Genomic DNA, 43,958 nt, shown 5'->3' with positions numbered 1-43,958 from the left:
GGCCTGGACGAGATCGCCCACGAACTGAACACCCGACCCCGCCAGACACTGGGCTGGGCCACCCCAGCCCAGCGACTAGCCGAACTCATCACGCCCTAACAATTGCACTCACCACTTGACGCCGCCCGGCGTGTCGGCGCGATAACTTCATGATCAACGGGAGTCCCCCGCCCCGGGGGAGGAGCCCGGGTGTGGGGTGGGCCACACGGGGCGCGGTGCCCCGCCCGGTTACTGGCGAGTAGCATCCGAGGGAAACGCCAGTGCCGGCGACCGTCGTCCGGCCCGGAGTGCCGCCCGTCGGCGCGGGGCCGGAGCGTGGTCGAAAAGGAGGCTCTCAAGTGCCCCGTGAAGTTCGGGATGTCGTCTTCGTCGACGGCGTCCGCACCCCGTTCGGCAAGGCGGGTGGCATGTACGCCAACACCCGCGCCGACGACCTGGTGATCCGCTGCATCCGCGAGCTGCTGCGCCGCAACCCGCAGCTGCCGCCGGAGCGGGTGGAGGAGGTCGCCATCGCCGCCACCACCCAGATCGGCGACCAGGGCCTCACCATCGGCCGGACCGCCGCCCTGCTGGCCGGTCTGCCCAAGACGGTTCCCGGCTTCGCCATCGACCGGATGTGCGCCGGGGCGATGACCGCGGTGACCAGCGTGGCCGGTGGCATCGCCATGGGCGCGTACGACGTCGCGATCGCCGGCGGCGTCGAGCACATGGGCCGCCACCCGATGGGTGAGGGCGTCGACCCGAACCCGCGCATCATCGCGGAGAAGCTCGTCGACCCGTCCGCCCTGGTCATGGGCGCCACCGCGGAGAACCTGCACGACCGGTTGCCGCACATCACCAAGGAGCGCACCGACGCGTTCGCGCTCGCCTCGCAGCAGAAGACCGCGAAGGCGTACGCCAACGGCAAGCTCCAGGCCGACCTGGTGCCGGTCGCGATCCGCGACGAGGACGGCGGCTGGGGTCTGGCCACGGTGGACGAGGCGCCGCGGGACACCTCGATGGAGAAGCTCGCGACGCTCAAGACCCCGTTCCGCCCGCACGGCAAGGTCACCGCGGGCAACGCGGCCGGCCTGAACGACGGCGCCACGGCGAGCCTCATCGCCGCCGAGGAGACCGCCCGTGAGCTGGGCCTGCCGGTCGCCATGCGGCTCGTGTCGTACGGCTTCGTCGGCGTCGAGCCCGAGGTGATGGGGTACGGCCCGGTCCCGTCGACCGAGAAGGCGCTGCGCATCGCCGGCCTCACCATCGACGACATCGGCCTGTTCGAGCTGAACGAGGCGTTCGCCGTGCAGGTGCTCGCGTTCCTCGACCACTTCGGCATCGCCGACGACGACCCGCGGGTGAACCCCTGGGGTGGGGCGATCGCCATCGGCCACCCGCTCGCCTCCTCGGGCGTACGGCTCATGACGCAGCTCGCCCGGCAGTTCGCCGAGCACCCCGAGGTCCGCTACGGGCTCACCGCCATGTGCATCGGCATCGGCATGGGCGGCACCGTGATCTGGGAGAACCCCCACTGGGAGGGCAACAAGTGAGCGCGCTCGCGGCACCGAACGAGGTCGTCACCAAGGCGCTGCTGCGGCAGGTGAACGTACCGGGGCTGGACCGGCCCGCCGCACTGATCACCCTGGACAACGGCTTCGACCACACGAAGCCGAACACCTTCGGCCCGGGCGGCCTGACCAGCCTCGACGAGGCCATCACCGCCGCCCTCGCCGCCGACCCGGCGTTCGTCGCGGTCACCGGCAAGCCGTACGTCTTCTGCGTGGGCGCGGACATCACCGGCCTGCCGCTGCTGGCCGACCGGGAGCAGGCCCTGGAGATCGGGCGGCTCGGCCACCGGGTCTTCGCCCGGCTCAAGGACAGCGCCGTGCCCACGTTCGCGTTCATCAACGGCGCGGCGATGGGCGGCGGCCTGGAACTGGCGCTGCACTGCCACTACCGGACGCTCTCCGGCGGGGCCGCGGCACTCGCGCTGCCCGAGGTCTCGCTCGGCCTCGTGCCCGGTTGGGGCGGCACGCAGCTGCTGCCGAACCTTATCGGCATCCCGGCCGCCACCCAGGTCATCATCCAGAACCCGCTCATGCAGAACCGGATGCTCAAGCCGAAGCAGGCGGCCGAGATGGGCATCGCCGACGTCCTGCTGGAGCCGGCCGACTTCCTGGAGCGCTCGCTGGAGTGGGCGGCCGGCGTCGTACGCGGACAGGTCACCGTCACCCGGCCCGAGGTCGACCGGGACATGTGGGCCGGCGTGCTCTACTTCGCCCGGCAGACCCTCGACCAGCGGCTGCACGGCGCGGTCCCGGCCGCGTACCGGGCGCTGGACCTGCTGGACACCGCGAAGGACGCGGACTTCGCCGCCGGCACGGCCGCCGAGGACGAGGCCCTGGCCGACCTCGTCTTCTCCGAGGAGCTGCGCAGCGGCCTGTACGCGTTCGACCTGGTGCAGCGACGGGCCAAGCGGCCGGCGGGCGCGCCGGACAAGGGGCTGGCCCGCCCGGTCACCAAGGTGGGCATCGTCGGCGCCGGCCTGATGGCCAGCCAGCTCGCGCTGCTCTTCGCGCGCCGGCTGCAGGTGCCGGTCGTCATGACGGACCTGGACCAGGCCCGGGTGGACAAGGGCGTCGGCTACGTCCACACCCAGATCGAGAAGCAGGTCAGCAAGGGCCGGATGGACAAGGGCACCGCGGCCAAGCTGTACGGCCTGGTCAGCGGCTCGGTCGACAAGGGCGCGTTCGCCGACGCCGACTTCGTCATCGAGGCGGTCTTCGAGGACCTGGCGGTGAAGAAGCAGGTCTGGGCCGAGCTGGAGAAGATCGTCAAGCCGGAGGCGGTGCTCGCCACCAACACGTCCAGCCTGTCGGTGACCGCCATGGCCGAGGACCTGGAGCACCCGGAGCGGGTGGTCGGCTTCCACTTCTTCAACCCCGTCGCCGTGCTGCCGCTGCTGGAGATCGTCCGCGGCGAGCGGACCGACGACGCCACGCTGGCCACCGCGTTCGCGGTCGGCAAGCAGCTGAAGAAGTCCTCGGTCCTCGTCAAGGACGCGCCCGCGTTCGTGGTCAACCGGCTGCTCACCCGGTTCCTCGGCACCGTCTTCGCGGCCGTGGACGCCGGCACGCCGCTGGACGTGGCGAACAGCGCGCTCGACCCGCTGGGCCTGCCGATGCGCCCGCTCGCCCTGCTCCAGCTCGTGGGCCCGGCCGTGGCGTACCACGTGGGCGGCACCCTGCACGCCGCGTTCCCGGACCGGTTCGGCGTCAGCGAGAACCTCAAGCGGATCGCCGAGAGCGGCCAGCCCATCGTGGTGGACGACGAGGTGAACCCGGAGGTGGCGAAGCTGCTGGTGGTCGGCGACTCCCCGCTGACCGCCGAGCAGGTACGCCAGAACGCGCTGGACGCGCTCGCGGAGGAGGTCCGGCTGATGCTGGACGAGGGCGTCGTCGCCGAGGCGCAGGACATCGACCTGTGCATGATCCTCGGCGCCGGCTGGCCGTTCCACCTGGGTGGCGTCACGCCGTACCTGGACCGGACCGGCACCTCCGAGCGGGTCACCGGCCGCCGGTTCCTGCCCCGCGGGGTCGCCAGCCTCCCCGCCTGACCACACCCCCGCTCCCCCGCGTCGCGGTGGCCGGCGGCGTCCACACCGGACGCGGCCGGTCACCGCGATCGTCTCTGTGGGGCGCGCCGGCTCCGGTGCGCCGCACCGCTACCGTTACGCGCAGTACCGCCGACCGTTCGGGGGCAGCGAAGCCCAGGTCGAGCTGGATAAGATCGCGTGTTCCGCTTTACTCACCTGGAGCTGACCCATGTCGTATCCGCCGGCCGATTCCTACCCCCCGCCCTCGGGGCACGGTTCCTATCCCCCGCCCCCGGGCGGCCACCCCGGGCCCCGGCAGCCGGGGAACTACCCGCCGCCCCAGCAGGGCGGTCACCAGCAGCAGGGGCAGCCCGGCGGATACCCGCCCCAGCAGGGCGGCGCGTACCCCGGCCAGCAGGGCGGGGGCTACCCGCAGCAGGGCGGCTACCCCCAGCAGGGCGGCGGCCACCCGGGCCAGCAGGGCGGTGCCTACCCCGGTCAGCAGGGTGGCTACCCGGCCCCGCAGCAGGGCGGCGGGTACCCGGGCCAGTCGGGCGGCTACCCGGCTCCGCAGCAGCCGGGCGGGTCGGGCTACCCGTCGCAGCCGCCGGCGCCCCAGAGCGAGGGCTACCCGCCCCAGCAGCCGGGCGGCTTCCCACCGGCCCAGGGCGGGCAGTCCTTCGGTGAGCTGAACCCCGTTCCGCCGAAGAAGAAGTCGAGCGCCGGCAAGATCATCGGCATCGTGGCCGTCGTGGTGCTGGTGCTCTGCCTCGGTGGCGGCCTGGCCACGTGGTTCGCCGTCAAGGACGACGTGAGCGAGGGGGTCAACGCCGCCCGCACCCGGGTCGTCGCCCCGGAGACGCTCGCCGGCCGCCCCAAGATCACCGACTCGGAGCTGCAGGCCCTCGCCGACGAGATGGTCAACGACGTGAAGAGCACCGCGACGGGCGAGACCAGCACCGTGGGCGCCTTCTACGGGGATCCGGCCAAGCAGGACCTGGTGATGGTCGTCGCCGCCTCCGGGATCATGGCCGACCCGAAGAAGGAGCTGGACGACGCGATCGCCGGGTTCTCGTCCGAGCTCGGTGTCACGAAGATGGACACGGTGTCGCCCGGGCCGCTCGGTGGCGACGCCCGCTGCGGCGACGGGAAGGCCGGCGCCACTCCCGTCGGGGTGTGCGTCTGGGCCGACAAGGGCAGCGTCGGCGCCATCGTGGTCTTCTTCAAGTCCGCCGACGAGGTCGCGAGCGAGTTCGTCACGATGCGCGGCGAGATCGAGAAGCGCTGAGCGACGGGGAGGGCCCCGGTCACCACGGACGTGGTGGCCGGGGCCCCGCCGTCTCAGGCGCTCGGCGCGGCGCCGGCCGGTGCCGCTGACGCGGCCCGTTCGGCCTCACTGCGGACGACGCAGAACTCGTTGCCCTCCGGGTCGGCCAGCACCACCCAGCCGGACCCGTCGGGCCGGCGGTGGTCGGCGACGTGCGTCGCCCCGATGCCGAGCAGCCGCGCGACCTCCTCGTCGCGGGTCCGGTCGGTCGGCGACAGGTCGAGGTGCAGCCGGTTCTTGACGGTCTTTCCCTCGGGCACGGCGAGGAAGAGCACCATCGGGCCGCCGGGCGGCAGCAGGCTGGCCTCCGGGTCGCCGGGAAGGTCCTCCGGCTGGCGGGGGCACTCGAACACCTCGGCCCAGAAGCCGGCCAGGGCGTACGTGTCGTGGCAGTCGACGGCGATGTTGTGGATGCGTGCGCTCACGGTCGCTCCTTCGAGCGGTCGGCGCGCCCGCCTGTCGGCGATGTCAGCGGAGACCGGGGCGGGGCGCGGGACTGGTCATGGTGGACATCGACCACACCCCCTTCCGTCCGTCGGGCTGACGGCATGATCCTCACACCTACGGCGTCGCCACACAAGCCCCGCGCCGCAAGCCGGGCGCCGCAAGCCCCGCGCCGCAAGCCCGGCGCGGGCCCAACGGCGTCACCGCTACCGCCGTGCCGCCGGCTCGCCGTGGCCGAGCGCCTACCCGGCCGCGCCGGATCGCCCCTCGCCGGGCGTCGCCGGCGCGACGTCGGCCGAGGGGAGCCGGACGGTCACCTCCAGGCCGCCGCCCGGTTGGGCGACCGCGTGCACGGTGCCGCCGTGCGCGTCGCAGACGGCCCGCACGATGGAGAGTCCCAGCCCGGAGCCGCGAGCGCCGGTACGCTCCCGCCCGCCGCGCCGGAACGGCTCGAACAGCCCGGGCACGTCGGCCGGGTCCACCTCGAAGCCGGTGTTCCCCACCACCAGCCAGGAGTGCCGCCCGTCGGTGCCCGTACGCACCCAGAGCCGACCGTGCAGGTGGTTGTAGCGGACGGCGTTCTCGACGAGGTTCCCGGCCAGCCGGTCCAGCAGCCCCGGGTCGCCGACGACCGGTGCCGACTCCAGCGACGTCTGCACCTGCAGGCCGATCCGCTCGACCTCCCGGCGTACCGCCGACAGCGCGTTCGCGGTGCCGGTGGCGAGGTCGCACTCGGTACGCCGGCCGAGCTGGCGGCCGGCCTGCGCCTCGCTGCGGGCGAGCACCAGCAGCGCGTCGACGAGACCGTTCGCGCGCTCCGAGGCGTCCCGTACGACCGTGGCCATCCGCCGGTACTCGGCGATGTCTGCCTCGTCGTCGCTGAGCGTCACGTCGATCTCGGTACGCATCACGGCGAGCGGGGTGCGCAGCTCGTGGGACGCGTTGGCCACGAAGCGCTTCTGCGTCTCGAACGCGGCGGCGATCCGGTCCAGCATCGCGTCGAACGTCTTCGCCAGCTCGGCCACCTCGTCGTCCGCGCCCGAGTAGCCGATGCGCTGGTCGAGGGTGGCCTCGCCGAGCCGCTGGGCGGTGGCGGTGACCTGGTGCAGCGGGCGCAACGCGCGGCCGGCCACCGCGTACGCGCCGGCCACCCCGACGATCCCGATCGCCAGCAGCGCCACCAGACCCTTGGCCAGCAGCTCGCCGGAGGCCGAGTCGACCAGTTGCCGCTGCCACTGGGCGGCGTCGAGCGACCGGCCGTCGGCCAGCACCACGGTGGTGCCGGGCAGCAGCTCGTCGCTGGGGCGCAGCGCGTCGCGGACGAGCAACCAGGCGAGCAGGACCAGGACGGCGCCCGCACCGACCAGCAGGACGCCGTTGAGCAGGGTGAGCCGCAGGCGCAGGGTGGGGCGCAGCCGTGGCCGACGGCCCGTCCTCGCGAGCCGGGCCGCGGCGACGCCGGCGGGGGTCACGCCGCCACCTCGGCGGTGCGGTAGCCGGCCCCGACCACCGTCTCGATGAGGGGCGGGTCGCCGAGCTTCTTGCGCAGGGTCATGACGGTGACCCGCACGATCGTGGTGAACGGGTCGGTGTTGGCGTCCCAGACCCGCTCCAGCAGCTCCTCGCTGGACACCACCGCGCCGCGCGCCTTGAGCAGCTCGCAGAGCACGCCGAACTCCTTGTTGGTGAGGTCGACCGGCACCCCGCCACGGGTCGCCACCCGCCGGGCCGGGTCCAGCACCAGGTCGGCCAGGGAGAGCACCGGCGGGGTGGCCGGCGTGGCCCGCCGCCCCAGCGCCTGCACCCGGGCGACCAGCTCGTCGAAGGCGAACGGCTTCGGCAGGTAGTCGTCGGCGCCGAGCTGCAACCCCTCCACCCGGTCGGCCACCGTGCCGCTCGCGGTGAGCATCAGCACGCGGGTCAGCGTGTCGGAGGCGGCCAGCTCGGCGCAGATCTGGTCACCGTGCACGCCGGGCAGGTCGCGGTCCAGCACCACGACGTCGTAGCGGGTGACGAAGGCCATCTCGTGACCGGCGTCACCGTCGTAGGCGACGTCGACCGCCATGCCCCGCTTGCGCAGGCCGCGCGCGATCGCGTCGGCGAGGTTGCGCTCGTCCTCCACCACCAGTACCCGCATGCCGGCCTCCTCGCTGCTGACCACCCGACAACCTAGTGGCGGCCGCCAAACCAGCATCCCTCGCCGCCCCGCCGTTGCCGGAAACCTTCGCCGTACGCGATGCTTCCGGCATTCGGCTACAGCGACGGACGGACGTGCCATGACCACAGCAGCCCCGCCCCGGACACGGGACATCGCCTACCGCGGGTTCCGCTTCCCCGGGGACGAGGGACGGGGAGCCGCCGTGGGGCTGCGCGCCGGCGCGACCGGGCTGGTGCTCACCGAGCCGGCCGGCGTCCGGCCCGGTCCGGACGGCGACGACAACCGGTACGAGTGGGGACGCTGGACGTCCCCTCCGGTGCCGGCCGGCTTCCCCGTCGCGGAGGTGGTCCCCTCCTGGACGGCACGCACGCCGGACGGCTGCTGGATCGAGGTGGAGCTGCGCGGCTGGCACGGGGACGCCCCGGCCACCGGCTGGTACACGCTGGGCCGCTGGGCCGCCGACGACCGGACCGTACGCCGCGCCTCGGTGCCCGGGCAGCGCGACCCGGCGGCCCGGGTGGACGCCGACACGCTCGTGGTCGGCGAGGCCACCGTCACGGGCTGGCAGGTCCGGGTGACCCTGCTCCGGCCGGCGGGCAGCGACCTCGGCCCGGCGCTGCGTACGGTCGGCGCCGTCGCCAGCGGATCCCCCGCCGACGGCCCACCGGACGCGCCCGCCACGCCGGACGGCCCTGACGCGGCCGACGCGGCGGACGGCCGCGGCGCGCGGGGCGTCGTGCTGGACGTCCCCCGCTACTCGCAGCGGCGGCACGGCCCCCAACCCCGCTGGGGCGGTGGCGGCGACGCCTGGTGCAGCCCGACCTGCACGTCGATGGTGCTCGCCTTCTGGGACGCCGCGCCACCGCCCGAGCGGTACGCGTGGGTGGACCCGCCCGGACCGCGCCCGGTGGTGGTGCACGCCGCCCGGCACTGCTACGACCACGCCTACGACGGCACCGGCAACTGGCCGTTCAACACCGCGTACGCCGGCCTGCACGGGATGGACGCGTTCGTCACCCGGCTGCGCTCGCTGACCGAGGCGGAGGCGTTCATCGCCGCGGGGATCCCCCTGGTGGTCTCGGCGGCCTTCCGGGTCGGCGACGTGCCCGGCCTGGACTACGACACGCGGGGCCACCTGATCGTGCTGGCCGGCTTCACGGCGGGCGGGGACCCGGTGCTCAACGACCCCTACGCGCCGGACGACGAGGCGGTGCGCCGCGTCGTCGCCCGGGACCGGTTCGAGGCCGCCTGGCAGCGCGGCAGCGGCGGGATGGCGTACGTCATCCGCCCGCCGGACGTGCCGCTGCCCCCGGCGCCCGGCCAGCCGAACTGGTGACACCGACGCCGTGGCGTACGGCGGCCCGCCGGAGGGTCACCGGCGCAGCGGCCAGAGCCCGTAGGTGCCGTCCATGCGCCGGCAGATCAGCAGGGCTCCGCCGAGCTGGCACTCCCCGGCGGCGTCCCGCAGCACGTCCAGCCGGCGGACGGTGCCGTCGGTGTCGTGCAGTTCGGCGACGAGAAGCCCGCCTCCCGGATACGGCCGAACGCCGACGAACCCGTCGCCGAGCGTGCCGGGCAGCGCCAGCTGCCAGCGTCCCCACCACCCGAGGACCCGGCCGGTCCTCGGGTCGAGCACCGCGATCTGCTCGGTGTCGGAGCCGGCGCCGTGGCTATCCACCACGCTCGCCACGAGGCGGTCGCCGCTCGGCCAGACGCCGCCCCACCGGGTGTCCGCCCAGAGACGGCGCCCGGAGGCCGGGTCCACGGCCACGACCCCGGCCCCGCGGCCCTGCAGGCAGAGGACCGGGCCGCAGTTCGACACGTAGAGCAGCTCGTCGACCCGAATCTGCCAGCGCCGTCCGAAGCCGTCCAGGTCGTACGCGGTGACCGTGGCGGTCGTGCGGTCGACGGTCAGCACCAGGTCGCCGACGACCTGCGCGATGATCTGGCCGGCGTCGGCCGGCCCCCACAGGTCGGCGCTCGCGCGTACCGCGCCGGTGGCGAGGTCGCGCACCTCGACCCGGCCGTCCGGCCTGCTGTAGACGAACCGGTCGGCGCCGGACGCCTCGTCGGGCCGGTAGTCGAGCTGCCCGGGCGGCAGGTCCAGCTGCCACCGGGCGGTGCCGCAGCAGGCGTCGACGACCCGCAGGAGCCTGCCCCGTTCGTCGTCGCCGGTCTCCAGGAGCAGCGACCCGTCGGGGAGCGGGAGTGCGCTCCCCTGCTGCTGCCACCGCCGCGCACCGCTGGCCCGGTCGAGCGCGATGGTGACGGGACCCGGCCCTTCGTCGGCGAAGACCTGGTAGCCGGTCACGAGCAGCAGGTCGTCGTGCGCCGACATCCCCCAGTACCGGCCCTGCACCGGCAGCGGCATCTGCCACTCCCGCTCCCCGCCCGGCAGCCGGTACGCGCGCAGCAGCCCCTGCCGGCCCTGCGGATCGGCGGGGTCGATCACCAGGAAGAGGTCCTCGACGACCATCGCCTGGGCGCCGAGGGGCGCCGGCAGCACGACCACCTCACGTCGGGCGGCCGGCGCACCGGCCGTCAGGGTGACCAGCGCGGCCAGGAGCACGAGCGCGCACCGCAGCGGCCGGCCGACGGCGCGGGGCGGGCGCGGCAGCGGGTCCGGCTCACCGGGGTCGTGCCGCACCTCACCGAGGTCGATCATCCGCTCGCTCATGCCGGCAACCTCCACACGCCGAACGACGAGCGGTCCGGCCGCCGGCAGACCAGCGTGAGGTCCGGCCCCGTGAGGCAGTCGCCGGCCGCGCCGGGGATCACGTCGACGGTGCGGGTACGCGCGGCGGCGAGGTCCAGCTCGACGACGACCAACCGGTCGTCGGCGGTGCGCCGGAGGCCGAGGAAGGGTCCGCCCGGGTCGGCCGGCGGCACCAGCTGGCCGGCGTCCAGCTGAGCGAGCTGCCGACCGGTGGCGGCGTCCAGCACCGCGAACGTGGTGGGGCCCGCCCGTCTGGAGAGGACGAGCAGGCGGTCCGCCCGATGCGGCCCGCCCCACCAGCGCGTGACCAGCGTCTCGGACTCCGCCGACGTCCACCGGAGCGCACCCGTCGTCGCGTCGAACGCCTGGAGCCCGCCGCCGGACTCCGGGACCGCGCAGACCAGCGCCCCGCAGTCGTCCACGTACGACACGGCCCACGGCAGCGGGACCGACCAGCGCCGTCCCAGCCCGTCCAGGTCCCGGGCGGTCATCGTGGCCGCCCGCCTGTCGACGTGCACGAGCAGGTCGCCGATCACCTGGAGCGGAGCGTCCACGTCGAGCGGCCCGAGGTCGGCCCGGTGCCGCACCTCGCCGGTCGCGGCGTCGCGCACCTCGACGGCACCGTCGGGCCCGGCCAGCACCACCTGGTCGACCGCACCGGGCCGGCGGTGGTGCAGCACGCCCTTGTCGGGTGCGGGCGCCGACCAGACCGTCCGCCCGCTGACGACGTCCACCGCCCGCACCGTGCGGTCCGGGAGGTACGGGGAATCCGCGAGCAGCAGCCGCCCGGCGCCGTCGACCTCACCGGCGCCGGGCAGCTGCCACCCGAGCCGCCCCGTCCGGGCGTCCAGCATCGTCGTCTCGCCGATCGGGTGGTCGTCGCTGCTGCTCGTGAACAGGATCGACCCGTGGCTCGTCTGGGCCCGCCAGAGGTCGCCGGTGATCGGCAGCGGGGTCCGCCAGCGGGGCTCGGGTCGCTGGGCGGCACCGGTCGGGTGCTCGGGGAGCGGGTAGGCGACCACCTCACGGGGGCTGCCCGGGCCCGAGACCGGCGAGACGACGAGGATCAGGTCGTCCGCGAAGAACACCTGGCCGGTGGGCGAGCCGGGCAGCACGGAGGCGATGCGGGCGGGTGCCGGTCCGTCGGCGGCGAGCCCCGCCGCCACGACCAGCGCGACCAGTGCCGTCCACAGAGGATGTCGAGCCGGCCGCGTCCGCGACCGGGGCGGGGGTTCGTCCGGGAGCGGACCGTCGCGCACCTCGCCGAGGTCGATGACCACCATGGCCTTCCTCCCGTCACCCCCGCCGCGACGGAGACGCACGTCCGGCAAACCGGCCGTGGCCGCACCGGCCCGGCAAATGCCCCGCATCCGGCCTGTACGATGGCGCGTCGTGGCCGTGCCGGTGGTAGAACCCTCGCTGAGTCCCGTTGCCGACACCGACCCGACCGAGGTCGGTCCGACGCGACGGGCCCGGCGCCGACCGGCCCGTGCCGACGTGCTGGCCCTCGGAGCCTATGTGGTGCTCGGGGTTTTCGTCTGCCTGCACTACTGGGGGGACGTGCAGGGGCGGGTGTCCTCGCACCTGCCCACCGACCACAGCTGGTTCGAGTGGCTGTTCACGCACGGGGCGTACTCGGTGCGCCACCTGGAGAACCCGCTGTTCACCACCCGTCAGAACGCCCCGCTCGGGGTGAACATGATGGCGAACACGTCGCTGCTCGGGGTGACGCTGCCGCTGGCGCCGCTGACCATGCTGCTCGGCCCCCAGGTGATGTACGCCCTCTACCTCGGCGGCGCGCTCGCGGCCACCGCGGCCACCAGCTACTGGATGCTCTCCCGGCACCTGGTGCGCTCCCGGGCGGCGGCCTTCGTCGGCGGGGCGTTCCTGGGTTTCGCACCGGGCGTCGTGCACCACGCCAACGGCCAGCCCAACTTCGTCTCGAACTTCCTGCTTCCGCTGATCGTGGTGCGGGTGCTGCGCCTCGGCGAACCCGGCCGGTGGCGGCGCAACGGGGTGGTGCTCGGCCTGCTGGTCGCGTACCAGATCTTCATCAACGAGGAGATGCTCCTGCTCACGGCGCTGGCCTGCCTCGTCGTCGTGCTCGCGTACGCCGTGCAGCGGCCGGCCGCGGCGCGGGCGGTGGCCGGGCGGTTCGCCGCGGGGCTGGGCGTGGCCGGCGGGCTGGCGCTGCTGCTCACGGCGTACCCCATCTGGTTCCAGTTCAACGGGCCGCAGTCCTACCGTGGCCTGCAGGGCGGGGTGTTCCACAACTGGGGCGAGGACCTGGCCGCCTTCGTGACCTTCCCCCGCGACACGCTGGCCGGTGATCCCGCCGTCGAGCAGACCATCGGGCTGACCGAGCAGAACACCTGGTTCGGGTGGCCGCTGGTGCTGGTCGCCGTGGTGGCCCTCGTGCTGCTGGTCCGGCGGTCGCTGGTGGCGCGGATCCTCGCGGTGCTGACAGTGGTCTTCTCCGTCGCCGCGCTCGGCCCGCGGATCCGGCTGAACGGCGAGGAGACCACGGTGAACGGTCCCTGGCACTACATCCCGGACGACCTGCCGCTGGTCGAGATGATGATGCCGACCCGGCTCGCCCTCGTGGTCACCGCGGCGGTGGGCGTGCTGCTCGCCCTCGCCTGGGACGCGCTCTCCCCGGCCGGCGGGCTGGTGCCCGTCCAGCGCGGCGGCGAACCCGGCCGCGCGGAGACCGCCGTCCGCCGGTGGCGGCGCCCCGTGGGGTACGCCGCCATCGCGCTCGCCGTGCTGCCGCTGTTCCCCCGACCGCTGCCGGCCCAACCCGTCGACCCGCCACCGCACTTCATCACGGCGGGCGGCTGGCGCCCGTACGTCCCCGCCGGACGGACGCTGGTGCCCGTGCCGATCCCGAGCAACGTGCACGGCCTGCCGACGCTGCGGTGGAGCGTCCTCGCGGGCCAGGAGTTCCCGATCCCGGGCGGGTACTTCATCGGTCCCAACGAGCGCGGCGAGGGTGTCTTCGGCGCTCCCAACCGCCCCACCAGCAGCCTCATCTACTCCACGATGGACTCCGGCACGGTGCCGGCGCTCACCGACGAGAACCGCCGGCAGGCGATCGAGGACCTGCGGTGGTGGCGGGCCTCCGTGGTGGTGCTCGGCGCCCACCCGGACGAGACGGTGCTGCGGGAACTGATGACCGGCCTGCTCGGCCCGCCGCAGCGGGTGGACGACGTCTGGCTCTGGGACGTCCGCCCGCTGGTCGGCTGACCCGCGCGGGTCAGCCTCCAGTTCGGCCAGCGTGTCGACGGTCGGGCGCGGCGGTGCCGGTCGCCATCAGGACGGACGGCCGGTCAGCGCCCGCACGTCCCAGACCCACACGTCCAGCTCGCGGCGACCGGGACCGACCAGCTGCTCGACGGTCCGCCGCAGCGGCTCGGCGTTCTGCTGACCGACCGGCAGCACGAGGATGGCCGCCCGCCAGCGCCGCAGCTCGTCCAGCGACCGGCGCCGCTGCCGGTCGTCCAGTTCCGGCGTACGTCCGGTCGTGGCCACCTCCTCCAGCAGCCGGCCCACGCCGCTGGGGCGCCCGCCGAAGCGGCCCGGGTCGCCCGTGTTGCCGTTGCGGGGGGCGAGGAAGTACCCGCCCGGGATCTTGAAGTCGAGGTTGGTGGCGGCCGCCCAGCGCATGCCGTTGGTGTTGCCCATGCTGGGCACCGGGATCGGCACGAGCGTCTGGTCCGGGCCCACGTACGCCCGCCACCGGTCGGCCGTGATGAACTCCGGCACCGGCGGGCGGGACACCACCCGCAGCGGCATGGGAGCGATGGGCAGCAGCGCGAGCACCAGGCCGGCGACGGTGAGCGTCCGCACGGTACGCCGGTCGGCCAGCGGCAGCGACCAGGCCCGCTCGACGGCCAGCGCCAGCAGGATGCCGATCATGACCGAGGTGATGAGGCCGAACCGGGTCGGCACCACCGCGTCGAGCAACGGCAGCCGCACCAGCCACTCCCACGGGCCGGTGACCACCTCCCGGTGCCACCAGGAGATCCGCTCGCCGAGGGAGAGCACGGCGAAGACGACGCCGGTCGCCGCGAGGGCGCGGACCAGCACCTCCCGGCGCAGCCAGAGCACGATGCCGACGGCGAGCAGCGCCAGGCTCCACCCGAAGAACGCGTTCTCCTCGGAGTAGTTCGGGGCGAGGTTGGCGTTCGCCCGCTCGTTCCCGCCGAGGGTGGGTGAGCCGGGCGCGAAGAAGGCGGCGATGTCGTTGCCGTAGTCGCGTACCGCGTCGCTGAGCCCGTGGTACGCCATCGGGCCGGCGAACTGGATGTAGAGCGGGTACGCGAGCAGCGCACCGGCCAGCACCGCGCACGCCGACAACCCGACGGCCAGCGGCCGCCACGCCGCCGACCAGCGGGCCGGCTCCTGCACGACCACGGCGAGCAGGAACACCCCGCAGGCCAGCGCCGTGAAGAGAAGGATCTCCTCGTTGATGAACGCCTGCACGGTGACGAGCAGCGCGAGCAGCACACCGTCGCGGACGGGGCGTCGCGAGCGCGTGAGCACGAGCACCCGCCACACGATGAACGGCAGCAGGTACTGGCTGATGATGTTCGGGTGCCAGTTGGCGTGCGAGAGCATGGCCGGCGAGAACCCGCAGAACCAGCCGCCGACCGCCGCGGCCAGCGGGTTGCGGACCACGTGCCGGGACAGCATCCGGTACCAGGCCGCGGCGGTGCCGGCGAGACCGAGCGTGACCAGCAGCACGAACGAGACCGCCGGTCCGAAGAGCAGGGTCACCGGCACCATCGGGATGCCGAGGGCCAGGATGGCCGTGTTGGCCATCAGGTTGACCCCGTCGGGGTAGTTGAACTGGTCGGTGTAGAACGGGAACTCGCCGTGCAGCACCACGCGTACCGAGTGCGCGAGGAAGAACTGCACCTGCGCCGGGTCGCTGCTGTAGAGCGAGGCGACCCGGCCGGCCGGGTCCATCCAGATCCGACTGGTCACCCAGAGCGCGGCGAGCAGGAAGAGGCCGTACACCGCGAGGTCCAGGCGGCGGCGCGTCCACCGCCATCGCCGGGCGGGGGCGTCGACGACCGTCGCGGGGGGATCCGCGGACTCGGTGGCACCGGCCGGTGACCCGGCGACGCACGCGGCCGGCGGCCGGTCCACGGTGGACACCACCGTGGCTGCCCCGTCGCTCGCGGCGTCCACCACGGGCTCCGTCCGGACGCCCGCGACGGCGTCGGTATCCAGGGCGGATGCGGCGCGGGACTCGGCAGGCGTCACAGTCGGCGGAGTCTACCCGAGAGGTGATAAAGCACGAAAACCGTGCGGTCGGTCCCTTGTGGGCCGGTCCCGCGCGCGGCGGTCCGGCGGCGCTCGGCCGCACTCGTCGGACATCTCGTACTATGACGCTTCCGACTGGCACGCGACGATCGGGGGCGTACAGGTGGCTCCAGTCCGCCGGAGCGCTAGGACGACCACCGCACTGCTGGCCGTGCTGCTGGCCGCGACGGCCTGCGGTCCGGTCGCCGACCGGCAGCCCGGCGACCTGCGCGTCGGCTACGACAGCCTGGACGGTTCGCTCCCCGTCTGGCCGCCCCGCGGCGGCCTGGCCGGCGACGCGTCGGTCACGGCGGCCGTGACCGACGCCGTACGGGACTGGCGCTCACCGACCGACGACCGCGTGCACCTGCCCACCTCAGGCATCCTCTTCGCCGGCGAGGTGGACGGCGCCCCGCTGGCCCTGGTGGCCGCCGACGTGCCCGGCCACGCCGCCTCCTGGCTGCTCCAGCTCACCGGCGACGGCGGCCGGTACGCGGTCACGCGCGCCGCCGAGTACACCGACCCCGGCTACCTCGTCTACTCCGACGTGCTGCCCGTGTGGACCTCGGCGGGGCGCCGCTACCTGGTGTCCAACCGGGTGCAACGACTGCTCGGCCCGGACGGCCGGGCGCTGTCGACCACCGACGGCATCAGCGACCCCGCCGACGTGCCGGAGTGCCGGGCCGTCCCGGTGACGGCCACCCTCCGCTCCACCAAGTCGGTGCCCGGGGGCCGGGCCGCGGAGCGCCTGCTCGACCTCGGCACCGGCGTCACCGACCCGCGCTACCCCCTGGTCCGCGACGAGAGCGGCGCCGGCCGGCGCGCGCTGGCCGGCCTGGACACGTGCGCGCTCGCCGGCGAGGAGGGGCCGTTCGGCAGCATGCCCCGGCGGATCGGCGACCGGGACGCGCCGGGTTCGGTCCCGGAGTCGTGGCCGATGGCGAAGGTGACCCTCCGGTCGCTCGGCGAGCTGACCCTGGGTCGGGGCGAGGCCGGCGACCTTCAGCAGCTCACCTGGGAGAGCGCCACCGACACGATGACCGCCGTGGTCTACCGGCCGCCCGGCGGCGGCGCCCCGGTGGTCTCCCCCGCCGACCGGGTGGACGCGCTCCAGGCGTACCGGCTGCCGGTTCCCGACCAGCCGCTGATCGTGCTGACCTGGCGGCCCGCCCGCGACAGCTCGCTGTCGGTGCCGCCGGGCACCCCCCTCGTGCTGCAACGGCCGGGGCTCGCGGTGCTGCTGGAACCGGAGCGCCGCCTGACGGTCAGCCTGGCCGCCGCGGAGAAGACGCACTACCGGTCGGTCGGCGGCCGCTGACCGGCGCCGGGCGGCCGCCACCAGACCGGGCCGCGGGCGACCCACCCGCCGCGACCGGGTCAGACCGCTGCCGTACGCGACGGCGGGCGGCCCCGACCGGGACCGCCCGCCGCCGTACGCGTCAGTTCTGCGCGGCCGTGTCGTCGGCGGTGACCCGCACCGGGTCCACCGGCACGCCGTCCAGCCCGGAGATCCAGCCGGTGACGTCCCGGGCCACGTCCTGCGCGGTGAGCCGGAGGTCGGCGAGGATCTGCGCGCGGGTGCCGTGCGGGTGCCAGTCCGCCGGCACGCCGAGGTCGCGCAGCGGCACCCGGACGTCGGCGTCGCGCATCGCCTGCCCGAGGGCGTCACCGACGCCCCCGACCCGCACACCGTCCTCGACGGTGACCACGAGCCGGTGCCCGGCGGCCAGCTCGACCAGCTCCGCGGGGACCGGCCGGACCCAGCGCGGGTCGACGACGGTCACCCCGTAGCCCTGCTCGGCGACCCGGGCGGCGACCTCCATGCCGAGGTGGCCGAAGGCGCCGACGGCCACCAGCAGCACGTCGGTACGCGTCGACTCGGCCAGCACGTCGACCGGCCCGATCCGGCGTACGGCGGGCAGGTCGGCGGCCACCGTACCGGTGGGGAAGCGGATCACGGTGGGGCCGTCGTCGACGCCGATCGCCTCGCGCAGCTCCTCGCGGAGCGAGGCGGCGTCCCGGGGTGCGGCGATCCGCAGGCCCGGCACCACCCCGAAGACGGACATGTCCCAGATGCCGTAGTGGCTCGGCCCGTCCGGGCCGGTGACGCCGGCCCGGTCCAGCACGAAGGTCACCGGCAGCCTGTGCATCGCCACGTCCAGCAGCACCTGGTCGAAGGCCCGGTTGAGGAACGTCGCGTAGACGGCCACGACCGGGTGCAGGCCGCCCATGGCGAGGCCGGCCGCCGACGTGGCCGCGTGCTGCTCGGCGATGCCCACGTCGTACACCCGCTCCGGGTACTTCCGGGCCAGGGTGGCGATGCCGGTCGGCTCGGCCATCGCGGCCGTGATGCCCACCACGTCGGGCCGCTCGTCGGCGATCGCGACCAGCTCGTCGGCGAAGACGTGGGTCCACTTCACCGACGGCGCGGCGACCAGCTGACCCGTCTCGACGTCGAACGCGCCGCCGGGGCCGTGCAGGCAGTCCGCCTCGTCCTCCTCGGCGGGGCGGTAGCCGTAGCCCTTGCGGGTGACGGCGTGCACGATCACCGGACCGCCGAAGTTCTTCGCCGCGCGCAGCGCCGACTCGACGGCGGCCACGTCGTGCCCGTCGACCGGACCCACGTACTTGATGCCGAGGTCCTCGAACATGGCCTGCGGGGCGACCGCGTCCTTGATGCCCTTCTTGACCGCGTGCAGCACCTCGTACATCGGCTTGCCGACGAGCGGGGTGGAACCGAGGGCCTCCTTGACCGTGTCGAGCACCTTCTCGTAGCCCGGGTTGAGGCGCAGCGACGAGAGGTGGTCGGCGAGGCCGCCGATGGTCGGCGCGTACGAGCGGCCGTTGTCGTTGACCACGATCACCAGCGGGTTGCCGGCGGCCGCGATGTTGTTCAGCGCCTCCCAGCACATGCCGCCGGTCAGCGCGCCGTCACCGACGACGGCGACCACGGCGCGGTGCTCGCCGCGCAGCGCGTACGCCTTGGCGAGGCCGTCGGCGTACGACAGCGCCGTCGAGGCGTGCGAGTTCTCGATGAGGTCGTGCTCGCTCTCGGCCTGGTTGGGGTAGCCGGAGAGACCACCACGCTGGCGCAGCCGGTCGAACCCGGCCTGCCGGCCGGTGATGATCTTGTGCACGTACGCCTGGTGGCCGGTGTCGAACAGGAGCCGGTCGCGGGGCGAGTCGAAGACCCGGTGCAGGGCGAGTGTCAGCTCGACCACACCGAGGTTGGGCCCGATGTGCCCCCCGGTGCGGGACACCTTCGCGATCAGGAAGTCACGGATCTCGGCGGCGAGGATGCCCAGCTGCTCGGTGGACATCCGCTTGACGTCCTGCGGACTTCGCACCGTGGCCAGCAGCCGGCCGTGGTCGGCCGTGCCCTCTTCAACACTCATGACCGCAGAGTCTATCGGCCATCCGGTACTCCGCAGCCCGGCCCGACGTTCCCCCCGCCCGACCCGACGACCCCAGCGCCTGCTCAGGGGCGGATCCGCAGCCGGCGCGGCGGCGGCACCGGCGTCGCCCGGGGGCCGGGCCCGGAGGGGGTGAAGGAGCCGAGGACGGCCGCCCGGGCCGCCCCGGTCACCGACGGGATCGCGCCGGGCAGACCGTGCCAGGACAGCCAGCCCAGCAGGGCGAAGGCGTACGCCTCCCTGGCCTGGGCCGGCACGCCCAGCTCGTCGGTGGTCCGCAGCCGCCAGCGGCCGGCGCCCAGCGCGGCGAGCCGCTCCCACAGCGTCCGGTTGCGCACCCCGCCGCCGGCGGCGATCACCTCGACGACGCCGTGCCGGTCGCACTCGGCGGCCACCACCCGGGCGGTCAGCTCGGTGAGCGTGGCCAGCACGTCGTCGGCCGCGACCGGCTCACCCAGCGCCGCGAGCCGTTCGTCGAGGTAGCCGGCGTGGAACAGCTCCTTGCCGGTCGACTTCGGGGCGGGAGCCGCGTAGTACGGCTCGGCGAGCAGCGCCGCGAGCAGCCCCGGGTGCACCCGACCGGCCGCCGCGCGGGCGCCGTCGCGGTCGCAGGGCTGCCCGAGGAGGCGGCGGGCCGCGGCGTCGAGCAGCGCGTTGGCCGGCCCGGCGTCGTACCCGAGCACCGGCGCGCCCGGTGCGACCACGGTGAGGTTGGCGATCCCGCCGAGGTTCAGCGCGGCCCGCGGCGCGCCCCCGGCCGCCGCGGCCTCGTCGGGGGCCAGCAGCAGGGCGTCGAAGGCCGGCACGAGCGGCGCGCCCTGCCCGCCGGCGGCGATGTCGGCCGACCGCAGGTCGCTGAGCACCGGTACGCCGACCCGCGCGGCGACCCGGGCCACCGCGCCGAGCTGGAGGGTGCCCCGCGCCACACCGTCCTGCACCCAGTGGAAGACCGTCTGCCCGGGCGAGACCACGAGGTCGACTCCGCCGCCGGCGAGGTCCAGCCCGACCGCCGCCGCCTCGGCGAAGACCTCGCCGAGCCGGTTGTCCAGGCGGCAGACCGCCTCGATCGTGGTTGCCGCCGGTGGCAGCAGCTCGCCGATGCGCTCCCGCAGCTCCTCGTCGTAGTCGAGGCCCCGGTGCCCGAGCGGCCGCAGCCAGAGCGTGTCCCCCTCGACGGTGAACTCGGCGGCGACCACGTCCACCCCGTCGTACGACGTCCCCGACATCAACCCGACGATCTTCACGGAAGGGCCCTTCTTGACGGATCCGGTAGGGAACGGGTCCCGGTCAACGCTCGGGCGGCAGCAGCAGCCCCACCAGTTCGACGTGCTGGGTCATCGGGAACAGGTCGAACCCGCGCAGGGCGGCCAGGCGCCAGCCCAGCCCGGCGAAGGTGCGGACGTCCCGGGCGAAGGCGGCCGGGTCGCAGGCCACGTAGCCGACCGCCCGGGACGCGGCGGCGACCAGCTCGCGGACCACCCGGGCGCCCGCACCGGTACGCGGCGGGTCGAGCACCACCACGTCGACCGGGCCGGTGATGCGCCGCCGGGCCAGCGCGGTCTCCACCCGGGCCGCCACCACCTCGACCCGGGGCAGGTCACGCAGGTTGTCCCGGGCGGCGGCGACGCCCTGGGCGGCCGCCTCGACCAGGGTGACCCGCCCGGCGTCGCCGACCCGGCCGGCCAGCGCCGCGGCGAACAGCCCGGCACCGCCGTAGAGGTCCCACGCCACCTCCCCCGGGCGGGGCTCCAGCAGCTCCAGCACCGCGGCGACCAGCGTGTCGGCCGCCGCCGGGTGCACCTGCCAGAAGGCGGACGCGGGCAGGGCCCACTCCCGGCCAGCGGCCACCTCGCGGACCGTGGCCGGCCCCTCGACCGTGGTGGCCACACCGCCGGCCACCGTCGACACGGCCACGTCGCCGCCGGTCGAGGCCACCGTCTCCACGGCCTCGGCGTCCGGCCAGCGGGCCCCGCTCGCGGGCAGCACGGGCAGCCGCTGGATCGCCGGGTGGGCGATCAGGCAGCGGTCGATCGGCACCACCTCGTGCGAGCGGTGCTTCAGCAGGCCGGCGCGGTCCGCGGCGTCCACCGCGTACCGGACGCGCGAGCGCCAGCCCAGCGGCCCGCCGGGCAGCGCCTCGACGCGGACGCCGAGCCGGTCCACCTCGGCGTCGGTGAGGCCGCCCAGCCGCGACAGCTGCTCGCGCACCACGGCGGCCTTCCACTCCCGCTGCGCCGCCGGCGCCACGTGCTGCAGGTCGCATCCGCCGCAGCGGCCCGGCCGGGCGTACGGGCAGGGTGGTTCGACCCGGTCCGGCGACGCCTCGATGACCGTCACGGCGTCGGCGCGGACGAACCCCCGGTGCACCTCGGTCACCTCGGCCACGACCCGCTCACCGGGCAGGGCGTGCCGGACGAAGACCACCTGCCCGTCCACCCGGGCCACGCAGTGCCCGCCGGGGGCCACCGGGCCCACGGTCAGCTCGACCCGCTCCGCCTCGGCCAGCCCGGACGTGGCTGCCGGCTCAGCCACGGCCGTCGCCCGGCCCGGACTCGCCCGGCGGCGCCGACACGACCGGCGGGACCGTCGGCGGCAGGGTGCTGCGCGGCGCCACCCGCGGCCCGCGCGCCGGGCCGCGGGAGAGCGTGGCGTCCAGCCGGGACAGGTCCTTGTTGGCGGTCGAGGCGAGCTGCCACGGCACGCTCGTCACCATCACCCCCGGCTCGAAGAGCAGCCGGGTCTTGAGCCGCAGCGCGCTCTGGTTGTGCAACAGGTTCTCCCACCAGCGGCCGACCACGTACTCCGGGATGAAGACGGTGACCACGTCGCGCGGGGACTCCCGGCGGGTGTTGGCCACGAAGTCGAGGATCGGCCGCGTGATCTCCCGGTACGGCGAGTCGATCACGGTGAGCGGCACGGGCAGCTCCCGCCGCTCCCACTCCTCCTGGAGGTCCCGGGTGTCCTTCTCGTCGACGTTCACGGTGACCGCCGTGAGGGTGTCGGGCCGGGTCGCCCGCGCGTACGCGATCGCCCGCAGCGTCGGCTGGTGCAGCTTGCTGACGAGCACGATCGCGTGGTTGCGGGCGGGCAGCACGGCCCGACCCTCGTCCGGCGGCGCGAGTTCCCGCGCGACCCGGTCGTAGTGCCGGCGGATCGCCAGCATGAGCAGGTAGATCACCGCCATCGCGGCGATGGCGATCCAGGCGCCGAGCAGGAACTTCGTGATCAGCACGATCACCAGGACCGTCCCGGTCAGCCCCATGCCGAACGCGTTGATGGCCCGGGACCGGTGCATGCGCCGGCGCGCCTCCGGGTCCCGCTCGATCTTCAGGTGCCGGTTCCAGTGCCGGATCATGCCGGCCTGGGAGAGGGTGAACGAGACGAAGACCCCGACGATGTAGAGCTGGATGAGCCGGGTGACCTCGGCCTGGAAGCCGACGATCAGCACGATCGCGAACGCGGCGAGGAAGAGGATGCCGTTGGAGAAGGCCAGCCGGTCGCCGCGGGTGTGCAGCTGTCGGGGCAGGTAGCGGTCCTGGGCGAGGATCGAGCCGAGCACGGGGAACCCGTTGAACGCGGTGTTCGCGGCCAGGAAGAGGATGAGCGCGGTGATCCCGGCCACCACGTACAGCAGGATCGACCCGGAGCCGAAGACCGCCTCGCCGAGCTGGGTGGTGACCGTCTTCTGCTCGTACCCGGCCGGGCCGGAGACGATCTGCGCCGCCGGGTCCTCGACGAACTGCAGGTGGGTCAACCGGGCCAGCCAGATGATCCCGACCAGCATGCTCACGGCGATCACGCCGAGCAGCAGCAGGGTGGTGGCCGCGTTGCGGCTCTTGGGCGGCTTGAACGCCGGTACGCCGTTGGAGATCGCCTCGACGCCGGTGAGCGCGGCGGCGCCCGAGCTGAACGTGCGCAGCAGCAGGAAGACCAGCGCGAACCCGGTCACGCTGTGCTCGGCCTGGATGACCAGGTCGGCGCTGGGTGCCCGCAGCTCGTGGCCGAGGACGAAGACCCGGATGAGACCGGTGAGCAGCATCCCGCCGATCACGATCACGAAGCCGTAGGTGGGGATGGCGAACGCCGTGCCGGACTCGCGCAGGCCACGCAGGTTGACGGCGGTCAGCAGCACCACGGCGATCACGGCGATCATGACCTTGTGGGTGGCCACGAACGGCACCACCGAGCCGAGGTTGGCCACCCCGGAGGAGACCGACACGGCCACCGTCAGCACGTAGTCGACCAGCAGCGCGCTGGCCACCCCGATGCCGAACTTGGGTCCGAGGTTGACCGTGGCCACCTCGTAGTCGCCGCCGCCGGAGGGGTAGGCGTGCACGTTCTGCCGGTAGCTGGCCACCACCGTCAGCATGACCACCACGACCGCGAGCGCGATCCACGGCGAGAAGACGTACGCCGAGGCCCCGGCGATCGACAGGGTCAACAGGATCTCGTCGGGGGCGTACGCGACGCTGGACAGCGCGTCGGAGGCGAAGACGGGCAGCGCGATGCGCTTCGGCAGGAGGGTGTGCTGGAGCCGGTCGGACCGGAACGGTCGACCGACGAGCAGCCGCTTCAGCAGCGAGGTGGGACTGGCCACGAACGCCAAGGGTACGTCCAGGGGGACGGAGGTGCCGGGGTGGGCGATCATCGCCGCGCGCACCGGCGCGGTACCGTCGGTCCTCGTTCCCCGCGGGGACGTGGCAGGCTCGCACCCGACGGGTCCGCGCGGACGGGTACGCACCTTGGGAGGGAAGCGTGCATGTCGTGATCATGGGCTGCGGGCGGGTCGGGTCGACCCTCGCCCACAGCCTGGAGTCCCGGGGGCACTCGGTGGCGGTGATCGACCAGGACGCCGACGCCTTCCGGCGGCTCGGCCCGGACTTCGCCGGGATCACGGTGACCGGTGCCGGTTTCGACGGTGACGTGCTGCGCCAGGCCGGCATCGAGCGGGCCGACGCGTTCGCCGCGGTCTCCAGCGGCGACAACTCGAACATCATCTCCGCCCGGCTGGCCCGCGAGACGTTCGGCGTGTCCCGGGTCGCCGCCCGCATCTACGACCAGCGGCGGGCCCAGGTCTACGAGCGGCTCGGCATCCCCACCGTGGCGACCGTCCGGTGGACCGCCGACCGGATGCTGCGGCACCTGGTGCCGGAGGGGAACGTGGAGATCTTCCGCGACCCGACCAGCACCGTGTCGATCGTCGAGGTGCCCGTGCACAAGGACTGGATCGGCCGGCCGGTGCGCGCCCTGGAGGAGGCGGCCGGGGCACGGGTGGCCTACCTGATCCGCTTCGGTATCGGCACGCTGCCCACCACGTCCACCGTGGTGCAGGAGGGTGACCAGGTCTTCATGCTGGTCACCGACGACATCGTGGCGACGGTCACGTCGGTGGCGTCGGCGCCGCCGGAAGGAGGGCACTAGCCATGCGGGTCGCCATCGCCGGCGCCGGCAACGTGGGGCGCTCGATCGCCCAGGAGCTGATCGAGAACGGCCACCAGGTGATGTTGATCGAGCGGCAGCCGAAGATGCTGCGGCCGGACCGGGTGCCCGACGCCGACTGGGTGCTGGCCGACGCGTGCGAGCTGGCCAGCCTGGAGGAGGCCGACCTCGCCGGCTGCGACGTGGTCGTGGCGGCCACCGGCGACGACAAGGTCAACCTGGTGGCGTCGCTGCTCGCCAAGACCGAGTTCGCGGTGCCCCGCGTGGTGGCCCGCGTCAACCGGGCGGAGAACGAGTGGCTCTTCACCGAGCAGTGGGGCGTCGACGTGGCGGTGAGCAAGCCGCGCGTGATGGCCGCGCTGGTCGAGGAGGCGGTGACGGTCGGCGACCTGGTCCGGCTGATGACCTTCCGGCAGGGCGAGGCGAACCTCGTGGAGATCACCCTGCCGCCGACCGCGCCGTACGTCGGCCAGCCGCTCCACGCGGTGCCGCTGCCCCGGGACTCGGCGCTCGTGGCCATCCTCCGTGGCAAGCGGGTGCTGGTGCCCAGCCCCGACGACCCGATCGAGGCCGGCGACGAGCTGATCTTCGTGTGCACCGCCGAGGTGGAGGACGCCGTCCGGGCCGTGGTCCTCGGGCCGGACAGCGTGGAGCGCACCCGCGAGGAGCGCTGACGTTCACGGCTTCCGCCCGCCCGCGCCACGGGCGGGCGGCCCGACGCGCCGGGCGTCAGCTGCCGGCCAGCGGCTCCGGCTCCGGCTCCCGGGTGACCCGGCGCACCGTCCAGACGGTGATGAGCAGCAGCAGGGCGTACGGCGGGTAGCCGAGCACCAGCCGGGCCACGCCGAGCGCGGTGTCCTGGTGGGCGAGGTACAGCCCGGCCTGCACGCCGACCTTGGCCAGCCAGACGACACCCCAGAGCACGGTCAGCGCCGTGAACGTGCGCACCAGCCGTGGGTCGTCCCGCCACTCCGAGCGTCCCTTGGCGACCAGCACCGACCAGAGCCACCCCACGAGCGGCTGACGGATGGCGGCCGAGAGCAGCAGGACGAGCCCGTAGCCGACCCCGTAGAGGATGCCGGGGAGGTAGAAGTCCCGCTCGTCGCCGGTCCGCCAGGCGATGGCCGCGCCGATGGCGATGCCGAAGAGGCCGTTGACCGCGTGCCGGATCGGGCGGCGCTGGACCAGCCGCACGGCGGCGATCAGCAGCGCCACGGCCACCGAGGCGATCACCGCGGGGCGCAGCTCGCCGATGATGTTGGCGATCACGAAGACCACCACGGGGATGCTCGACTCGGCCAGGCCGCGGAAGCCGCCGAGCTGCTCGGCCACCTGCTCGGCGATGGTGGGCAGCTGCTCCTCGTCCGGTGGCTCGATCTCCGGCTGGGCGGCCCGGTGCTGTCCGGTGGTCATCGGCTCCCGTTCGTCCGCGCGGTCACTTGGGCTGGTCCAGCTCGTAGTACGGGTTGTAAATGACCTTGCGGTCGTCCCGTACGGCGATCCGGCCACGTGCGGTCAGGTGCCGGCCCGGCTCGATGCCGGCGATGTGCCGCCGCCCCAGCCAGACCAGCGTCACCACGTCGCTGCCGTCGTAGAGGTCGGCCTCCAGGGTGGGCAGGTTCGTGCGGGGGGTGTAGACGACCGTGCGCAGCCGCCCGCTGACCGACACCACCTGCCCGCGGGAGCACTGCCGCGCCGGGACACCGCCGCACTCGGCGCTCTCCCGTTGCAGCTCCTGCGCCTCGATCTCGGCCTCGCTCGCCGTGAGCCGGTGCAGGATCCGCCGCAGCGACCCCCGGCTCTCGTCGGTGGTCATGACCTCCGCGTCGTCCTCTCCTCGCTGGCCGGCGGAGCCGGCGCTGGCCCGGCCCCGACATCGCCGGGACCGTCCCGCCAGCGTACGCCGACCGGAGCGGTCCCGGCGGTCCGGTGACCCGCGGTCAGACCTGCCGCGGCTCGGCCGGGCGCCCGCCGTCCGGGGACGGCTCCGGCCGGGCCTGGTCGGCCATCTCCCGCGGCAACCGCAGCGGCAGCGGCTCGCGCACCGGCTTGGCCTCCTGGCCCCGGTCGACGACGAGCCCCTCCAGGCACGCGGCCAGCGGGCCGGCCGCCGCCGGGTCGACCGCCGCGGCGCCCTGGTAGACGCCGCGCACCATCCACCGAGGGCCGTCGATGCCGACGAAACGGAGGTCGGTCGTGCCGTCGGGGGTACGCACCCGGGCCCGCAGCTCGGTGCCGTAGTCGCCCTCGACCTCCTGGGCCGCCGCGCCGTCGTTGAACAGCGACTGGCGGATCTCCTCCCGCACCTCGTCCCAGATCCCCTCGGACCGGGGCGCGGCGAAGACGCCGAGCTGCAGGGCGTTCTGCCCGTGCACCAGCACCACCTGCTGGATGACGCCCTGCTGGTCGGCCTGCACCCGCACCTCCACCTCGGGGACCGCGGGGATGTGCAGGCTGCCGAGATCGAGCCGGGTCACCCCGGACGGCGCCTCGGAGATGTCGTACGGGCCGCGGGTGAGGGTCGGCGGGCTCGCCTCCTCGGCCTGGTTGTCGTCGAGGACCTCGGTGGTCCGCTCGTCGCGGGCGTGCCGCCCGGCGGCCCGCTTCCGGGAGAAGATCACTGCGTCCACCCTCCGCTGTTCACGCTCACCCTGTCACCTCTTCGCTGCGCCGGTCGGCACCCGGCGGGTCGGCCGGCGGCGGCACCAGACCGGCGTGCCCGCCGGTGGAGCCGTGCCCGCCCGTCCCGCGCCGGGACGGCGGCAGCTCGGCCACCGGCTGGAACTCGGCCCGCGCCACCCGCTGGACGACGAGCTGGGCGATCCGGTCGCCCCGGGAGATCTTGGCGGGAGCGACCGGATCATGATTGATCAGGTTCACCAGGATCTCGCCCCGGTAGCCGGCGTCGACCGTACCGGGCGCGTTGAGCACCGTCACACCGAGCCTGGCCGCGAGACCCGACCGGGGGTGCACCAGGCCCACGTACCCCTCCGGCAGGGCGACCGCCACCCCGGTGGGTACCAGGGCGCGCCCGCCGGGCGGCAGCTCCACGTCCGTGGCGGCCATCAGGTCGGCCCCCGCGTCGCCCGGATGGGCGTACGCCGGGAGCGGCAGCTCGGGATCGAGCTGCCGTACGGGCACGGGTACGACGTCGGTCACGGTTCCCCTCTTCCGTCCGGTACGGCGGTGACCCTGCCATCCTGCCGGGTACCCGGCCCGCCGTCCGCCGTACCCTCGGACTGTGAGCCTGTCGCCGTCCTCGCCCTCGTCCGCGCCCCCCATTGCGGCCCGCCCGGCGTACGCCGAGCGCCTCGGCCTGTCCTGGTGGCTGTGGCTGGCCGGGCTGGCGGCCGCCGGCCTGCTCGCCGCCGAGCTGTGGATGGGCGCGCCGGGGCTGCGCTCCTGGCTGCCGTTCGCGGTGCTGCTGCCGTCCGCCGCGGCGGGGCTGTGGTGGCTGGGCCGGATCCGGGTCGCGGTCCGCGACGGCGAGCTGCTCGTCGACGACGCCCGGCTCCCGGTGCGGTACGTCGCCGACGTGGTCCCGCTGGACGCCGCCGGGCGGCGCGAGGTGCTCGGTGTCGGCGCCGACCCGCTGGCGTTCGTGGTGCAGCGTCCGTGGATCAGCGGCGCCGTGCAGGTGGTGCTGGACGATCCCGCCGACCCCACCCCGTTCTGGGTGGTGAGCACCCGCCGCCCCGTCGAGCTGGCCGAGGCGATCCTGGCCGCCCGCGACGCCGCCCGCTGACCGTCGCCGCGCGCGTCAGGGCGCGTCGGGCAGTGACCGTGGTGGCAGACCGGGCAGCGCCCGGCGCTTGCGCCGCAGGTCGTCGCGGACCTGGTCGCCGAGTGCCCGGGTGGCCCGGCGGTTGAGGTAGCTCGCGACGGCGGCCCCGGTCAGGAACGGCCCCAACGTGGTGAGGTTGCGGCCGAAACGGCGCAGCAGGGTGTCCCGCAGCTCGCGGCGGGCGGCCGTGCCGAGCACCGCGCCGATGCCGGCGCCCGGCATCATCGGGTTCACGCCGCGCTGGGTGGCCCAGCCGTGCACCAGCGCGACGGCGCGCTGGCCGCGGCCCTCGGGCAGCGGGACGCCGTACACCTCGTGCAGCTCGCCGATGAGCTTCAGTTCCACCGCCACGACGGCGATCGTCTCGGCCGCCAGCAGCACCGGGGCGGACAGCAGGGTCGGGGTGGCGGCCCACTCGACGGCGGCGACGCCGCCCCCGGCCGCGCCCACCCCGGCCGTCGCCCGGGCGGCGTTGCGGACCAGCCGCTCGGCGAGGGCCTCGTCGTCCAGCCCCTCGAAGTGCCGCCGCAGGGTGGCGAGGTCGCGGACCGGCACGTGCGGCGCGATCTCGGCGACCGTGTCCACCATCCAGCGGACGGCGGCCCGGGGCTTGAAGAGGTCACCCAGCCCGCGCGCCCGGGCCTGCCCCACGAGCCGGCCGAGCAGCTGACGGCGACGTTTCGGAGCGAGGTCGTCGGCCGTCAGCGCCGCCACGGTGGCGCCGAGCTCCTCCGACGCGTCGCCTCGCTCGCCCATGCCCTCGTCCTCCCGGATCGCCGACTCGCCCCCCGTTGCGAGTCAAGCAGTTCCACACCAGCGCCGCATGGCGACGCCGACAGCGGCGGCCCCGATCGGGAGGCCGCCGCTGGGGTGGACCGAGGTCAGACGCACTCGCGACAGATCAGCTCGCCGTTGCGCTCGACCGCCAGCTGGCTGCGGTGGTGCACCAGGAAGCAGCGGGCGCAGCGGAACTCGTCCTGCTGCATGGGCAGCACCTTGACGGTGAGCTCCTCGTCGGCCAGGTCGGCGCCGGGCAGCTCGAAGCTCTCGGCCACCTCGGCCTCGTCGACGTCCACGGCGCCCGACTGTGAGTCGACCCGCCGGGCCTTGAGCTCTTCCAGGCTGTCCTCGCCGAGGTCGACCTCGTCGCGACGCGGAGCGTCGTAGTCGGTGGCCATCGGTTTCACTCTCCCATATCGATGTGGTCGTACGGTTGTAACGCCGGACGACGCTGTTTCGGTTCCGCTGGCCGGCCACCCGTTGTGTCGGTCACCCGACCCGACAACACCCGCCGGTCGGGCCCGCCAGGAAACTCCCCCAGCGAGCGCGGTACCTTACCCCCCCTTCGGGCGAGGCATGTATACCGCCCTCGTGGCAGAGATGTACGCCCCCGCACGGCAAGTTGTTCCCAATGTGACTCAGGCGACACGAAGATAGGGGTAGTAGTACCCGGTTCACCGATGGCGCGCCGGCATGTCCGGCTGTTTCCACGCGACGGTCGGACAACCGTTAACCTCAGCGGCGTACCCGACGGCCGGCGGGCGGCGCGGACGCCGGCGGCCGCCGCCACCCACCTGGAGTCCGGGGAGCGCCCAGATGAGTTTTGCGCGAGTGCGGGCACTCGTTGTCGTCGGTCTGCTGGCGGTCCTCGCCATGGTCTTCGTCGTGGTCGCGCTGGTACGCGACACACAGAGCAACGCGGGCGGCGCCAAGGGCTGCCCGGAGGGCTGGCCGCTCGCCGACGTCACGCTCCGCGAGCGCAAGGACGTGAAGATCAACGTGCTCAACGGCACGGACCAGCCCGGCCTCGCCCGCCAGGTCGCCGACGAGTTCACCAACCGGCAGTTCCAGGTGAAGAAGGTCGCCAGCGAGAAGAACCCGATCGAGAACATCGCGGTGCTGCGGTACGGCCCGAAGGGCGTCGGCTCGGCCCACCTGCTGCGCGCGTACTTCCTGGACAACGCCAAGCTGGTTTTCCAGGTCGAGCGCAAGGACGACACCGTCGACGTGGTGCTCGGCGGCGCCTTCCAGCAGTTGGCCACCACCACCGAGGTGAACCAGTCCCTCGGCGACCTCGGCTCGCCGGAGGCGCCCCCCGGCACCTGCCCCGCCCCCGTCGACCAGTAGCGCGCCCCGCCGCCCGTCCCGCACCGGCCCGTCCACGGCGGGCGCCGGCAGCCGCGCCGCGCAGCGGGGTCACGGGCCGCCGGAGGCGTCCAGGTCGGCGAGCCGGTCGTGCAGCGGCGCGAAGAGCGCCGGCGGGGCCGCGATCACCAGGTCCGGCCCGGGCGGGCGGCCGCCGAGCCCGGCCACCCGGAGCCCGGCCTCGGTGGCGACCAGTCCGCCGGCCGCGTGGTCCCAGGCGTTGAGCCCCTTCTCGTAGTAGGCGTCGAACCGGCCCTCCGCGGTCAGACAGAGGTCCAGCGAGGCGGCACCGAAGCGGCGGATGTCGCGGACGTGCGGGATCAGTTCGGCCACCACCCGCGCCTGGTGCGCCCGGCGCTTGGGGTCGTAGCCGAAGCCGGTGGCGACGAGCGTCTGGCCCAGGTCGGTCTCGGTGGAGCAGCGCAGCCGCTCGCCGTCACGCCACGCGCCGCCGCCGGCGGTCGCCGTCCACTCCTCGCCGGTGACCACGTTGCGCACGACCCCGGCGACCACCTGCCCGTCGACCTCGGCGGCGAGCGAGACGGCGCAGTACGGCAGCCCGTAGAGGTAGTTGACGGTGCCGTCGATCGGGTCGACGATCCACCGCACGCCGCCGGGCCCCGCCTCCGTGGCGCCCGCCCCGTACTCCTCGCCCAGCACGGCGTCGGCGGGCCGCAGCCGGCGCAGCGTGTCGAGGACCTGCCGTTCCACCGCCCGGTCGGCGGCGGTCACCACGTCGGTGACCGTGCTCTTGGTCGCGGCCACCGAGACGCCCTCGGCCCGCATCCGGTGCGCCGTCGCGGCGGCGTCGCGGGCCACCTCGACCGCGATCTCCAGCAGTTCCCGTGGTGACGGCGCCGTACCCTGCATCCCCTCGTCCCCTTCCCGCACGACCGGGACGTTCCGGCTCACGCGCGGGTATCATCCTTACAAAGTCCACATCTGCGTCGAATCGGCGGTCCCGGCAACCCGATACGCCGTGCGGCGCAGGATGATCGCCGCAGACGGCGTTACAATTCACCCCTGCCCACGCGCCACGGACCGCCCGGTGACCGGCCGGCCCGGGACACGGGGGTTCCTCAACCACATCGCCCGGCGCGGTGGCCCCTGCTGCGCCGGACGACCCGGCCGTGCTCGCTCTTCGCCTCCGGAAGGTCATTCGTGACAGAACCCCGCCAGACCGGCGCCGACGTACGCTCGCTCACCGACACCCTGATCGCCCACGCGCAGAGCGCCGGCGGCCAGCTGACGTCGGCCCAGCTCGCGCGCACCGTCGAGTCCGCCGAGGTGACTCCGGCCCAGGCCAAGAAGATCCTGCGGGCGCTCTCCGAGGCGGGAGTGACCGTGGTCGTGGACGGATCGGCCAGCACCCGCCGCCGGGTCGCCGCCGCCCGCTCCGCCACCCCGGCGTCCCGGGCCACCACCGCCAAGACCACCAAGAAGGCCGCCGCCCCGGCGCCGAAGCAGGCGCCCGCCGCCGACGAGGCGCCGGCCCCCGCCCCGCGGAAGGCCGCCGCGCGCAAGAGCGCCGGCACCACCGCCGAGGTGGCCAAGGCCGCGGCCCCGGCCAAGGCGACCAAGGCCACGAAGGCCACCAAGGCGACCGTCGCGGCGGCCGGCAAGGCCAAGGCCGCGCCCGCGAAGGCCAAGGGTGACGAGGCCGAGGGCGACATCGATCCGGAGGACCTCGCCGCCGAGATCGAGGACGTGGTCGTCGACGAGCCGGCCGAGCTCACCCAGGCCGCCGAGGCCGACGCGGCGAACTCCGCCAGCGACAACGACTTCGAGTGGGACGACGAGGAGTCCGAGGCCCTCAAGCAGGCCCGGCGCGACGCCGAGCTGACCGCCTCCGCCGACTCCGTCCGGGCGTACCTGAAGCAGATCGGCAAGGTTCCCCTCCTCAACGCCGAGCAGGAGGTGGAGCTCGCCAAGCGGATCGAGGCCGGGCTCTACGCCGCCGAGCGGCTGCGCGCCGCCGAGGAGGGTGAGGAGAAGCTCAGCCGCGAGATGGAGCGCGACCTCCTCTGGATCTCGCGCGACGGCGAGCGGGCCAAGAACCACCTGCTCGAGGCCAACCTGCGGCTGGTCGTCTCGCTCGCGAAGCGCTACACCGGGCGCGGCATGGCCTTCCTCGACCTGATCCAGGAGGGAAACCTCGGCCTCATCCGCGCCGTCGAGAAGTTCGACTACACCAAGGGCTACAAGTTCTCCACGTACGCCACCTGGTGGATCCGCCAAGCCATCACCCGCGCCATGGCCGACCAGGCCCGCACCATCCGCATCCCGGTGCACATGGTCGAGGTGATCAACAAGCTCGGCCGGATCCAGCGTGAGCTTCTCCAGGACCTGGGCCGCGAGCCCACCCCGGAGGAGCTGGCCAAGGAGATGGACATCACACCGGAGAAGGTGCTGGAGATCCAGCAGTACGCCCGGGAGCCCATCTCGCTGGACCAGACCATCGGCGACGAGGGTGACAGCCAGCTCGGTGACTTCATCGAGGACTCGGAGGCCGTGGTCGCGGTCGACGCGGTCTCGTTCTCCCTGCTGCAGGACCAGCTCCAGCAGGTGCTCCAGACGCTCTCCGAGCGTGAGGCGGGTGTGGTACGCCTGCGCTTCGGCCTCACCGACGGCCAGCCGCGCACGCTGGACGAGATCGGCCAGGTCTACGGGGTGACCCGGGAGCGGATCCGGCAGATCGAGTCGAAGACCATGTCCAAGCTCCGCCACCCGTCGCGGTCGCAGGTCCTCCGGGATTACCTGGACTGACCCTCAATCGTCAACCCGGCGTGTCGTTTTGATCACCAGCTGTGCAACACCTGATGGTGATCCGCCGGTTGCACGATTGTGATCGTTGACGTGGCACCCTTGGGGCACGGCACACTGTGCCTGTCATGTGTGACCTCGGTCCCCCGCGGGCACACAGGGAAGGCCAGGCGCGACAAGGATGTTGCAGGATAGGTGAGCAACGACCGAAGAGATTGTTCATCGGTGACGACCAGAGGAGGAAGGCGATGACCCCGACCCTCACGCCGCCGCCCGAGACGGTGAGCCCCCCGGCCGCCGATGAACGGTGCGACCGCTGCAATGCTGCCGGCAAGCTCCGCATCACTCTGGCCGGCGGGGGCGAGCTGGTGTTCTGTGGGCACCACGCGAACAAGTACGCCGAGGATCTCGTGAAGATCACGGTGCGGTACGCGACGGATCCCGAGTTCACCTGGCGTGGCGCCGATCTGATGGCGAACTGAAACCCGTAACCACACATAACGACGAAGCCGGCCGGGGCCCCGAAAGGGCCCCGGCCGGCTTCGTCGTCCTCCCGTGCTTCCCATCCCGTCCGGCGTGACCAGGAGGTCCGCGTCGGCTCCCGGGACCGGTCTCCACACGCCGACCGGCCCGGCCGGGACCACCCGTCAGAGGGTCTGCACCGTGGCGATGCGCTCCTCGAGCTGCTCGATGGTGGCCTGCGCGCTCGGCGGCCCGCCGCACAGCCGGCGCAGCTCGGCGTGGATCTTGCCGTGCGGCTGGCCCGTACGGTGGTGCCGGGCGGCCACGAGCGCGTTCAGCTGCCGCCGGAGCGCCACCCGCCGCTGGGCGGCACTCATCGGCGCCGGCGGCGCGGCCGCCGCGTCACGGGCGCTCTCGGCCGGTTTGGCGGCCGCCCTACGGCGCTGGGCGGCCAGTTGCTCGGCCTGCCGCTTCGACAGCAGCATGGCGACCTGGTCGGCGGTGAGCAGGCCGGGCAGGCCCAGGTACTCCTCCTCCTCCGGCGTACCGGCCTGGGCCGCGGTGCCGAACGAGGCGCCGTCGAAGATCACCTGGTCCAGCTCCGCCGTGGCGGAGAGCGCCGCGAACCTCTTCTCCAGTTCACCGCTGGCCTGGTCGTCGCGCTGGGCCCGTTCGAGCAGGTCGTCGTCGAAGCCCTCGCGCTCCTTCGGCTTGCCGAGCACGTGGTCGCGGGCGGCCTCCATCTCGCTCGCCAGGCCCAGCAGGTGCGGCACGCTGGGCAGGAAGACCGAGGCCGTCTCCCCGGGGCGGCGGGCCCGGACGAACCGCCCGATCGCCTGGGCGAAGTAGAGCGGGGTGCTCGCGCTGGTGGCGTACACGCCCACGGCGAGGCGGGGGATGTCCACCCCCTCCGAGACCATCCGCACGGCGACCAGCCACCGCTGCTCGGACGCCGCGAACGTGGCGATGCGCGCGGAGGCGCCCGCGTCGTCGGAGAGCACCACGGCCGCCCTCTCGCCCGTCACCTGCTCGATGAGCTTGGCGTACGCGCGGGCGGCCTGCTGGTCGCTGGCGATCACCAGCCCGCCGGCGTCGGGCATGCCCGCGTTGCGCAGCACGGTGAGCCGGGCGTCCGCGGCCCGCAGGACCTGCGGCATCCAGTCGCCGGCCGGGTCCAGGGCGGTCCGCCAGGCCTGCGCGATCAGGTCCTGGGTCATCGGCTCGCCGAGCCGGGCCGCGAGTTCCTCGCCGGCGTTCGTCCGCCAGCGGGTCTCCCCGGAGTACGCGAGGAAGAGCACCGGCCGGACCACGCCGTCGCGCAGCGCCTCGGAGTAGCCGTAGACGGAGTCGGCGCGCGACCGCAGCAGCCCGTCCTCGCCCCGCTCGTAGGTCACGAACGGGATCGGGTTGTCGTCGGAGCGGAACGGGGTGCCGGTGAGCATGAGGCGCCGTACGGCGGGCTCGAAGGCCGACTTCACCCCGTCGCCCCAGGATCGGGAGTCGCCCGCGTGGTGGATCTCGTCGAGGATGACGAGGGTGCGCCGGGTCATGGTGCGCCGGCGGTGCACCTGCGGGGCCATGCCGACCTGGGCGTACGTGACCACGGCGCCGTGGAAGTCGGCCGACGAGTGCACGTCGGCGTTGCGGAACGCCGCGTCGAGCTGGATGCCGACCCGGGCGGCGGCCTGCGCCCACTGCTTCTTCAGGTGCTCGGTCGGGGCGACCACCGTGACGGCGTCGACCGTGCGGTCGACGAGCAGCTCGGCGGCGATCCGCAACGCGAAGGTGGTCTTACCGGCGCCGGGGGTGGCCACCGCCATGAAGTCCTCGGAGCGCCGGCGCAGGTACTCCACCAGCGCCTTGCGCTGCCAGGCGCGTAGTGCCGGAAACGTCTCGATCGCCGGCAACGGGGCTGCCACGCGAAGGCTCCTCTCCGACCGCACGAAGGCGGACCCGGTGCGAAGGGCCACCGGGCCGCACCGCCCATGAAAACGCCTCCGCGCAGAAGATGCCGCGAAGGCCGACTCAGCATAACCAGCGGGACCGCCGGCCACAGGCGACGCCACGGTCACGTGCGGCACAGCGTTGCCATCGTCACCATCGCGGCCCGGCTCCCGGGTCGCCGGTGCGTGGCGGTCGCAGCGTGGCCACCGGCACCGCCCAGCGCCGGCGCAGCGCCACCAGCCGCAGTACGAAGATCAGCACCGCCGCCACGGCCAGCGGCAGCGGGCCGACCTGCCCGGCGCCGTGCAGCACCGCCACCATGACCGCCCCGGCGAACGCGGCCACCGCGTAGATCTCCCGGCGCAGCACCACCGGGATCTCCCCGGTGAGCAGGTCGCGGCCCAGCCCTCCGCCGATGCCGCTGAGCATGCCGATCACGCAGGCCCCGAACGGCGGGACGTGCGCGTCGAGCGCCTTGAGCGTGCCGGTGACGGTGAAGAGCGCCAGCCCGGCCGCGTCCAGCACGAGCACGGTGGTCCGCAGCCGGGCGAGCTGGGGGTGCAGCCAGAAGACCGCGGCGGCGGTGAGGGCCGCCGCGGTGGCATAGCGCCAGTCGGCGAAGGCCAGCGGCGGCACCTCGTCGACGACGAGGTCACGGAAGATGCCACCGCCCAGGGCGGCCACGAACCCCACGAAGACGACGCCGAAGAGGTCGAGGCGTTTGGCCACCGCGGCGGAGGCGCCCGAGGCGGCGAAGACCGCGACACCGACGAGGTCCGCGATGAGCAGGGCGGTGGAGGTGGTCACCGCCGAAGGCTACGCGGGGGACCCGGACGGCTGCCCTGGTTCAGTCGTCCCAGGAGTCGTAGATCTCCTTGCACTTCGGGCACACCGGCGAACCCGGCTTCGCGGCCTTGGTCACCGGAAAGGTCTCGCCGCAGAGCGCGACGACGAATGTGCCCATCACGGCACTTTCGGCGATCTTGTCCTTGCGGACGTAGTGGAACATCTCTGGACCGGTGTCGGCGTCCTTCAGCTCGGGACGCTCGAGAACCTGAGTACTCACGTCTGCACCTCCGACCGACAAGTTTGGCAGCTCACCGCGGTGCGGTCCACTTCACCCCGATCCGGGGCGGGCCGTACGGTGATCACCGTGACCAACTTTCACATCCGTTACGGCGCCGAGGTGGCCGACGCCCTGCGCGACGGGCGTCCCGTCGTGGCCCTGGAGAGCACCATCGTCTCGCACGGTCTTCCGCGACCGGAGAACCTGCGGGTGGCCCGCCGGATCGAGGCGACGGTCCGCGACGCCGGCGCCGTGCCGGCCACCATCGGCATGGTCGGCGGCGAACTGGTGGTCGGGCTCGACGACGCCCAGCTCACCCGGCTCGCCACCGTCGACGGGGTGGCCAAGCTCTCCGTCCGCGACCTCGCCGTCGCCGCGGCGACCGGCGCCGACGGCGCCACGACCGTGGCGGCGACCAGCGCGGTGGCCGCCGCGGCGGGGATCGGGGTGTTCGCGACCGGCGGTCTCGGTGGGGTGCACCGGGAGGCGGCGCAGACGTTCGACGAGTCGGCGGACCTCACGACCCTGGCCCGCACCCCGATCGCCGTGGTCTGCGCGGGCGTCAAGTCGATCCTCGACGTGGGCGCCACGCTGGAACGCCTGGAGACGCTCGGCGTGAGCGTGGTGGGCTACCGCACCCGCCGCTTCCCCGGCTTCTACCTCACCGACGGCGGCTTCGACCTCGACTGGTCGGTGGACTCCCCGGAGCAGGTGGCCGACGTGCTCGCCGCCCGGGAGCAGCACGGCCTGCACGGCGGCGGCCTGGTGGTGGCGAACCCGCTCCCGGTCGACGAGCAGCTCGACCCCGAGCTGCACGACCGCACGCTCGCCGACGGCCTGGCCCTGCTCCAGCGCGACGGGGTGACCGGCAAGGCGGTGACGCCGTTCCTGCTGGCCCACTTCCACTCGGCCACCGAGGGCGCCAGCCTCGCGGTCAACGTACGGATCATCCTGCGCAACGCCGACCTGGCCGCGCGGATCGCGGTGGCCGCCGCCGCCCGCCGGGCCGACTCCCCCGAATGAGCCCCCTCCCCCGGATCGTCGTCGTCGGCGACGTGATCACCGACGTCGTCGCCGCGCTCTCCGGGCCGCTGGCCACCGGCTCGGACACCCCCGCCCAGATCCGCGTGAGCGGCGGCGGTCAGGCGGCCAACACGGCCGCCTGGCTGGCCGCCCAGGGCGCGCCCGTCACCCTGGTCGCGGCCGTCGGCGACGACCCGGAAGGGCGCGACCGGGTGGCCGAGCTGGAGGCCGCGGGCGTCGACTGCGCGGTCGAACGCGTCGAGGGCGCCCCGACCGGCACGGTCATCGTGCTGGCCACCGACGGGGAGCGGACGATGGTGAGCCAGCGCGGGGCGAACCTGCGGCTGGGCGTGGCACACGTCGAGCACGCCCTCGCGGCGGTGCCCGACGCGGGGCATCTGCACCTGTCCGCGTACACCCTGTTGGACGCCGGGTCGCGCGGCGCCGGCCTGCGGGCGCTGGCGGGCGCCCGCCGGCGCGGCCTCACCACGAGCGTCGACGCGGCGTCCGCGGCCCCGCTGCGGCGCGTCGGCGCCGCGGCGTTCCTGGCCTGGGTACGCGACGTCGACCTGCTGCTGGTGAACGCCGACGAGGCGACCGTGCTGGCCGGCGGCCTGGAGCCGGCCGCCCAGGCGCGGGCCCTGTCGGCGGCGGCTCACCGGGTGGTGGTGAAGCGCGGCGCCGCGGGCGCGGTCTGGGCGGACCGGACGGGGACGCTCGCCTCGGCGCCGGCCCGGCGGGTCGCGGTGGTGGACGTCACCGGCGCGGGGGACGCGTTCGCGGCGGGTCTGCTGACCGCCTGGCTGTCCGGCGCGACGCCGGACGCGGCGCTGGCCCGGGCCGGGGACCTCGGCGCGGTGGCGGTCTCCACCCTCGGCGCCCGTCCGGCGCCCTGAGCGGAGGCGGTCAGAGTTCGGCGTCTATGACCTTGTGGGGGCGTTCCTCGGCGGTGATGCTCATGGGCGGCGTCTCGTCCCGGTGCTGCGGGCGTAGCCGGTTCGCCAACCGGTGCTCCTCCTTCGGCGGCCGGTCGTTGGCCAGCAGGACGGCGAGCCACGGGATGAGCACCATGCCGAGGACGCAGAGCGGGAGCCAGAGCCAGAGCATGGGGGCCTGCGCGCCGACCAGGATCGCACCGACGACCAGACAGGCCACCCGGATGCCCATCATCAGCACGTACCGCCGCTGACGACTGGTGAGCTGATCGTCCTGGCTGCGTGAGGCGTCGGTGATCAGGATCGGTTGGTACGCCTGACGTTTCACCACGACCTCCTCGAGGGGATTACGCCTCATCCTGTCACTCCGGGACCGTGATCAGCGAGTTTCCGCGCGGTCGGCATTCGTGTTACGTGCGTGGTACGCTGCCGCCGTGGGCAGCAGGTTCAGCTTCACCGACGAGGCGCTGGCCAACCTGAAGGTCTACGACGTCACGCCGGGGGAAGTCTGGGAGGCGCTGCACAGCGCCCGGCGGGTCATCCGCCACCTGGGCGACGACGTGATGGTCGTCTACGCCGCCGCCCGGCGGGGCCGCCGGCTGGCCGTGCTGCTCGCCGAGGCCGACGGCACCGACAACGACTGGGACATCCTCTCCGCCCGCGAGCTGAGCGACGTCGAGTCGAAGCGCTACGACGAGGCCGTGCGGAGAGATCGCCGATGAGGAGGCGGTGACGATGCACCGTGACGACGCGATGAAGCAGTTCCACAGCGGCGACGACCGGCTCGCGGAGCTGATCGACGAGAGCCCCGCGGCGCCGCTGCCGACCCCCGACACCGACGTGCCGATGGTGAGCCGGTCGGTGCGGTTGCCCCTGGAGACGTACGAGCGGGTGCGCGCCGCGGCCGAGGCCCGGGGCATCGGGGTCACCACGCTGATGCGGCAGTGGATCGAGGCCGGCCTCGCCGATCTCGACGACTCGGCGACCGTGTCGCTCGCCGACGTCCGCCGGGCGCTCGCCTCCCTGGCCCACCCGACCGCCGCCTGACCCGGCCCGGCCCTCTGGTCGGGGCCGGGCTCACCGCGGGTCACCCCTGGGTGGACCGGGCCTTCGCGGCCGCCTTCATCTGCTGCTTGTACTCCCGCACCCGCCGCAGGGAGTCGGCGTCGGTGACGTCGGCCACCGAGCGGTACGCCTCGGCGTCGCCGTAGCCGCCGGCCGCCTCCCGCCAGCCCTCGGGCCGGACGTCGAAGCGCTTGCCGAGCAGGGCGAGGAAGATCTGCGCCTTCTGCGTGCCGAAGCCGGGCAGCTCGGCGATCCGGCCGAACAGTTCGCGGCCGTCGGTCACGCCGGACCAGAGCCGGGCGGCGTCGCCGTCGTACCGGTCGACGATCACCCGGCACACCTCCTGCACCCGGGCCGCCATCGCCTTCGGGAACCGGTGCAGGGCGGGCGGCTGGGCGAACAGGGCGACGAGCGCCTCCGGGTCGTAGTCGGCCAGTTCCCGGGCGTCGAGGTCGTGCCCGAGCCGCTGCGCCAGCACGTACGGCGAGGAGAACGCCTTCTCCATCGGCACCTGCTGGTCGAGCACCATGCCCAGGACCCGGGCCAACGCGTCACGGTTGAGCAGGTCGTTCGCCGCCGGGTCGATGGGGAGAGTGAGCGCCATGGCGCCATGCTGCCAGACAGCCGCCCCGCCGTGGCGGAACGGGCCCACGCCGGGCGCCGCGCCGGTCCGGCCACGTCGGCGCCCGCCGGGCGGGCGTGGGTCGGCCCGGCGGTGCGCGACCGGCCCGCCGGTTGGGCGTGGGTCGGCCCGGCGGCGGCGCCGCCGGGCCGCCACGGCCGTCAGTTGACCACGAAGAGCAACCGGTTCGGGGAGCCGGAGCCGGGGTTGGTGACCCGGCCCGTGGTGGCGTTGCTGGTGAGCGAGCTGCTGACCTGGTCCGGGGTCAGGCCCGGGTTCGCCGACAGCAGGAGCGCGGCGGCGCCGGCCACGTGCGGCGAGGCCATCGAGGTGCCGCTCAGCGTGCTGGTGGCGGTGTCGCTGGTCCGGTACGCGGACAGGATGCCCGAGCCGGGCGCGAAGATGTCCACGCAGGAGCCGTAGTTGGAGAACGACGAGCGGGCGTCGGTGTTGGTGGTGGAGCCGACCGTGATGGCCGTGGGCGTCCGGGCCGGCGAGTAGTTGCAGGCGTTGGCGCTGGAGTTGCCGGCCGCCACCGCGTACGTGATCCCCGCCCGGATCGAGTTGGCCACCGCGTTGTCGATGGCGGTGCTGGCCCCGCCGCCGAGGCTCATGTTCGCGACCGCCGGCCGGACCGCGTTGGCGGTGACCCAGTTCACGCCGTTCACCACGCTGGTGGTGCTGCCGCTGCCGGAGCAGTTGAGCACCTTCACGGCGACCAGCCGCACCTGCTTGGCCACCCCGTACGTGGAGCCGCCCACGGTGCCGGCGACGTGGGTGCCGTGACCGTTGCAGTCGGTGTTGTTGCTGTCCACGGTGTTCGTGCCCCAGGTGGCGCGACCACCGAACTGCGTGTGCGTGGTGCGGATGCCGGTGTCGATGATGTACGCCCGGACGTTGGAGGCCGTGTTCGGGTAGGTGAAGGTGCCGCTCAGCGGCAGGGTCCGCTGGTCGATGCGGTCCAGGCCCCAGGGCGGGTTGGTCTGCGTGGCCTGGACGGTGAGCACCTGGTCCTGCTCCACGTACGCCACCGCCGGGTCGGCGGCCAGGCGGCGGGCCTGCGCGTCGCTCATCCGGACGCTGAAGCCGGTCAGCGCGGCGCTGTAGACGTCGCCGACGGTGCCGCCGTACCGCTTGGCCAGCGCGCCGGCGCGCTCGGGCACGGCGGCGCGGGCGGTGGCGGTGCCCGCGGCGCCGACCGCGTCACCCTTCAGGACGACCAGGTAGCTTCCGCTGATCGCGTTCGGCGCCGAGGCGCCGCGGATCTCCCCGGTGGGCGCCGCCGTGGCGGGGGTGGTGACGGCCGCGACGACGGCCGCCGCGCCGGCGGCGACGGCGAGCGTCCGGAGAAGACGCCGCCGCGGAACGGACCCTGCTGGCATCGTGTGCCTCCCTACGGTGCGCCGCCCCGGCCGGTCGGCCGTACGGTCGCACCCTCGACGGATGGTGGAGGAGATGGTAGCCATCACATCGATGAACTTGAAAGAGATAACTCTCTATTGATATCCCCGCCGGTACGGATGTCACGGGTGGGCCCGTCCGCCGCGGCGGCACGAGGCAGGATGGCGACGTGGCCGAACACGACATGCTGCTCTCCCCCGCCGGGGTCGAGGCGCTCCGCACCGCGCTCACCCGAGCCCGGTTCACCTCCAACGGCATCGCCGACCGGCTCGGGCCGCAGGCGACCGGCGGGGTGGCCCGCAACGACTACCGCGCCGCCCTGCGCGCGACCGAGGACCGCGACCCACTCGCCACGCTGATCCGCGTCTTCATCTGCGACCAGACCGAGCCCGAGGACGTGGTGGCCGCCGCACTCGCGCCGCTGGACGTGACCGAGGCGCTCGCGGGCGGGCTGGTCGAGCGGCACGGCGACGGGCTGCGCGCCGGCGTGGACCTGGAGCCGTACGGCGACGAGTGGTGGGTGCTCGCCGACGTGCCGGCCAGCGCCCGCCCGGGGCGCCCGCTGCACGCCGAGCACGTGCTGGGCATCGGCGGGGCGACCCAGACGCTGATCGGCGCGACCATCCGGCGTCCGGTCGCCACCGCCCTGGACCTGGGGACCGGCTCCGGCGTGCAGGCCCTGCACCTGTCCACACACGCCCGTTCGGTGACCGCCACCGACGTCTCCCCCCGGGCGCTGCGCTTCGCCGCCACCACGGCCGCCCTCAACGGCCAGCACTGGGAGCTGCTCCAGGGCGACATGGTGACGCCGGTGGCCGGACGCCGGTTCGACCTCGTGGTGAGCAACCCCCCGTTCGTGGTCGGCCCCGGCACCACGACGCACGTCTACCGGGACTCGGGCCGGGTCGGCGACACGATGGGCTCCGAACTGGCCGCCGCCGCGCCGGACCTGCTCACCGAGGGCGGCACCATGCAGTACCTGGCGAACTGGGTGCACGTCGCCGGCGAGGAGTGGGACGAGCGGGTGGCCGGGTGGTTCGCCGGCACCGGCCTGGACGCCTGGGTGATCCAGCGCGAGGTGGCCGACCCCATGGCGTACGTCAACCTGTGGCTGACCGACGTCGGCGAGACGGCCGACCCCCGGCGGATGGCCGAGTGGCTCGACTGGTTCGACGCGCACAAGGTGGAGGCGATCGGGTTCGGCATCGTCACGCTGCGCCGCGCCGGGCACGCCGACCCCGTCGTCCGGGTCGAGGAGCTGCGGCAACGCGTGGAGCCGCCGATGGGCGACCGGATCGCCGCCTGGTTCGACCGCCAGGACTTCCTGCGCGTACGCGACGCCGACGCGCTGCTCGCCGAGCGCTACCGGGCCGCCGAGGGGCTCCAGCTGCGGCAGGAGGCGACCATGGGCGACGAGGGCTGGGCGGTGGACCGGCAGGTGCTCGCCATGCCCCGCGGACTGCGCTGGACCGAGGAGATCGACCCCCTGGTGCTGGCGCTCGTCGGTGGCTGCGACGGGCGGTTGCCCCTGCGCGACCAGCTCGCCCTGCTCGCGGCGGCGCACGACGTGGCGGTCGACGAGCTGGCCGAGGCGGCGGGGCCGATCGTGGCGCATCTCGTGGAGCGCGGCATCATCGAGCCGGTGATGGACTGATGCGGCTCCGCGGAGGCGGGCGGCGGGACGTCCGGGCGGAACGGGAGGTGCGCTGATGCGGGCCGTGGTGCAGACGGTCGGCCGGGCCAGCGTGACGGTCGACGGCGAGGTGGTCGGCGCGATCGACGACGGCCTGCTCGTCCTGCTTGGGGTCACCCACGGCGACACGGTCGAGACCGCCCGGACGATGGCGCGCAAGGTGCACGAGCTGCGCATCCTCGACGAGGAGCGGTCGGCGGCCGACACGGGGGCGCCGATCCTGGTGGTGAGCCAGTTCACCCTCTACGGCGACGCCCGCAAGGGCCGCCGCCCCAGTTGGACGGCCGCGGCCCCCGCGGAGGTCGCCGAACCGCTCGTGACGGCGGTCGTCGAGGCGCTGCGGGAACGCGGCGCCAAGGTGGAGACCGGCCGGTTCCGCGCGCACATGCTGGTGGAGAGCGTCAACGTCGGCCCCCGCACCCTCCTCCTGGACCTGTAACTCCCCCACCCGCCGCCCCGGCCACCCGTCCCAAACGGTTGATCATGACGTTGTCGCCCGCCTGATCGGGGTGGCGTCAAGTGGTGAGTGCAATTGTTAGGGCGTGATGAGTTCGGCTAGTCGCTGGGCTGGGGTGGCCCAGCCCAGCGTTTGGCGGGGTCGGGTGTTCAGTTCGTGGGCGACCTCGTCCAGGCCGGTCTGGTCGATGGTGCGGAAGTCGTAGCTGCCTTTG

41 protein-coding genes and 1 pseudogene are annotated in these 43,958 nt (G+C 74.1%); 18 read left to right on the top strand and 24 right to left on the bottom strand.

Annotation, left to right across the window (positions count from 1 at the left end; translation table 11 throughout):
- The first annotated feature begins 338 nt into the window (after positions 1-338).
- The 3 genes from D7I43_RS29675 (at position 339) to D7I43_RS29665 (ending at position 4,865) form a co-directional block, all read left to right on the top strand.
- Positions 339-1,532, top strand: a complete 1,194-nt coding sequence (locus tag D7I43_RS29675; protein ID WP_120331886.1) for a thiolase family protein — start codon at positions 339-341, stop codon at positions 1,530-1,532.
- Positions 1,529-3,598 (top strand): 3-hydroxyacyl-CoA dehydrogenase NAD-binding domain-containing protein, encoded by a 2,070-nt coding sequence (locus D7I43_RS29670; RefSeq protein WP_120331885.1) that lies wholly within the window; start codon positions 1,529-1,531, stop codon positions 3,596-3,598. The genes D7I43_RS29675 and D7I43_RS29670 overlap by 4 nt, the downstream gene beginning before the upstream one ends.
- A 208-nt stretch (positions 3,599-3,806) precedes the next feature.
- On the top strand, positions 3,807-4,865 hold the full coding sequence (locus D7I43_RS29665; RefSeq protein WP_192902302.1) for a hypothetical protein: 1,059 nt from the start codon (positions 3,807-3,809) through the stop codon (positions 4,863-4,865).
- A gap of 53 nt (positions 4,866-4,918) precedes the next feature.
- Here D7I43_RS29665 and D7I43_RS29660 read toward each other — a convergent pair whose 3' ends face one another.
- The 3 genes from D7I43_RS29660 to D7I43_RS29650 form a co-directional block, all read right to left on the bottom strand.
- On the bottom strand, positions 4,919-5,329 hold the full coding sequence (locus tag D7I43_RS29660; RefSeq protein WP_120331884.1) for a VOC family protein: 411 nt from the start codon (positions 5,327-5,329) through the stop codon (positions 4,919-4,921).
- Between the two features lie 261 nt (positions 5,330-5,590).
- On the bottom strand, positions 5,591-6,820 hold the full coding sequence (locus tag D7I43_RS29655) for a sensor histidine kinase (protein WP_240033244.1): 1,230 nt from the start codon (positions 6,818-6,820) through the stop codon (positions 5,591-5,593).
- Complete coding sequence (locus tag D7I43_RS29650) at positions 6,817-7,485, bottom strand: response regulator transcription factor (RefSeq protein WP_120331893.1); 669 nt, start codon at positions 7,483-7,485, stop codon at positions 6,817-6,819. The genes D7I43_RS29655 and D7I43_RS29650 overlap by 4 nt, the downstream gene beginning before the upstream one ends.
- 139 nt (positions 7,486-7,624) lie before the next feature.
- Between D7I43_RS29650 and D7I43_RS29645 the strand changes: the two genes are divergently transcribed.
- A complete protein-coding gene (locus D7I43_RS29645) occupies positions 7,625-8,842 on the top strand; it encodes a peptidase C39 family protein (RefSeq protein WP_120331883.1) in 1,218 nt (405 codons plus the stop codon).
- Between the two features lie 36 nt (positions 8,843-8,878).
- Here D7I43_RS29645 and D7I43_RS29640 read toward each other — a convergent pair whose 3' ends face one another.
- Positions 8,879-10,183: an outer membrane protein assembly factor BamB family protein gene (locus D7I43_RS29640; protein WP_120331882.1), complete on the bottom strand. Its 1,305-nt coding sequence runs from the start codon at positions 10,181-10,183 to the stop codon at positions 8,879-8,881.
- Positions 10,180-11,505 (bottom strand): outer membrane protein assembly factor BamB family protein, encoded by a 1,326-nt coding sequence (locus D7I43_RS32570; RefSeq protein ID WP_158610181.1) that lies wholly within the window; start codon positions 11,503-11,505, stop codon positions 10,180-10,182. Before D7I43_RS32570 ends, D7I43_RS29640 begins: the two co-directional genes overlap by 4 nt.
- 76 nt (positions 11,506-11,581) lie before the next feature.
- Here D7I43_RS32570 and D7I43_RS29630 point away from each other — a divergent pair, with 76 nt between their 5' ends.
- The gene (locus tag D7I43_RS29630; protein ID WP_120331881.1) at positions 11,582-13,468 is read left to right on the top strand and encodes a DUF6311 domain-containing protein; all 1,887 of its coding nucleotides are present in this window, start codon (positions 11,582-11,584) and stop codon (positions 13,466-13,468) included.
- Positions 13,469-13,534: 66 nt separating this feature from the next.
- On the opposite strand, the gene D7I43_RS29625 is transcribed toward D7I43_RS29630, so the two are convergent.
- Entirely contained in the window at positions 13,535-15,493 is a 1,959-nt protein-coding gene (locus tag D7I43_RS29625; RefSeq protein ID WP_420870257.1) for a DUF6311 domain-containing protein, read from the bottom strand.
- 163 nt (positions 15,494-15,656) lie between these two features.
- Between D7I43_RS29625 and D7I43_RS29620 the strand changes: the two genes are divergently transcribed.
- Positions 15,657-16,850: a hypothetical protein gene (locus tag D7I43_RS29620; RefSeq protein ID WP_120331892.1), complete on the top strand. Its 1,194-nt coding sequence runs from the start codon at positions 15,657-15,659 to the stop codon at positions 16,848-16,850.
- Between the two features lie 121 nt (positions 16,851-16,971).
- Here D7I43_RS29620 and dxs read toward each other — a convergent pair whose 3' ends face one another.
- The 4 genes from dxs to D7I43_RS29600 all read right to left on the bottom strand — a co-directional run bounded on the left by dxs (position 16,972) and on the right by D7I43_RS29600 (position 23,542).
- Positions 16,972-18,927, bottom strand: a complete 1,956-nt coding sequence (gene dxs, locus D7I43_RS29615) for a 1-deoxy-D-xylulose-5-phosphate synthase (protein ID WP_120331880.1) — start codon at positions 18,925-18,927, stop codon at positions 16,972-16,974.
- Positions 18,928-19,010: 83 nt separating this feature from the next.
- Positions 19,011-20,189, bottom strand: coding sequence for an anhydro-N-acetylmuramic acid kinase (locus D7I43_RS29610; protein ID WP_120331879.1), 1,179 nt, complete (start codon positions 20,187-20,189; stop codon positions 19,011-19,013).
- A 43-nt stretch (positions 20,190-20,232) separates the two neighbouring features.
- Positions 20,233-21,477: a class I SAM-dependent RNA methyltransferase gene (locus D7I43_RS29605; protein ID WP_120331878.1), complete on the bottom strand. Its 1,245-nt coding sequence runs from the start codon at positions 21,475-21,477 to the stop codon at positions 20,233-20,235.
- Positions 21,470-23,542 carry an APC family permease gene (locus D7I43_RS29600; protein WP_120331891.1) on the bottom strand — a complete coding sequence of 691 codons (2,073 nt, stop codon included), beginning with the start codon at positions 23,540-23,542 and terminating at the stop codon, positions 21,470-21,472. The genes D7I43_RS29605 and D7I43_RS29600 overlap by 8 nt, the downstream gene beginning before the upstream one ends.
- A 158-nt stretch (positions 23,543-23,700) precedes the next feature.
- On the opposite strand from D7I43_RS29600, the gene D7I43_RS29595 reads away from it, so the two are divergent.
- The gene (locus tag D7I43_RS29595) at positions 23,701-24,366 is read left to right on the top strand and encodes a potassium channel family protein (RefSeq protein WP_120331877.1); all 666 of its coding nucleotides are present in this window, start codon (positions 23,701-23,703) and stop codon (positions 24,364-24,366) included.
- 2 nt (positions 24,367-24,368) lie between these two features.
- Positions 24,369-25,058 (top strand): potassium channel family protein, encoded by a 690-nt coding sequence (locus tag D7I43_RS29590; RefSeq protein WP_120331876.1) that lies wholly within the window; start codon positions 24,369-24,371, stop codon positions 25,056-25,058.
- 55 nt (positions 25,059-25,113) lie between these two features.
- On the opposite strand, the gene D7I43_RS29585 is transcribed toward D7I43_RS29590, so the two are convergent.
- The 4 genes from D7I43_RS29585 to dut all read right to left on the bottom strand — a co-directional run bounded on the left by D7I43_RS29585 (position 25,114) and on the right by dut (position 27,543).
- On the bottom strand, positions 25,114-25,797 hold the full coding sequence (locus D7I43_RS29585; RefSeq protein WP_120331875.1) for a DUF3159 domain-containing protein: 684 nt from the start codon (positions 25,795-25,797) through the stop codon (positions 25,114-25,116).
- 22 nt (positions 25,798-25,819) lie between these two features.
- Positions 25,820-26,200 (bottom strand): OB-fold nucleic acid binding domain-containing protein, encoded by a 381-nt coding sequence (locus tag D7I43_RS29580; RefSeq protein WP_120331874.1) that lies wholly within the window; start codon positions 26,198-26,200, stop codon positions 25,820-25,822.
- A gap of 124 nt (positions 26,201-26,324) precedes the next feature.
- Positions 26,325-27,005 (bottom strand): DUF3710 domain-containing protein, encoded by a 681-nt coding sequence (locus tag D7I43_RS29575; protein WP_120331873.1) that lies wholly within the window; start codon positions 27,003-27,005, stop codon positions 26,325-26,327.
- A 25-nt stretch (positions 27,006-27,030) separates the two neighbouring features.
- On the bottom strand, positions 27,031-27,543 hold the full coding sequence (gene dut / locus D7I43_RS29570; RefSeq protein ID WP_120331872.1) for a dUTP diphosphatase: 513 nt from the start codon (positions 27,541-27,543) through the stop codon (positions 27,031-27,033).
- Positions 27,544-27,631: 88 nt separating this feature from the next.
- On the opposite strand from dut, the gene D7I43_RS29565 reads away from it, so the two are divergent.
- Complete coding sequence (locus tag D7I43_RS29565) at positions 27,632-28,129, top strand: DUF3093 domain-containing protein (RefSeq protein ID WP_120331890.1); 498 nt, start codon at positions 27,632-27,634, stop codon at positions 28,127-28,129.
- A gap of 15 nt (positions 28,130-28,144) precedes the next feature.
- On the opposite strand, the gene D7I43_RS29560 is transcribed toward D7I43_RS29565, so the two are convergent.
- Together D7I43_RS29560 and D7I43_RS29555 are read right to left on the bottom strand one after the other, a co-directional pair.
- On the bottom strand, positions 28,145-28,924 hold the full coding sequence (locus tag D7I43_RS29560) for a hypothetical protein (protein WP_120331871.1): 780 nt from the start codon (positions 28,922-28,924) through the stop codon (positions 28,145-28,147).
- 125 nt (positions 28,925-29,049) lie between these two features.
- Positions 29,050-29,346: a DUF4193 domain-containing protein gene (locus tag D7I43_RS29555; RefSeq protein WP_007075406.1), complete on the bottom strand. Its 297-nt coding sequence runs from the start codon at positions 29,344-29,346 to the stop codon at positions 29,050-29,052.
- A gap of 433 nt (positions 29,347-29,779) precedes the next feature.
- Here D7I43_RS29555 and D7I43_RS29550 point away from each other — a divergent pair, with 433 nt between their 5' ends.
- Positions 29,780-30,295 carry a LytR C-terminal domain-containing protein gene (locus D7I43_RS29550; protein ID WP_192902304.1) on the top strand — a complete coding sequence of 172 codons (516 nt, stop codon included), beginning with the start codon at positions 29,780-29,782 and terminating at the stop codon, positions 30,293-30,295.
- A 69-nt stretch (positions 30,296-30,364) separates the two neighbouring features.
- Here the strand turns inward: D7I43_RS29550 and D7I43_RS29545 are convergent, their stop codons facing one another.
- Positions 30,365-31,183: an inositol monophosphatase family protein gene (locus tag D7I43_RS29545; protein WP_120331889.1), complete on the bottom strand. Its 819-nt coding sequence runs from the start codon at positions 31,181-31,183 to the stop codon at positions 30,365-30,367.
- Positions 31,184-31,474: 291 nt separating this feature from the next.
- On the opposite strand from D7I43_RS29545, the gene D7I43_RS29540 reads away from it, so the two are divergent.
- Together D7I43_RS29540 and D7I43_RS29535 are read left to right on the top strand one after the other, a co-directional pair.
- Complete coding sequence (locus tag D7I43_RS29540) at positions 31,475-33,079, top strand: RNA polymerase sigma factor (RefSeq protein WP_120331869.1); 1,605 nt, start codon at positions 31,475-31,477, stop codon at positions 33,077-33,079.
- Positions 33,080-33,324: 245 nt separating this feature from the next.
- Positions 33,325-33,558 carry a DUF7455 domain-containing protein gene (locus D7I43_RS29535; RefSeq protein WP_120331868.1) on the top strand — a complete coding sequence of 78 codons (234 nt, stop codon included), beginning with the start codon at positions 33,325-33,327 and terminating at the stop codon, positions 33,556-33,558.
- Positions 33,559-33,723: 165 nt separating this feature from the next.
- On the opposite strand, the gene D7I43_RS29530 is transcribed toward D7I43_RS29535, so the two are convergent.
- The 3 genes from D7I43_RS29530 to D7I43_RS29520 all read right to left on the bottom strand — a co-directional run bounded on the left by D7I43_RS29530 (position 33,724) and on the right by D7I43_RS29520 (position 36,548).
- Positions 33,724-35,457 carry a DEAD/DEAH box helicase gene (locus D7I43_RS29530; protein WP_120331867.1) on the bottom strand — a complete coding sequence of 578 codons (1,734 nt, stop codon included), beginning with the start codon at positions 35,455-35,457 and terminating at the stop codon, positions 33,724-33,726.
- 175 nt (positions 35,458-35,632) lie between these two features.
- On the bottom strand, positions 35,633-36,289 hold the full coding sequence (locus D7I43_RS29525; RefSeq protein WP_120331866.1) for a trimeric intracellular cation channel family protein: 657 nt from the start codon (positions 36,287-36,289) through the stop codon (positions 35,633-35,635).
- Positions 36,290-36,329: 40 nt separating this feature from the next.
- Positions 36,330-36,548 carry a DUF3039 domain-containing protein gene (locus tag D7I43_RS29520; protein WP_120331865.1) on the bottom strand — a complete coding sequence of 73 codons (219 nt, stop codon included), beginning with the start codon at positions 36,546-36,548 and terminating at the stop codon, positions 36,330-36,332.
- Between the two features lie 87 nt (positions 36,549-36,635).
- Here D7I43_RS29520 and D7I43_RS29515 point away from each other — a divergent pair, with 87 nt between their 5' ends.
- Together D7I43_RS29515 and D7I43_RS29510 are read left to right on the top strand one after the other, a co-directional pair.
- Positions 36,636-37,571, top strand: coding sequence for a pseudouridine-5'-phosphate glycosidase (locus tag D7I43_RS29515; protein WP_120331888.1), 936 nt, complete (start codon positions 36,636-36,638; stop codon positions 37,569-37,571).
- On the top strand, positions 37,568-38,467 hold the full coding sequence (locus tag D7I43_RS29510; RefSeq protein WP_120331864.1) for a carbohydrate kinase family protein: 900 nt from the start codon (positions 37,568-37,570) through the stop codon (positions 38,465-38,467). The genes D7I43_RS29515 and D7I43_RS29510 overlap by 4 nt, the downstream gene beginning before the upstream one ends.
- Positions 38,468-38,477: 10 nt before the next feature.
- Here the strand turns inward: D7I43_RS29510 and D7I43_RS29505 are convergent, their stop codons facing one another.
- A complete protein-coding gene (locus tag D7I43_RS29505) occupies positions 38,478-38,837 on the bottom strand; it encodes a DUF3099 domain-containing protein (protein ID WP_192902303.1) in 360 nt (119 codons plus the stop codon).
- Between the two features lie 103 nt (positions 38,838-38,940).
- Here D7I43_RS29505 and D7I43_RS29500 point away from each other — a divergent pair, with 103 nt between their 5' ends.
- Positions 38,941-39,228 carry a hypothetical protein gene (locus D7I43_RS29500; protein WP_240033242.1) on the top strand — a complete coding sequence of 96 codons (288 nt, stop codon included), beginning with the start codon at positions 38,941-38,943 and terminating at the stop codon, positions 39,226-39,228.
- A gap of 13 nt (positions 39,229-39,241) precedes the next feature.
- On the top strand, positions 39,242-39,553 hold the full coding sequence (locus D7I43_RS29495) for a hypothetical protein (RefSeq protein ID WP_120331861.1): 312 nt from the start codon (positions 39,242-39,244) through the stop codon (positions 39,551-39,553).
- Positions 39,554-39,593: 40 nt separating this feature from the next.
- Here the strand turns inward: D7I43_RS29495 and D7I43_RS29490 are convergent, their stop codons facing one another.
- Entirely contained in the window at positions 39,594-40,175 is a 582-nt protein-coding gene (locus tag D7I43_RS29490) for an HhH-GPD-type base excision DNA repair protein (RefSeq protein ID WP_120331860.1), read from the bottom strand.
- Positions 40,176-40,354: 179 nt separating this feature from the next.
- Positions 40,355-41,575 carry a S8 family peptidase gene (locus D7I43_RS29485; protein WP_120331859.1) on the bottom strand — a complete coding sequence of 407 codons (1,221 nt, stop codon included), beginning with the start codon at positions 41,573-41,575 and terminating at the stop codon, positions 40,355-40,357.
- Between the two features lie 188 nt (positions 41,576-41,763).
- Here D7I43_RS29485 and D7I43_RS29480 point away from each other — a divergent pair, with 188 nt between their 5' ends.
- A complete protein-coding gene (locus D7I43_RS29480; protein ID WP_192902301.1) occupies positions 41,764-43,248 on the top strand; it encodes a DUF7782 domain-containing protein in 1,485 nt (494 codons plus the stop codon).
- A 55-nt stretch (positions 43,249-43,303) separates the two neighbouring features.
- Positions 43,304-43,726, top strand: coding sequence for a D-aminoacyl-tRNA deacylase (dtd, locus tag D7I43_RS29475; RefSeq protein WP_120331858.1), 423 nt, complete (start codon positions 43,304-43,306; stop codon positions 43,724-43,726).
- 96 nt (positions 43,727-43,822) lie between these two features.
- Here dtd and D7I43_RS29470 read toward each other — a convergent pair.
- Positions 43,823-43,958 (bottom strand): annotated as a pseudogene (locus tag D7I43_RS29470) (IS30 family transposase); the annotation flags it as partial.

Origin of the sequence: Micromonospora globbae (assembly GCF_003610785.1) — a bacterium.
GTDB lineage: Bacteria > Actinomycetota > Actinomycetes > Mycobacteriales > Micromonosporaceae > Micromonospora > Micromonospora globbae.
Note: the sequence above shows the minus strand (reverse complement) of the source record. Positions and strands in the feature narration are given on the sequence as shown.

Bases quoted from the DNA above. Each gene is read 5' to 3' on its own strand.
- D7I43_RS29560 (WP_120331871.1), bottom strand. From the start codon at position 28,924: ATGGGCGAGCGAGGCGACGCGTCGGAGGAGCTCGGCGCCACCGTGGCG.
- D7I43_RS29545 (WP_120331889.1), bottom strand. From the start codon at position 31,183: ATGCAGGGTACGGCGCCGTCACCACGGGAACTGCTGGAGATCGCGGTC.
- D7I43_RS29555 (WP_007075406.1), bottom strand. From the start codon at position 29,346: ATGGCCACCGACTACGACGCTCCGCGTCGCGACGAGGTCGACCTCGGC.
- D7I43_RS29590 (WP_120331876.1), top strand. From the start codon at position 24,369: ATGCGGGTCGCCATCGCCGGCGCCGGCAACGTGGGGCGCTCGATCGCC.
- D7I43_RS29580 (WP_120331874.1), bottom strand. From the start codon at position 26,200: ATGACCACCGACGAGAGCCGGGGGTCGCTGCGGCGGATCCTGCACCGG.
- D7I43_RS29510 (WP_120331864.1), top strand. From the start codon at position 37,568: ATGAGCCCCCTCCCCCGGATCGTCGTCGTCGGCGACGTGATCACCGAC.
- dtd (WP_120331858.1), top strand. From the start codon at position 43,304: ATGCGGGCCGTGGTGCAGACGGTCGGCCGGGCCAGCGTGACGGTCGAC.
- D7I43_RS32570 (WP_158610181.1), bottom strand. From the start codon at position 11,505: ATGGTGGTCATCGACCTCGGCGAGGTGCGCGACGGTCCGCTCCCGGAC.
- dxs (WP_120331880.1), bottom strand. From the start codon at position 18,927: ATGAGTGTTGAAGAGGGCACGGCCGACCACGGCCGGCTGCTGGCCACG.
- D7I43_RS29485 (WP_120331859.1), bottom strand. From the start codon at position 41,575: ATGCCAGCAGGGTCCGTTCCGCGGCGGCGTCTTCTCCGGACGCTCGCC.
- D7I43_RS29630 (WP_120331881.1), top strand. From the start codon at position 11,582: ATGCCCCGCATCCGGCCTGTACGATGGCGCGTCGTGGCCGTGCCGGTG.
- D7I43_RS29645 (WP_120331883.1), top strand. From the start codon at position 7,625: ATGACCACAGCAGCCCCGCCCCGGACACGGGACATCGCCTACCGCGGG.
- D7I43_RS29495 (WP_120331861.1), top strand. From the start codon at position 39,242: ATGCACCGTGACGACGCGATGAAGCAGTTCCACAGCGGCGACGACCGG.
- D7I43_RS29585 (WP_120331875.1), bottom strand. From the start codon at position 25,797: ATGACCACCGGACAGCACCGGGCCGCCCAGCCGGAGATCGAGCCACCG.
- D7I43_RS29665 (WP_192902302.1), top strand. From the start codon at position 3,807: ATGTCGTATCCGCCGGCCGATTCCTACCCCCCGCCCTCGGGGCACGGT.
- D7I43_RS29640 (WP_120331882.1), bottom strand. From the start codon at position 10,183: ATGAGCGAGCGGATGATCGACCTCGGTGAGGTGCGGCACGACCCCGGT.
- D7I43_RS29535 (WP_120331868.1), top strand. From the start codon at position 33,325: ATGACCCCGACCCTCACGCCGCCGCCCGAGACGGTGAGCCCCCCGGCC.
- D7I43_RS29490 (WP_120331860.1), bottom strand. From the start codon at position 40,175: ATGGCGCTCACTCTCCCCATCGACCCGGCGGCGAACGACCTGCTCAAC.
- D7I43_RS29650 (WP_120331893.1), bottom strand. From the start codon at position 7,485: ATGCGGGTACTGGTGGTGGAGGACGAGCGCAACCTCGCCGACGCGATC.